At 70.4% G+C, this 57,671-nt stretch carries 48 protein-coding genes and 1 tRNA gene (2 of these 49 cut by a window edge); 20 read left to right on the top strand and 29 right to left on the bottom strand.

What is annotated here, in order from left to right; genetic code table 11:
* Window positions 1-316: the 3' portion of a cellulose binding domain-containing protein gene (locus ACFU5O_RS03975; protein ID WP_384235975.1), read on the top strand. The gene continues 1,175 nt to the left of window position 1, outside the view; 316 of the gene's 1,491 nt are visible here — the last part of the coding sequence; the start codon falls outside the window, past its left edge; it ends in the stop codon at window positions 314-316.
* A 112-nt stretch (window positions 317-428) separates the two neighbouring features.
* Here ACFU5O_RS03975 and ACFU5O_RS03970 read toward each other — a convergent pair whose 3' ends face one another.
* The 4 genes from ACFU5O_RS03970 to ACFU5O_RS03955 all read right to left on the bottom strand — a co-directional run bounded on the left by ACFU5O_RS03970 (window position 429) and on the right by ACFU5O_RS03955 (window position 5,199).
* Window positions 429-1,838, bottom strand: a complete 1,410-nt coding sequence (locus ACFU5O_RS03970; protein WP_384235973.1) for a GH1 family beta-glucosidase — start codon at window positions 1,836-1,838, stop codon at window positions 429-431.
* A 107-nt stretch (window positions 1,839-1,945) separates the two neighbouring features.
* The gene (locus tag ACFU5O_RS03965) at window positions 1,946-2,833 is read right to left on the bottom strand and encodes a carbohydrate ABC transporter permease (RefSeq protein WP_384236412.1); all 888 of its coding nucleotides are present in this window, start codon (window positions 2,831-2,833) and stop codon (window positions 1,946-1,948) included.
* A 12-nt stretch (window positions 2,834-2,845) separates the two neighbouring features.
* Window positions 2,846-3,865, bottom strand: coding sequence for a carbohydrate ABC transporter permease (locus ACFU5O_RS03960; RefSeq protein ID WP_384236409.1), 1,020 nt, complete (start codon window positions 3,863-3,865; stop codon window positions 2,846-2,848).
* Window positions 3,866-3,885: 20 nt separating this feature from the next.
* Window positions 3,886-5,199: an extracellular solute-binding protein gene (locus ACFU5O_RS03955; protein WP_384235972.1), complete on the bottom strand. Its 1,314-nt coding sequence runs from the start codon at window positions 5,197-5,199 to the stop codon at window positions 3,886-3,888.
* A 223-nt stretch (window positions 5,200-5,422) separates the two neighbouring features.
* On the opposite strand from ACFU5O_RS03955, the gene ACFU5O_RS03950 reads away from it, so the two are divergent.
* Both ACFU5O_RS03950 and ACFU5O_RS03945 read left to right on the top strand, forming a co-directional pair.
* Window positions 5,423-6,499: a LacI family DNA-binding transcriptional regulator gene (locus ACFU5O_RS03950; protein WP_384235970.1), complete on the top strand. Its 1,077-nt coding sequence runs from the start codon at window positions 5,423-5,425 to the stop codon at window positions 6,497-6,499.
* 144 nt (window positions 6,500-6,643) lie between these two features.
* Window positions 6,644-6,841 (top strand): hypothetical protein, encoded by a 198-nt coding sequence (locus ACFU5O_RS03945; RefSeq protein ID WP_384235969.1) that lies wholly within the window; start codon window positions 6,644-6,646, stop codon window positions 6,839-6,841.
* A 4-nt stretch (window positions 6,842-6,845) separates the two neighbouring features.
* On the opposite strand, the gene cutA is transcribed toward ACFU5O_RS03945, so the two are convergent.
* Complete coding sequence (cutA, locus tag ACFU5O_RS03940; RefSeq protein WP_384235967.1) at window positions 6,846-7,178, bottom strand: divalent-cation tolerance protein CutA; 333 nt, start codon at window positions 7,176-7,178, stop codon at window positions 6,846-6,848.
* A gap of 170 nt (window positions 7,179-7,348) precedes the next feature.
* On the opposite strand from cutA, the gene ACFU5O_RS03935 reads away from it, so the two are divergent.
* Window positions 7,349-7,558, top strand: coding sequence for a hypothetical protein (locus ACFU5O_RS03935; protein ID WP_384235964.1), 210 nt, complete (start codon window positions 7,349-7,351; stop codon window positions 7,556-7,558).
* 33 nt (window positions 7,559-7,591) lie between these two features.
* Here ACFU5O_RS03935 and ACFU5O_RS03930 read toward each other — a convergent pair.
* From ACFU5O_RS03930 to ACFU5O_RS03920, 3 genes are all read right to left on the bottom strand, one after another.
* Window positions 7,592-7,664: transfer RNA gene (locus ACFU5O_RS03930), tRNA-His, on the bottom strand.
* A gap of 112 nt (window positions 7,665-7,776) precedes the next feature.
* Complete coding sequence (gene orn / locus ACFU5O_RS03925) at window positions 7,777-8,379, bottom strand: oligoribonuclease (RefSeq protein ID WP_384235962.1); 603 nt, start codon at window positions 8,377-8,379, stop codon at window positions 7,777-7,779.
* 155 nt (window positions 8,380-8,534) lie between these two features.
* Window positions 8,535-9,746: a helix-turn-helix domain-containing protein gene (locus tag ACFU5O_RS03920; RefSeq protein ID WP_384235959.1), complete on the bottom strand. Its 1,212-nt coding sequence runs from the start codon at window positions 9,744-9,746 to the stop codon at window positions 8,535-8,537.
* Window positions 9,747-10,861: 1,115 nt separating this feature from the next.
* Between ACFU5O_RS03920 and ACFU5O_RS03915 the strand changes: the two genes are divergently transcribed.
* Window positions 10,862-11,383, top strand: a complete 522-nt coding sequence (locus tag ACFU5O_RS03915; RefSeq protein WP_384235956.1) for a universal stress protein — start codon at window positions 10,862-10,864, stop codon at window positions 11,381-11,383.
* 176 nt (window positions 11,384-11,559) lie between these two features.
* Window positions 11,560-12,129 carry an acetate uptake transporter gene (locus tag ACFU5O_RS03910; protein ID WP_384235953.1) on the top strand — a complete coding sequence of 190 codons (570 nt, stop codon included), beginning with the start codon at window positions 11,560-11,562 and terminating at the stop codon, window positions 12,127-12,129.
* Between the two features lie 107 nt (window positions 12,130-12,236).
* Here ACFU5O_RS03910 and glmS read toward each other — a convergent pair whose 3' ends face one another.
* Both glmS and ACFU5O_RS03900 read right to left on the bottom strand, forming a co-directional pair.
* Window positions 12,237-14,054 (bottom strand): glutamine--fructose-6-phosphate transaminase (isomerizing), encoded by a 1,818-nt coding sequence (gene glmS, locus ACFU5O_RS03905; RefSeq protein WP_384235951.1) that lies wholly within the window; start codon window positions 14,052-14,054, stop codon window positions 12,237-12,239.
* A gap of 58 nt (window positions 14,055-14,112) precedes the next feature.
* A complete protein-coding gene (locus ACFU5O_RS03900) occupies window positions 14,113-14,391 on the bottom strand; it encodes a hypothetical protein (RefSeq protein WP_384235948.1) in 279 nt (92 codons plus the stop codon).
* A 466-nt stretch (window positions 14,392-14,857) separates the two neighbouring features.
* Between ACFU5O_RS03900 and ACFU5O_RS03895 the strand changes: the two genes are divergently transcribed.
* Window positions 14,858-16,477, top strand: coding sequence for a beta-N-acetylhexosaminidase (locus ACFU5O_RS03895; protein WP_384235945.1), 1,620 nt, complete (start codon window positions 14,858-14,860; stop codon window positions 16,475-16,477).
* Between the two features lie 55 nt (window positions 16,478-16,532).
* On the opposite strand, the gene ACFU5O_RS03890 is transcribed toward ACFU5O_RS03895, so the two are convergent.
* The 10 genes from ACFU5O_RS03890 to ACFU5O_RS03845 all read right to left on the bottom strand — a co-directional run bounded on the left by ACFU5O_RS03890 (window position 16,533) and on the right by ACFU5O_RS03845 (window position 29,856).
* Window positions 16,533-18,314, bottom strand: coding sequence for an IucA/IucC family protein (locus ACFU5O_RS03890; protein ID WP_384235943.1), 1,782 nt, complete (start codon window positions 18,312-18,314; stop codon window positions 16,533-16,535).
* Window positions 18,311-18,865, bottom strand: coding sequence for a GNAT family N-acetyltransferase (locus ACFU5O_RS03885; RefSeq protein WP_384235940.1), 555 nt, complete (start codon window positions 18,863-18,865; stop codon window positions 18,311-18,313). Before ACFU5O_RS03885 ends, ACFU5O_RS03890 begins: the two co-directional genes overlap by 4 nt.
* Complete coding sequence (locus ACFU5O_RS03880; RefSeq protein ID WP_384235938.1) at window positions 18,862-20,142, bottom strand: lysine N(6)-hydroxylase/L-ornithine N(5)-oxygenase family protein; 1,281 nt, start codon at window positions 20,140-20,142, stop codon at window positions 18,862-18,864. The genes ACFU5O_RS03885 and ACFU5O_RS03880 overlap by 4 nt, the downstream gene beginning before the upstream one ends.
* Complete coding sequence (locus ACFU5O_RS03875) at window positions 20,126-21,568, bottom strand: pyridoxal phosphate-dependent decarboxylase family protein (RefSeq protein ID WP_384235935.1); 1,443 nt, start codon at window positions 21,566-21,568, stop codon at window positions 20,126-20,128. The genes ACFU5O_RS03880 and ACFU5O_RS03875 overlap by 17 nt, the downstream gene beginning before the upstream one ends.
* A 194-nt stretch (window positions 21,569-21,762) precedes the next feature.
* Entirely contained in the window at window positions 21,763-22,650 is an 888-nt protein-coding gene (locus ACFU5O_RS03870; protein ID WP_384235932.1) for a siderophore-interacting protein, read from the bottom strand.
* A gap of 2 nt (window positions 22,651-22,652) precedes the next feature.
* Window positions 22,653-23,690, bottom strand: coding sequence for an ABC transporter substrate-binding protein (locus tag ACFU5O_RS03865; RefSeq protein ID WP_384235929.1), 1,038 nt, complete (start codon window positions 23,688-23,690; stop codon window positions 22,653-22,655).
* Between the two features lie 357 nt (window positions 23,691-24,047).
* Entirely contained in the window at window positions 24,048-25,214 is a 1,167-nt protein-coding gene (locus ACFU5O_RS03860; RefSeq protein WP_384235926.1) for an acyl-CoA dehydrogenase family protein, read from the bottom strand.
* Window positions 25,215-25,216: 2 nt separating this feature from the next.
* Window positions 25,217-26,158 (bottom strand): hydroxymethylglutaryl-CoA lyase, encoded by a 942-nt coding sequence (locus ACFU5O_RS03855; RefSeq protein ID WP_384235923.1) that lies wholly within the window; start codon window positions 26,156-26,158, stop codon window positions 25,217-25,219.
* Window positions 26,155-28,209: an acetyl/propionyl/methylcrotonyl-CoA carboxylase subunit alpha gene (locus ACFU5O_RS03850; protein WP_384235920.1), complete on the bottom strand. Its 2,055-nt coding sequence runs from the start codon at window positions 28,207-28,209 to the stop codon at window positions 26,155-26,157. Before ACFU5O_RS03850 ends, ACFU5O_RS03855 begins: the two co-directional genes overlap by 4 nt.
* Before the next feature lie 30 nt (window positions 28,210-28,239).
* A complete protein-coding gene (locus ACFU5O_RS03845) occupies window positions 28,240-29,856 on the bottom strand; it encodes a carboxyl transferase domain-containing protein (protein ID WP_384235917.1) in 1,617 nt (538 codons plus the stop codon).
* A gap of 99 nt (window positions 29,857-29,955) precedes the next feature.
* Between ACFU5O_RS03845 and ACFU5O_RS03840 the strand changes: the two genes are divergently transcribed.
* The 4 genes from ACFU5O_RS03840 (at window position 29,956) to ACFU5O_RS03825 (ending at window position 33,651) form a co-directional block, all read left to right on the top strand.
* Window positions 29,956-30,549, top strand: coding sequence for a TetR/AcrR family transcriptional regulator (locus tag ACFU5O_RS03840; protein WP_384235914.1), 594 nt, complete (start codon window positions 29,956-29,958; stop codon window positions 30,547-30,549).
* A gap of 92 nt (window positions 30,550-30,641) precedes the next feature.
* Window positions 30,642-31,430 (top strand): phosphatase, encoded by a 789-nt coding sequence (locus tag ACFU5O_RS03835; protein ID WP_384235911.1) that lies wholly within the window; start codon window positions 30,642-30,644, stop codon window positions 31,428-31,430.
* 473 nt (window positions 31,431-31,903) lie between these two features.
* Window positions 31,904-32,581 carry a response regulator gene (locus tag ACFU5O_RS03830; protein WP_384235908.1) on the top strand — a complete coding sequence of 226 codons (678 nt, stop codon included), beginning with the start codon at window positions 31,904-31,906 and terminating at the stop codon, window positions 32,579-32,581.
* Window positions 32,578-33,651, top strand: a complete 1,074-nt coding sequence (locus tag ACFU5O_RS03825; protein WP_384235906.1) for a sensor histidine kinase — start codon at window positions 32,578-32,580, stop codon at window positions 33,649-33,651. Before ACFU5O_RS03830 ends, ACFU5O_RS03825 begins: the two co-directional genes overlap by 4 nt.
* A 46-nt stretch (window positions 33,652-33,697) precedes the next feature.
* Here ACFU5O_RS03825 and ACFU5O_RS03820 read toward each other — a convergent pair whose 3' ends face one another.
* The 3 genes from ACFU5O_RS03820 to ACFU5O_RS03810 all read right to left on the bottom strand — a co-directional run bounded on the left by ACFU5O_RS03820 (window position 33,698) and on the right by ACFU5O_RS03810 (window position 37,336).
* The gene (locus tag ACFU5O_RS03820; protein WP_384235904.1) at window positions 33,698-34,591 is read right to left on the bottom strand and encodes an acyl-CoA thioesterase; all 894 of its coding nucleotides are present in this window, start codon (window positions 34,589-34,591) and stop codon (window positions 33,698-33,700) included.
* A 4-nt stretch (window positions 34,592-34,595) separates the two neighbouring features.
* Complete coding sequence (locus ACFU5O_RS03815; protein ID WP_384235901.1) at window positions 34,596-35,753, bottom strand: acyl-CoA dehydrogenase family protein; 1,158 nt, start codon at window positions 35,751-35,753, stop codon at window positions 34,596-34,598.
* Window positions 35,754-35,857: 104 nt separating this feature from the next.
* Window positions 35,858-37,336 (bottom strand): PucR family transcriptional regulator, encoded by a 1,479-nt coding sequence (locus ACFU5O_RS03810; RefSeq protein ID WP_384235898.1) that lies wholly within the window; start codon window positions 37,334-37,336, stop codon window positions 35,858-35,860.
* 185 nt (window positions 37,337-37,521) lie between these two features.
* On the opposite strand from ACFU5O_RS03810, the gene ACFU5O_RS03805 reads away from it, so the two are divergent.
* The 8 genes from ACFU5O_RS03805 (at window position 37,522) to ACFU5O_RS03770 (ending at window position 49,156) form a co-directional block, all read left to right on the top strand.
* Entirely contained in the window at window positions 37,522-39,000 is a 1,479-nt protein-coding gene (locus ACFU5O_RS03805; RefSeq protein ID WP_384235895.1) for a sodium:solute symporter, read from the top strand.
* Window positions 39,001-39,099: 99 nt separating this feature from the next.
* Window positions 39,100-40,089 (top strand): agmatinase, encoded by a 990-nt coding sequence (speB, locus tag ACFU5O_RS03800; protein WP_384236407.1) that lies wholly within the window; start codon window positions 39,100-39,102, stop codon window positions 40,087-40,089.
* Window positions 40,086-40,229, top strand: a complete 144-nt coding sequence (locus ACFU5O_RS03795; RefSeq protein ID WP_384235893.1) for a hypothetical protein — start codon at window positions 40,086-40,088, stop codon at window positions 40,227-40,229. Before speB ends, ACFU5O_RS03795 begins: the two co-directional genes overlap by 4 nt.
* Window positions 40,226-41,965 (top strand): thiamine pyrophosphate-binding protein, encoded by a 1,740-nt coding sequence (locus ACFU5O_RS03790; RefSeq protein ID WP_384235890.1) that lies wholly within the window; start codon window positions 40,226-40,228, stop codon window positions 41,963-41,965. The genes ACFU5O_RS03795 and ACFU5O_RS03790 overlap by 4 nt, the downstream gene beginning before the upstream one ends.
* A gap of 139 nt (window positions 41,966-42,104) precedes the next feature.
* Window positions 42,105-43,049: a serine hydrolase gene (locus ACFU5O_RS03785; protein ID WP_384235887.1), complete on the top strand. Its 945-nt coding sequence runs from the start codon at window positions 42,105-42,107 to the stop codon at window positions 43,047-43,049.
* Between the two features lie 272 nt (window positions 43,050-43,321).
* Window positions 43,322-47,047 carry an ABC transporter ATP-binding protein gene (locus ACFU5O_RS03780; RefSeq protein ID WP_384235884.1) on the top strand — a complete coding sequence of 1,242 codons (3,726 nt, stop codon included), beginning with the start codon at window positions 43,322-43,324 and terminating at the stop codon, window positions 47,045-47,047.
* Window positions 47,048-47,166: 119 nt separating this feature from the next.
* A complete protein-coding gene (locus ACFU5O_RS03775; RefSeq protein ID WP_384235881.1) occupies window positions 47,167-47,547 on the top strand; it encodes a hypothetical protein in 381 nt (126 codons plus the stop codon).
* Between the two features lie 172 nt (window positions 47,548-47,719).
* Window positions 47,720-49,156, top strand: coding sequence for a S28 family serine protease (locus ACFU5O_RS03770; protein ID WP_384235879.1), 1,437 nt, complete (start codon window positions 47,720-47,722; stop codon window positions 49,154-49,156).
* A gap of 130 nt (window positions 49,157-49,286) precedes the next feature.
* Here the strand turns inward: ACFU5O_RS03770 and ACFU5O_RS03765 are convergent, their stop codons facing one another.
* The 6 genes from ACFU5O_RS03765 to ACFU5O_RS03740 all read right to left on the bottom strand — a co-directional run bounded on the left by ACFU5O_RS03765 (window position 49,287) and on the right by ACFU5O_RS03740 (window position 56,194).
* A complete protein-coding gene (locus ACFU5O_RS03765; protein ID WP_384235876.1) occupies window positions 49,287-49,898 on the bottom strand; it encodes a hypothetical protein in 612 nt (203 codons plus the stop codon).
* Between the two features lie 121 nt (window positions 49,899-50,019).
* Window positions 50,020-51,840, bottom strand: a complete 1,821-nt coding sequence (locus ACFU5O_RS03760; RefSeq protein WP_384235874.1) for a glycoside hydrolase family 3 protein — start codon at window positions 51,838-51,840, stop codon at window positions 50,020-50,022.
* Window positions 51,841-52,527: 687 nt separating this feature from the next.
* Window positions 52,528-52,983, bottom strand: coding sequence for a hypothetical protein (locus tag ACFU5O_RS03755; RefSeq protein ID WP_384235871.1), 456 nt, complete (start codon window positions 52,981-52,983; stop codon window positions 52,528-52,530).
* Between the two features lie 188 nt (window positions 52,984-53,171).
* On the bottom strand, window positions 53,172-53,960 hold the full coding sequence (locus tag ACFU5O_RS03750; RefSeq protein WP_384235868.1) for a sugar phosphate isomerase/epimerase family protein: 789 nt from the start codon (window positions 53,958-53,960) through the stop codon (window positions 53,172-53,174).
* Window positions 53,957-54,901, bottom strand: coding sequence for a GNAT family N-acetyltransferase (locus tag ACFU5O_RS03745; protein WP_384235864.1), 945 nt, complete (start codon window positions 54,899-54,901; stop codon window positions 53,957-53,959). Before ACFU5O_RS03745 ends, ACFU5O_RS03750 begins: the two co-directional genes overlap by 4 nt.
* A 234-nt stretch (window positions 54,902-55,135) precedes the next feature.
* Window positions 55,136-56,194, bottom strand: coding sequence for a LacI family DNA-binding transcriptional regulator (locus ACFU5O_RS03740; protein WP_384235862.1), 1,059 nt, complete (start codon window positions 56,192-56,194; stop codon window positions 55,136-55,138).
* A 598-nt stretch (window positions 56,195-56,792) separates the two neighbouring features.
* Here ACFU5O_RS03740 and ACFU5O_RS03735 point away from each other — a divergent pair.
* Window positions 56,793-57,671: the 5' end (the start) of an ATP-dependent RecD-like DNA helicase gene (locus ACFU5O_RS03735; RefSeq protein WP_384235859.1), read on the top strand. It continues 1,350 nt past the right edge of the window; 879 of the gene's 2,229 nt are visible here — the first part of the coding sequence; it begins with the start codon at window positions 56,793-56,795; the stop codon falls past the right edge of the window.

Below are 57,671 nucleotides of genomic sequence, written 5' to 3'. Positions count from 1 at the left end.
TGCGATCCAGGCCGCCACGGCCACCCAGGCGCAGATCAAGGGTGTGCTCGGGCTCTCGGACGCCGCCGCGTGGAAGGCCGTCGCCATCACCCCGATGATCGGCGTCAACGACGTCACGACCGAGGTCTTCAAGGTCGACGACGCCACCCAGCTCGTCGGCTTCGCCCGGTCGAAGGGCATCGGCAGGCTGGCGATGTGGTCGTCCACCCGTGACAAGCAGTGCCCCGGCGGTGCGCAGAACTCGGCCGACGCGAGCTGCAGCTCGATCCTGCAGGAGCCGCTGGCGTTCACCAAGGCGTTCGCCGCGTACCGGTGACGGCCCCCCCGCGGCGTGCCCCGGCCGGTCCCCCCACCCCCGGCCGGGGCGCGCACCCTCCTTCTCCTCCTTCTTCTCCTCCTCCAGCGGCTGCGTCCGCCGCCGGAGGAGCTCAGCAATCGGGGAGCACCCCTGTCCTGGCCAGCTGTCCGTACCAGCGGGCGCTGGACTTCGGGGTGCGGGCCTGCGTGTCGTAGTCGACGTGGACCGCGCCGAAGCGCTTGCCGTATCCGTACGCCCACTCGAAGTTGTCCATCAGGGACCAGAGGAAGTAGCCGCGTACGTCCGCCCCGTCGGCGATGGCCCGGTGCACGGCGGACAGATGGCCGTGCAGATAGCGGATCCGCTCGGGGTCGTGGACGCTTCCGTCCGCGCCAGGCTTGTCGGCGTACGCCGCACCGTTCTCGGTGATCATCAGCGGCAGGCCCGGGGCTTCGTGCGTGTAGCGCATCAGCAGCTCATGGAGTCCGGTGGGGTCGACGGACCAGCCCATCTCTGTGACATCGCCGGGCGGCTGGTGGAAGGCGACCGAGCCGGCGCCGGGCCAGGGGGAGTGCTCGCTCGCACCGTGGCCGTCGTTCCGCTCGGCGGCCCGGCGGTCACTGTCGGTGGCCGCTGATACAACAGCGGGTGAGTAGTAGTTGATCCCGAGCGAGTCCAGGGGGTGCCGGATGACGGCCAGATCGTCACCGTGGACGAAGGACCAGTCCGTGAGGTGCGCGGTGTCCGCGAGGAGGTCCCCGGGATACGAGCCCTGGAGCATCGGGCCGGTGAAGATCCTGTTGGCCAGTGCGTCGATCCTGCGCCGCGCGTCCAGGTCCGCGGCCGACGGCGTACGGGCCCTGACCGCGCTGGGGTTGAGGCTGACGGACAGCTGCGCACGGGCGGGGAGCGCGGTGCGCAGGGCCTGGGCGGCCAGACCGTGGGCCAGGTTGAGATGGTGTGCGGCGCGCAGCGCGGCCACCGGATCGGTGCGGCCGGGGGCGTGGACGCCGGAGGCGTATCCGAGAAAGGCGCTGCACCAGGGCTCGTTGAGCGTGGTCCACCGCTCTACCCGGTCGCCCAGCGCTTCGGCCACGATACGGGCGTAGTCGGCGAAGCGGCTCGCGGTGTCCCGCTCGGGCCAGCCGCCCGCGCTCTCCAGCTCCTGCGGCAGATCCCAGTGATAGAGCGTCAGTACGGGCGTGATCCCGTGCTCCAGCAGATCGTCGACGAGCGCCCGGTAGAAGTCGAGACCTCGCTGGACGGCGGGGCCACGGCCGGTGGGCTGGACCCGCGGCCAGGAGACGGAGAAGCGGTACGCGTTGACGCCGAGGCCGGCCATGAGCCGGACGTCCTCGGCACGGCGGTGCAAGTGGTCGACGGCGATGTCGCCGGTGTCCCCGTTCTCCACCCTGCCGGGCGTGTGGCTGAAGGTGTCCCAGATCGACGGTGTACGGCCCCCCTCCCGCACGGCGCCCTCGATCTGGTACGCGGCCGTGGCGGTGCCCCACAGGAAGCGGGGCGGAAAGCTGACGGACATGGAGGAGCTCCCAACGTGTGTGCGGGAAAGGGGGAAGACGGAGGTGCGAGGAGGTAGGGGGAGATGTGGGGAGGCATGGAAGGCGTCGCACGGTGGGACGTCCGATGTCAGCCCTTTACCGCGCCCTGCATGATGCCCCCGACGATCTGTCTGCCGAAGATCACGAAGGCGATCAGCAGCGGCAGTGTGCCCAGCAGCGCACCGGCCATGATCACCGACTGGTCGGGGATGTAGCCGCGGCCGAGCCCGGTCAGCGCCACCTGCACGGTGGGGCTGCCGTTCTGGGTCAGCGCGATGATCGGCCAGAAGAAGTCGTTCCAGGCCATGACGAAGGTCAGCATGCCGAGGACCGCCATGGCGGGCCGCGCGGCCGGGAAGACCACATGCCACACCACGCGCCAGCTGCTCGCGCCGTCCATCCGGGCCGCCTCGATCAGCTCGGTCGGCAGTGCCTCGCTCAGGTACTGCCGCATGAAGAAGACGCCGAAGGCGCTGACGAGCGTGGGCAGGACGACGGACTGCAGCTGGTCGGTCCAGGACAGCTCGGCGATCAGCATGTACAGCGGTATGACACTGAGCTGCGGCGGCACCATCATCGTGCCGATCACGAGCAGCAGAAGGAGGTTCTTGAAGCGGAAGCGGAGTTTGGCGAAGGCGAACCCGGCGAGCGTGGAGAAGGCGACCGTTCCCGCCGCCACCGATCCCGCGACGATCGTCGTGTTGAGCAGAGCCGTGCCCATGTTGGCGTCGGTCCAGGCGATCTCGAGATTCCGGAAGAGATTGCCGCCGAACCAGAAGGGCGGGGGAGTCTGCGCAAGTCTGCCACTGGTACGGGAGGCAGCGACCGCCGTCCACACCAGAGGGAAGAGCGAGCCCACGGTGAACACGATCAGCACGGCGTAGGTGATCCGCCCTCCGTGCAACTGGCGGCCGGCTCCCTGTCGCGTCCGTTCGGTCGCGCGTTGGTTCGTCGAGCGACGCTGTTTCGTCGTCAGCACATCAGCCCCCTACACGCTCTTGCGGAGCCGGCGGACGAGCAGCCGGTTCACCGCGCCGATCACCAGAAGGATCAGGAACATCGTCCAGGCGATCGCCGAGGCCCGGCCGAGATGGAGGTTCACCCAGCCCTGTTCGTACAGATAGAGCCCGAGCGTCTGGAACTGATGCTCCGCGCCGCCCGTCGCACCCGCGCTTCCGTTGAACAGCAGGGGCTCGCCGAACAGCTGGGTCGCGCCGATCGTCGAGACGACACAGGTGAAGAGGATGGTCGGCCGCAGCGAGGGGATGGTGACGTGCAGGAACTGCTGCCATCGCGAGGCCCCGTCCAGTGCTGCGGACTCGTACAGGTCGTTCGGTATGGCCTGCATCGCCGCGAGATAGATCAGCGCGTTGTAGCCCGTCCAGCGCCAGATCACGATCGTCGAGACCGCGATCTGCGAGGTCCACCGGCCGTTCTGCCAGTCGACGGGGTCGATCCCGATCACTCCGAGTGCCCAGTTGACCATCCCGTAGTCGCGCCCGAAGAGCAGCACGAAGACGAGCGTCGCGGCGGCCACCGATGTGGCGTACGGGGTGAGGGCCGCGACCCGGAAGAACATCGAGCCGCGCAGACGGTAGTTGAGCAGATGCGCGATGCCGAGCGCGACGAGCAGCTGCGGCACGGTCGAGATCAGCCCGATGGTGACGGTGTTCTGCAGCGCGTTCCAGAAGAACTCGTCCTCCAGCAGGCGGGAGAAGTTGCGCAGCCCCACCCACTCCATGTCGTTCGGTGCCGTCAGCTCCACCCGGTGCAGCGAGGCCCAGCCCGTGTAGAGCAGCGGGAAGAGCCCGAACGCCGCGAAGAACACGAAGAACGGCGCGATGAGGGCGTACGGGCTCCACCGCGCGTCACGTCGATACCGGCGGCTGCGCCGCGCGCCGAGTCGTGCCGCCGCCGCGGTGTCCCCGGCCGGGGTCCGCGCCGGGGCCGCGCCCTCCTTCCCCAGGGAGGGCGCGGCAGCTGCGGCGTCGTTCGCCGTTCCGGTCAGGGGACCGGGGCCGGGTGCGGTCACTGGTCCAGCGCGTTGTCGATGGCCTTCACCGCCGCATCCCAGCCTTCCTTCGGGGACTTGCCCTTCTGGTCGACCTGGAGCATGCCGATGTCCGCCATGTTCTGGGCGATGACCAGGTCCTTCGGGCCGAGAACGGTCACGGGAATTCCTTGCGCGGCCGCAGAGAAGATCTGGCCGATCGGGGCGTTCCCGAAGTACTCGTGCTCGGCGCCGGAGACCGCCGGCATCGAGTAGGCGGCGGACGCGCTCGGGAAGCTGCCGCGCTTCTCGAAGAGCTTCGCCTGCTGTTCGGGTGCGGTGAGCCAGGCCGCGAGCTTCGCCGCCTCGGTCCTGTTCCTGCCCGCCTCGGGGACGATCAGGAACGAGCCGCCCCAGTTGCTGGGCTTGGGAGCCGGGGCCACATCCCACTTGTCCTTGCCGGCCGCCCCTGCCTTGTCCTGGATGTAGCCGAGCATCCAGGCGGGGCAGGAGACCGTGGCGAAGGTGCCGTTGGCGTAGCCCTGGTCCCAGGCGGGGGTGAACTGCTGGAGTTTGCCGGTCAGTCCCTCGGTCGCGAAGGAGGCGGCGACGTCCCAGGCGGACTTCACCGCAGGGTTGGTCTTGTAGACGATCCTGCCGTTCTCGTCGTAGAACCGATCGGCGCTGCTGCCGGTGATCGCTGCCATCACACCGGAGGCCGAGTCCACGAAGGCGGTGCCCTTGGGCGCCTTCGCCTTGTACCGCTTTCCTGCCGCCAGGTACTTGTTCCAGTCGCCCGCCCAGAGCTTGCCGACGGCCTCGCGGTCCGTGGGCAGTCCGGCCTTGGCGAACAGGTCCTTGCGGTAGCAGATGCCCTGCGGGCCGATGTCGGTGCCGAGGCCGACCGTCTTTCCGTCCTTGGTCGTGGCCTGTGCCCACTTCCACGGCAGGAAGCTGCCCTTGGTCACGCCCTCGGTCCTGCCCAGGTCGACGAGCTTGTCCGCCTGGGTCGAGGTGATCTCGGCGATGTTGTTGACCTCGACGGCCTGGATGTCGGCGAGTCCGCTGCCACTGCCCAGATGGGTGAGCAGCTGCGGATAGTAGTTCTCGTTGCGCTCGATCGAGGTCTGCTCGATGACGACGTCCTTGTTGAGCTTCATGTATTCGTCGTAGAGCCCGGCCTCCTTGAGCCCGAAGGCGCCGAAGACCCCCACCGTGATCGTGGTCCTGCCCTTTCCGCCGCCCCCGCCCTTCGAGCTGCTGCCGGCGGGTTCGTCACTGTCCTCGGCACAGCCGGCCAGCAGCCCGGCGCCGAGCGCTGCGACGACCGCGAGGATTACGGTCCTGCGCATTGCGTCCTCCTTGTGCCCTGACGTGCCGACCCCCCGGCCAACTGACCTGGTGCGCCCGTTCGTTGGAGCGTGCGGCTCGGGCGGGGAACGTGCGGGTCCTGTATGAGTGAGGTACGGTGGGAGCGCTCCCATACGTGATGTGTTGAAGGGTCGCGGCTCCCCGGAGGGGTGTCAAGGCACCCGACGCGTAATGTTCTCGGCCACGGAGCACGGGGAGGCGGACATGGTGGATCGCCGGAAGACCGGCGTTCGGGCGGGTGCTGCCGGCGCCCGTGCCGGAGGCAGGGGCGGACACAGGCCGACCCTCGAAGAGGTCGCCGCGCACGCCGGCGTCGGCCGCGGCACGGTCTCCCGGGTGATCAACGGCTCGCCCCGGGTGAGCGAGGAGACCCGGGCCGCGGTGGAGGCCGCGGTCGCCGAACTCGGATACGTACCCAACCGCGCGGCCCGCGCGCTCGCCGCCAACCGCACGGACGCCATCGCCCTCGTCGTGCCCGAGCCCGAGGCGAGGTTCTTCGCCGAGCCGTACTTCTCCGACATCGTCAGGGGTGTCGGTGCGGCGCTCGCCGACACCGACATGCAGCTGCTGCTGACCTTCGCCGGCTCCGACCGGGAGCGGCGCAGGCTCGCCCAGTACCTGGCCGCGGACCGTGTGGACGGTGTCCTGCTGGTCTCCGTGCACGCCGACGACCCCCTGCCCGATCTGCTGGAGCAGCTCACCATCCCGGCCGTCATCAGCGGCCGCCGCTCGGAGGACGAGCCACTGGCCGCCGTCGACTCCGACAACACCGAGGGCGCCCGCGCGGCCGTCGGCCACCTCCTGACCCGCGGCCGCCGCAGCATCGCGACGATCACCGGCCGCCTCGATGTCTTCGGTGCCCAGTGCCGCCTCGACGGATACCGGCAAGCCCTGGCCGCGGCAGGCATCGCCCCCGACGAGCAACTGATCGAGCCCGCCGACTTCACCGAGGAGGGCGGCCGCCGCGCCATGCTGGCCCTTCTGAGGCGACGCCCGGCCCTGGACGCCGTCTTCGCCGCCTCCGACGTCATGGCGGCGGGCGCGAGGCAGGCCCTGCGCGAGGCGGGCCGCCGCATCCCCGGCGACGTCGCCCTGGTCGGCTTCGACGACTCGGCCGTGGCCCGCCACATGGACCCGGCCCTCACGAGTGTCCGGCAGCCGATCGAGGAGATGGGCCGGACGATGGCCGCCCTCCTCCTCCGGCAGATCGCCGCCCGCGGAACGATGGAGCGGCCGCAGCTGGTGCTTCCGACGGAGCTGGTGGTCCGCGACTCGACCTGACCGGTCGTGGCGGGCGGGCGGTGGCCGACGGGAACGTTCGGCGCGTGCCGGTCGTCGCACGCCGGTCAGTCCGTCCGGTGGTTGCCGTTGGCCCACTGCCCGGTCTTCCAGCAGATCATGTCGACCCTGCGGCCGTTGGGAGCGATGCCGACGACGGCACCGTTCGCGGTCGCGGCCTCGCGTACGTACGCCCGGCCGCTGTCGGACGAAATGCAGCTTCCGGTCCAGGCCGTTGCCGGGGTGGTCGCAGCCAGCGCCACCGCACTGACTGCGGCGCGGCGACTGGCTCGGCATCGCGGCGTCGCCGATGTCGACGAGGCCCTGGAGAAAGCGGCACTCTGACTGACTACTCGCCCGTACCGGGCTGGGTGTTCTCGGACACCCAGCGCAGGCACGCCTCTGCACCCGCAACGATCGGGACGGCCGACACCTCAGGGTTGTCCCACGGGTGGTTCTTGAGCAGGTGCGCCTCCAACTCGGGGTAGCGGCCGGTCCGGGTCTTGAGAAGCAGTTGCCACTCCTCCCCGGTGCCGAACTTGCCCAAGTGCCAGAAGACAGATGTGACGGGACCGATGATCTGGGCGCCTGCGGCAAGGCGTTCTCTTACCACCGACTGCGCCAGCTCGACTGCCTGTTCCCGGGTCGGCGTTGCCGTGGATACCTGCACGAAGTCAGTCATGCGCGCGAGCGTAGTGGCGAGGGGGTCCGGGCCTCGGAGCGCGCGACGGATTCGGGTCACCCTGGACGTCGGTGGCCGGGGTCGCAACTGGGCGGTGTCGGATGCGGCCGACGGCCTCGGGATGTGTCCCCGAGCAGCAGAAGCCTGGTTCGGTGCGCTCTGCTGCGGTCGTGACTGCGGAGATCCGTGAGCGGCTGGATCGGGGCGGGGCTGCCGTGGAGGCCCGCGAGCGGGTGACGGAGGGCGAGTGTTCCTCCGAGGCATGGCGGCCATGGCTGGCTGCTGCCGAGGCGCTGACTGGTGTGGTCACCGAGCATGCGGCGGAAACGGGCAGTCCCGGATCCATGTCTCCCAAGGATTCGGGCATGAAGAAGGGCTGACCTGTTCTCACAGGTCAGCCCTTGATCATTCAGGGTGAGTGACGGGACTCGAACCCGCGGCATCCTGGACCACAACCAGGTGCTCTACCAGCTGAGCTACACCCACCACGACCGGTCGTTTTTCCGACCGGCCGAGAAAAAGTGTACAGGGTCCGGGAGGGTGCTCGCGCCAGGGTTTACGTCCTCCTGTCGCAGGAGCCGCGTGCGGCCCGTCCGGCCTACTGCGCTGGAAGGACGTGGCGCGCCGCGATCGACTTCGCGGTGTCGGAGTCGGGGCCGGGCTGCGGGACGAAGATCGACTCGCGGTAGTAGCGCAGCTCGGCGATGGATTCCCGGATGTCGGCAAGCGCCCGGTGGTTGCCGTTCTTCTCCGGACTGTTGAAGTACGCCCTCGGGTACCAGCGGCGGGCCAGTTCCTTGACCGAGGAGACATCGACGATCCGGTAGTGGAGGTACTCCTCCACCTTCGGCATGTCACGCAACAGGAAGCCGCGGTCGGTGCCGACCGAGTTTCCGCACAGCGGGGCCTTTCCGGGCTCCTTGACGTGCTCCCGTACGTACGCCAGGACCTGCTCCTCGGCGTCGGCGAGGGTCGTACCGGACGCCAGCTCGTCGAGGAGGCCCGAAGCGGTGTGCATCTGCCGCACCACTTCGGGCATCGTCGTGAGCGCGGCGTCCGGGGGGCGGATCACGATGTCCACCCCTTCACCGAGCACGTTCAGTTCCGAGTCGGTGACCAGCGCGGCCACCTCGATGAGTGCGTCGTCGGCCAGCGAGAGCCCGGTCATCTCGCAGTCGATCCACACCATGCGATCGTTCATGCGTCCTACCTTAGGCCGACCGGCGATCGTGGGGTCGCGTCGCGTGCCGATGGTTCTCGCCGCTCCCGTCGCTCCCGGCAGGGTGGGGGCCCCACGGCGGAGCCATGAAGGAGGAGTGCCCCCACCCTCGGTCGGGCACGATCACCGGCCGGCCGCTACGGTGCGCTCCGCTGGCCGGGGACCGTCGGACGCCCGGAGGCGTACGCGTCGGAGTGCGGCTTGCCGGAGTCGTGCGGTCCCGCGGGACCCGGTCCGGCCGGGGCCGTCGCAGCGGAGGGCCGCCGCGCCTGCGGAACCGAGGCGTGCGCCGGAACGACAGGGTCCATCACCGCACCGGGACCCGCGGACTCGCTCTGCGGACGGCGTGCCCGGTAGGCGGCCCGGTACGCCGCCGGGGAGGAGCCCAGCTGGCGCCGGAAGTGCCCGCGCAGCGCCACCGGTGAGCGGAACCCGCAGCGGCCCGCGACCTCGTCGACCGAGTAGTCGGAGGTCTCCAGCAGCCGCTGCGCCTGCAGCACCCGCTGGGTGATCAGCCACTGCAGGGGAGCGCTCCCGGTGAGCGAGCGGAACCTGCGGTCGAAGGTCCGCCTGCTCATGTACGCGCGCGCCGCCAGCGTCTCCACGTCGAACTGCTCGTGGAGATGCTCCAGCGCCCAGGCCACGACCTCGGCGAGCGGGTCGGAGCCGATCTCCTCCGGTAAAGACCTGTCGAGATAGCGCTCCTGCCCGCCGGTGCGCCGCGGCGGTACGACCAGCCGGCGGGCCAGTGCGCCCGCGGCCTCGGTGCCGTGGTCCGTCCGCACGATGTGCAGACAGAGATCGATTCCGGCCGCGGTCCCCGCTGACGTGAGCACGTCCCCGTCGTCGACGAAGAGCTCGCGCGGGTCGACGTGGACCGACGGATAGCGCTTGGCGAGCGTCGGCGCGTACATCCAGTGCGTGGTCGCCGGGCGGCCGTCCAGCAGGCCGGCAGCGGCCAGGACGAACGCTCCGGTGCACAGCCCCACGATCCGCGCGCCCTCCTCGTGGGCGCGGCGAAGCGCCTCGAGGGCCTCCGGCGGCGGCGGTGAGGTGATGGAACGCCAGGCCGGCACGACGACGGTGCCCGCTCTCCCGATTGCCTCCAGCCCGTACGGCGCGGTGAGTTCGAGTCCCCCTGTGGTCCGCAGGGGTCCTTCCTCGCCGGCGCACACAAGCAGTCGGTAGCGGGGAACTCCGGCGTCCTGGCGGTCGATTCCGAACACCGAGAGCGGGATGGAACTCTCGAAGATGGGGCCGCCGCTGAACAGCAGCACCGCTACGACTTCGCGGCGGCGGCGCCCGGAAAGTTTCCGTGCGACCTCCGGTGCGGCGGAGTCCTGACTCATGACGCTAAGCCCCCCTTGGTGTTCGCGTCTCCCCGTTCGTGTCGGGCATGTCGCTCCTGCACGTGTCCCCTTGGTTCTGCACGAGTCCCCAGTCTTCGATACCCATGATCGAATCTACTGCGTCCCGTGGTGCCGGCGTGACAAGTTCGGGATCCGGCACATTGTCGACAAGGGCACTTGGCGCGAAGCATTCGATCACGAAGCGTTCCACTCGCAGGCCCCGCAGGGAAGTGCGCCTGGCATGCATGGCCCGTCCCCGTAGGGTGCGAGCGACCGGAACGGTCCTTTCTTGCCTGGTGGCAAGGGGGTTGAGGGGCCCTACGGGCAAGGAATGGCCATGGGTGGGAAGTTGGCTGAAAACATACGGGTGCGCGCACCTCAATTCGTCAGCCTCCGGGCGTGCTTCGTTCACGTCGGCTTCCGCCTCCGTGCGCCCCGCCCGAACGCGCGGCGCCGCAGCCCGGTTCGTAGCGCTGCGGCGTGGGCGCGCCCGGAGGTGCTGTCCGCCCTTCGGCGTGGCACGTCGTCCGCGGTGCCCGTCCCGGCCCGGACGCCCGACGGGCGGGTGCGGGAGGCGCCTGGGTGACTCCCGGCCTCGTGCCGGTCCGGTGCAGGTCCCGTGCCTGCTCCAGGCCTCGGGGGAGGAACCGGGAAGGAGTCGCGAAGGAGTCGGGAGCCGTCGCCGCCGCGACCGCCGGGAAGGCCGCCGTCCGATCGGTGCCGCGATCGCCGGCACCGGTCGGTCGCCGGCACGGCGGTCGACCGATGCCCGTGCCGGTGCCGGTGCCGGTGCCGGTGCCGCTGCCGGGCTCCCGGCCGTCACGCGGAACGGCCGCGTGCCGGGCGGTGAACGGAGCCTTCCCTTCACCGCTGCCGCGGCGTGAGCCGGTTCACGCCGCAGCCTCCGCCGCCAAAACCTGTATGGGGCAGGCGCCATTGCCATACGGAGCGTGCTCGTGCATGCTCCCTGGAACACCGTGAGTAGGGCCGACGGCTCTGGGCAGGGGAGGAGTGTCGCCGTACCCTTGGGGGTATGGGGTTGGGAAGATGATTCCCGGACACAGCTCCGCAGCCAACCGTCGCCCTCCCATGAGGATCTGAACGCCGAGACACCGATGGCCGGTCACGAATACCCCGAACCCGCGGACCGCAAGCAGGTCGCCGACCCCCTGTCGGATCTGCAGGCGGCGGAAGAGTCACGCCATTCCTGCGATCCCGCCTTCCGGCACGGAGTTGTCGTGGGCTTCGACGGATCGACCTCCAGCGAGCGGGCCCTTGCGTACGCCATCGGCATGGCCAGGCGTTCCGGGTCCGGGCTGATCATCGTGCACGTCGCCAACCGCCTTCCCACGACCGTGTGGGCGGGCTGCGAGCCGCCGGTCTTCGTGGACGTCCCGGACCACCGCACCGAGGTGCTCGGGCTCGAGCTCGCGTGTGCCGACTATCTCACCGAGGTCCCCTGGATCCTCGTGGAGCGTGGCGGCGACATCTGTCACGAGCTCGAGGAGGTCGGCCGGGAGTATTCGGCGGACGCGATCGTGGTCGGCTCCACGCACGGCATCGTGGGGCGCCTTTTCGGCTCGGTGGCCGGCCGGCTGGCGAAGCGCGCGCAGCGGCCCGTCGTCGTCATCCCCTGACCCCCGCAACCCCCCCAGGCCCCTCTGCCGTCCATGGTTCGCCCAGGTCCGGCCTCGTTCGTAACTTTTTGACGACCGTCATATCTACTCGCCCGTACAGGTGGATTGTGCGCTTGTGAAGGGTAGAAAAGGATGGCTGGGAACCAGCACCTACGCGCGCATGAAGGGAGCCCGCCGTGGACAACGAAGTCTCCGCGGGAAGCGCCACGTCATCCACTCTCGGCCACCTCGCACTCGGACTGACTCTGCTGGCCTTCGGTATCGGCCACACCGGTGTGATCGACAATGTCGCGGCGTCCGACGCCGCATCGCTCGCGACCTGGCTGGGCGGGGTCGCACTGTTCCTCGTCGGGTTGCTCGAGTTCCGTGCGGGCAACGGCGGTACGGGTACGGCCTTCGCGGGCCTCGGCGCCTTCTGGTTCACCTGGGGCACCGGTGTCGGATCGGAGGTCTCTGCGGAGGCGGCGGGACTCTTCCTGCTGCTGTTCGCCCTGCTGGCGCTCACCCTCACCGTCGGTTCCGCGGGCAGCGGGATCTTCGGCCAGGGCGTGTACGGGCTGTTGTGCGTCTCGATGCTGCTCCTGGCCATCGCCTCGTTCGCGGGGAACGACGCACTGGCGAAGGCGGGCGGCTGGGTCGGCGCGGTCGCGGGCCTCGCGGCCTGGTACGGCGCGACGGCCGCGCTCGCGAAGTGGCCCACCTTCAGCGGGCGTGCTGCCGGCCGGGGGGTGACGGCCACCGGCTGAGCGGCCAGGGGCCGGCGTGAGGGCGACGCCGGCGACGTAAAAGGGCGACCCCCTCCGCGCGCTGGTGGCGTGCGCGGAGGGGGTCGCCGTACGACGAGGGCGGTGGACTATTCCACCGTCACCGACTTCGCGAGGTTACGCGGCTTGTCGATGTCCCGGCCGAGGGCCAGGGCCGTGTGGTACGCGAGGAGCTGGAGCGGGATGCCCATGAGGATCGGGTCCAGCTCGTCCTCGTTCTTCGGGACGAGGATCGTGTGGTCGGCCTTCTCCTGCTCCTGGTGCGCGACCGCGAGGATCTTGCCGCTGCGGGCCTTGATCTCCTCCAGGGCGGCGCGGTTCTTCTCCAGCAGCTCGTCGTTCGGGACGATGGCGACGGTCGGCAGCGCGGGCTCGATCAGCGCCAGCGGGCCGTGCTTCAGCTCGGAGGCCGGGTAGGCCTCGGCGTGGATGTAGGAGATCTCCTTGAGCTTCAGGGAGGCCTCCAGCGCCACCGGGTAGCCGCGCACCCGGCCGATGAACATCATCGACTTGGCCTCGGCGTACTCGGCGGCGAGCTTCTTGATCTCGTCCTCGGTCTCGAGGATCTCGGAGATCTGCGCGGGCAGCTTGCGCAGGCCCTCGATGATCCGCTTGCCGTCGGCGACGGACAGGTCACGGATGCGGCCCAGGTGCAGCGCGAGCAGCGCGAAGGCGACCACCGTGTTGGTGAAGCACTTCGTCGAGACCACACAGACCTCGGGACCGGCGTGCACGTACACGCCGCCGTCCGTCTCACGGGCGATCGCGGAGCCGACCACGTTCACCACGCCCAGAACTCGCGCGCCCTTGCGCTTGAGCTCCTGGACGGCGGCGAGCACGTCGTAGGTCTCACCGGACTGGGAGACCGCGATGTAGAGGGTGTCGGGGTCCACGACCGGGTTGCGGTAACGGAACTCGGAGGCCGGCTCGGCGTCCGCGGGGATACGCGCCAGGGACTCGATGAGCCCGGCGCCGATCATGCCCGCGTGGTACGAGGTGCCGCAGCCGAGGATCTTGACGCGGCGGATGCCGCGCGCCTCGCGGGCATCCAGGTTCAGTCCGCCCAGGTGCACGGTGGAGAACCGGTCGTCGATGCGGCCGCGCAGCACGCGGTCCACGGCGTCGGCCTGCTCGGAGATCTCCTTGTGCATGTACGTGTCGTGGCCGCCCATGTCGTACGACGCGGCCTCCCACTCGACGGTCTCCGGGGTGGCGGTGGTGCGCGAACCCTCGGTCGTGTAGGTGCGGAGGTCGTCGGCCTTCAGGGTGGCCATCTCGCCGTCGTTCAGGGTCACGACCTGGCGGGTGTGGGCGACCAGCGCGGCGACGTCGGAGGCGACGAACATCTCCTTCTCGCCGATGCCGAGGACGACCGGGGAGCCGTTGCGGGCGACGACGATGCGGTCGCTGAAGTCGGCGTGCATGACGGCGATGCCGTACGTGCCCTCGACGTGGCGGAGCGCCTCGCGGACCTTCTCCTCGAGGCTCTCGGCCTGGGCGCGGGCGATGAGGTGGGTGAGGACCTCGGTGTCGGTCTCGGACGCGAAGACGACGCCGTCGGCCTCGAGCTTGACGCGCAGCTCCGACGCGTTGTCGACGATGCCGTTGTGGACGACGGCGACCTTGTTCTCGGGGTCGAGGTGCGGGTGCGCGTTCACGTCGCTCGGTGCACCGTGGGTGGCCCAGCGGGTGTGTGCGATACCGGTCGTGCCGGCGAAGCGCTTGGGGACCCTGGCCTCCAGGTCGCGGACCCGGCCCTTGGCCTTGACCATCTTCAGGCCTGCGGACTTGGGACTGGTGATCACCATGCCCGCGGAGTCGTAGCCGCGGTACTCCAGCCGCGCCAGGCCTTCCAGCAGCAGCGGCGCGACGTCACGCTTCCCGATGTAACCGACGATTCCGCACATAAACTCTTTGCCCCTCCAGGTTCGTGGGTGTGTGCCAGGCCGACTGCCGACCCTGTGGTCAGCCGTAGACGATGCGGCGCAGCTGCCGTAGCGAGAGCTCCGGTGGCGCCACGGCGCGGTGCGGCAGCTCGGCCGCGATACGCCCGAAGATCTCCGTGTTCACCGCGCCGCCGGACTGCAGCTCCCGGTGGCGGCGGCGGACGAATTCCTCGGTCGTCTCGTCGAAGAACGCCAGCACGTCGAGCACCACCCGGGAGGCCTCACCGCGCTGGAGCGCGGTGCTGCGCACCAAGTGGTCGATGAGATCGTCATGCGACGGCGGGCGGCGTTCGAGCACCCGTCGATACTGAGGGTTGCCCCGGCCCGTATGCAAGATTCCTGCCCGATTCCGGGCAGAAACCTGCGTGATCCGGATTACAGTGCCGCTTTTGCGGCATTTATACCTGCTTCAGGGCGACCTGTTGGGCCATGGTGAACCTCTCGCCGGTCAGTATCCCGGCCTGACCGCAGTTCGCCCAGCTCGCGGAGGCGCCGGGGCGGTACGTCATGTGCGTCGCCGGGCCCGGGCCCGGGCCCGGGCCGAGGGGGCAGGGCCGGATGCAGGGAGCGGGACGGCCCTCTCCGGTGCGTGCGGATGCCGCATTCGAGCCGTCACGGCCGCCCCGGACCGGTGCCGGGCTCCGCTGCGGCCGGACGTCCGAAGTGGTCTACACCTTGACCCCGCCTGGGGCGCGCGGTACGCATGGTGACCGTTCGGTTGCTCAGCACCACAGTTGTGACTCCCCTCGGAAGGGACCCAGCCTGTGAGACAGCCCAGAACGTTCCCCCGGCTCCTCGGTTCGCTGCTGCTCGTCGCGGCCGCGGGCATCGCCGGTGTCGGGGCCGCGCCCGGTGGCTCCGGTGCGGCCCCCGCCGCCGCTCCGGCGCTCGGACCGCTCGGCCAGGTCGTCCCCGCGCCGGCCTCCGTGAAGTCCTCCGGCGCCCCGTACGCCATCACCCCCGCGACCCGCATCCGGGTCGACGGCGACTCGCGCGAGGCCCGGCGCATCGGCGGGTATCTGGCCGCGGTGCTGCGGCCCTCCACCGGGTACGCGCTGCCAGTCACCGACGACGGCGGCCACGGCGGAATCCGTCTGGCGCTCGGGTCGCGCGACAGGGGCCTCGGCGAGGAGGGGTACCGGCTCCAGTCCGGTCGCAGCGGGGTCACCATCACCGCCCGGGGACCCGCGGGCCTCTTCCACGGTGTCCAGACGCTCCGTCAGCTGCTGCCCGCCGCCGTCGAGAAGAACACCCGTCAGGGCGGCCCCTGGCAGGTCCCCGGCGGCACCGTCACCGATTCACCCCGCTTCGGACACCGGGGCGCGATGCTCGACGTCGCCCGGCACTTCTTCACCGTCGACCAGGTCAAGCGCTATATGGACCAGCTCGCGCTCTACAAGATCAACAAGCTGCATCTGCATCTCTCCGACGACCAGGGCTGGCGCATCGCCGTCGACTCCTGGCCTCGGCTCGCCACCTACGGCGGCTCCACCCAGGTCGGCGGCGGCCCCGGCGGTTACTACACCAAGGCCCAGTACAAGGAGATCCTCGCCCACGCCGCCTCGCGCTACCTGGAGGTGATCCCGGAGATCGACATGCCGGGCCACACCAACGCGGCCCTCGCCTCCTACGCCGAGCTGAACTGCACCGGCACCGCCCCGCCCCTCTACACGGGCACGGACGTCGGCTTCAGCTCGCTGTGCGTGCCGAAGGCCGTGACGTACGACTTCGTCGACGACGTCGTACGCGAACTGGCCGCGCTCACCCCCGGCAGGTACCTCCACATCGGCGGTGACGAGGCCCACTCCACGAGCCACGCCGACTATGTCGCGTTCATGGACAAGGCACAGGCCGCCGTCGCCAGGTACGGCAAGACGGTGGTCGGCTGGCACCAGCTCACGGGAGCCACCCCGGCCAAGGGCGCGGTGGCCCAGTACTGGGGCCTGGACGGCACCGGCGCTGCCGAGAAGGAGCAGGTCGCCCGGGCCGCGCGGAACGGCACGAAGCTGATCCTTTCGCCCGCCGACCGGATCTACCTCGACATGAAGTACAACAAGGACACCCCGCTTGGCCTGGCCTGGGCCGGCTATGTCGAGGTGCAGCGCTCCTACGACTGGGACCCGGGCGCGTACCTGCCGGGCGCGCCCGCGTCGTCGATCGCCGGGGTCGAGGCGCCGCTCTGGTCGGAGACCGTCTCGACCAGCGACCACATCGAGTACATGGCCTTCCCGAGGCTCCCCGGAGTGGCGGAACTCGGCTGGTCACCGGCGTCCACGCACGACTGGGACGCGTACAAGGTGCGGCTCGCGGCGCAGGGGCCGCGCATGTCGGCGCTCGGTATCGACTACTACCGCTCGCCGCAGGTGCCCTGGCCCACCGACTGAGAAGAGAAGCGGGCGCCCCGCGGAGGACCGTACTCCGCGGGGCGCCCGCGGTCCGTCACCGGAACCGCGCGATCGGGTTCTCCAGGTTGCCCACGAGCTGGAGCGCGCCCGACGGGTCGGCCAGGTCCACCATCTGCCTGTTGTCCCGCAGCTGCAGCCGGTTGAGGCAGGAGAGCGCGAACTCCCCGGCGAACATGTCGTACTGGGCGAACTTGCCGGCCAGTTGCGGCATCGACTCCTGGTACGCGGTGACGCACTCGGCCACCGTCCGCCAGAACGCCTCCTCCTCCAGCACCCCCTCCGTCACCAGCGTGGCGCTGAGGAAGCGGAAGAAGCAGTCGAAGACATCGGTGAAGACCGACAGCAGCTTCATGTCCTCGGGGACCTCGGCGCGGATCCGCTCCACCGCCGGCGGAAGGACCGCGTCCGGGTCCATCACACAGATCTCCTCGGCCAGGTCCTTGAAGATCGCACGTTCGACGCCGCCGTCCTCGCCGAGGACGAGGATGACGTTCTCGCCGTGCGGCATGTAGACCAGGTCGTACGCGTAGAAGGAGTGCAGCACCGGCAGCAGATACGCGTCCAGGTAGCGGCGCAGCCACACCTCGGGGGCAAGCCCCGACTCCGCGATCAGCGCGCCCGCGAACGACTTGCCCGAGCGGTCGACATGGAGCAGCGAGGCCATCGTGGCGAGCCGCTCACCGTCCTGGAGCGTGGGTACCGGACTCTCCCGCCAGAGTGCGGCGAGCATCTTGCGATAGGGGGAGTAGCGGTCGGTGGCGGCCTCGTACTCGAGGTGCCGGTAGCCGACCGCCGCCCGCTCGCGGATGACCGAGAAGCGGGCCGCGCGCAGTACGTCGTCGCTCGCCACCAGCCCGGCCAGCCAGTCGTTGATGGCGGGCGTGGCCTCCATGTACGCGGCGGACAGACCGCGCATGAAGCCCATGTTGATGACGGACATGGCCGTCTTGACGTAGTGCTTGGCAGGGTCGCTGGTGTTGAAGAAGGTACGGATCGACTGCTGGGCCAGGTACTCGTCGTCGCCCTCGCCGAGCGGCACCAGCCGGCGCTGGGCGACCTCGGCGGCGAAAGTGACGGAGAGCTTGTTCCACCACTGCCAGGGGTGGACCGGCATCAGCAGATAGCCGTCCGGGTCCAGCCCGAGCTCACGCAGCCGCGCGTCGAACCGGTCCAGCGTCTCCTGCCCCAGCTCGGCCCGCATCAGTGTCTCGTACCCGAGGTCCGCACAGGACGTGAAGGTCGCCCGGGAGCGGTGCGCGGCCACCCAGAGCAGCCGGACCGGGGCCGCGGCCTCGGGGGCGTACCGGTGGTACTCGTGGACACCGAAGCCCAGCCGCCCGTTGTTGGCGACGAAGCAGGGGTGCCCCTCGGTCATCCCGGTCTCGATCGACTGGAACCCGGCCCGGGTCAGATCGACGGCGGCCACGTCGGGCTTGGTGAGCTTGTACGCCGTACCGGACAGGGTGGAGGAGATCTCCTCCAGATAGACCGGCAGGATCTCGTCGGACAGACCGAGCGCGCCGCGCAGTTCGGTGAAGAACTCCAGGGCGTCGAGCGGGATCTCGGCGCCGTCCCGATGGCGGGTGACGGACTCGGCGACGACCTGCCAGTGGTCGAGGGCGAGCCGGCCGGCGGTGAACCGGTACTCGGTCCTGCCGTCGTCACTGAGCACCGCGTAACGGTCCTCTCCCAGCGGTTTCGGCGTGAGCAGCCGCTCGTGGGCGAACTCGGCGAGGCCCTTGCGGACCAGCTGCCGGTTCGCCTCGGCCCACAGCTCCGGGGTGAGGTGCGAGACGGTGTCGACGGCCGCGCTCATCGGTCCGCTCCCACGGCCGCCTCGAACTGCTCCCGCGTGCAGAAGCTCAGCAGGGCCTTCTTCTCGGGCTTCTGTATCTCACGTCCGGGTACGAAGCCGACCGCCTCGTTGAGCGCGTGGACGGCCTTGTTCGCCACGTCCGGCTCGACGACGACACGCCTGGTCGCGGGGTCGGCGAACAGCTCCCGCATCACCGCCGTGATCACGGCGCGGGTGAAGCCGTGCACCGGGGTGTCGGTCGGGGCGACGAGGAAGTGCATCCCGACGTCGCCCGGCTCGGGCTCGTAGAGACCGACGAGTTCGACGTGCTGGGGGTCGTACCGCTCCATGAGGAAGGCGGGCTCGCCGTTGTGCAGGCCGATGAAGGCGTCGTGGTGCTCGGCGGCGGCGATCGCCATGTACTCGCGCTCGACGTCCTGGAGCCTGGCGTCCTGCATCATCCAGAAGGCGGCCTTGGGGTGGGTGACCCATCCGTGCAGCAGCTCGGCGTCCGCGATCGGGTCGAGGGGACGGACGGAGAACGTGCCGAGTGCGGGGGCGGTGGTGCTCATACTGCGAACTCCTGGAACGCGATGGTCTTCTCTACGGGGTAGTACTCGCTGCCGAGCAGCTCACGGATGATGTACGCGTTGCGGTACGCGCCCATGCCCAGGTCGGGCGACGTGATGGAGTGCGTGTGCACGCCGGCGTTCTGCAGGAAGATGCCGCGTCCGGTGGTGTCGATCGCGTAGTTGCGGGCGACGTCGAAGCGGCCCTGGCCGTCCCGGCGGAGACGGTCGCGCACGGGCTCCAGGAACCCGGGGGTGGCGTACCTGTAGCCGGTGGCCAGGACCAGGCCCTCGGTCTGGATCTCGAAGTCCTTCTCCTGCTCCTCCTGGCGCAGCCCGAGGGTGTACGTGCCGTTCTCGTACGAGGCCGTGTGCAGGGCGGTGTTGGCGAGCAGCCGGGTGGGGACCGGTCCGCCGAGGTTCTTCTGGTAGAGCAGATCGAAGATCTCGTTGATGAGGTCGCCGTCGATGCCCTTGAAGAGGTTCTTCTGCTGCGACTCGAGCCGGTAGCGGGTGGCCTCCGGCAGCGCGTGGAAGTAGTCGATGTACTCGGGAGAGGTCATCTCCAGGGTCAGCTTGGTGTATTCCAGCGGGAAGAACCGCGGGGAGCGGGTGACCCAGTTCAGCCGGTAGCCGTGGACGTCGATCTCGGCGAGGAGGTCGTAGTAGATCTCGGCCGCGCTCTGCCCGCTGCCGACCAGGGTGATGGACTTCTTCTTCTGCAGCTCCTCCTTGGCCTGGACGTAGCGGGAGTTGTGGACGAAGTCGCCGCCGAGGTCCTGGCAGGCGTCCGGGACGAACGGCGGGGTGCCGGTGCCCAGGACGAGTCTGCGGCTGCGGAAGGTCTCGCCGCCGGCGGTGCGGACGGCGTACACCTCGTCCTCTGCGTCGTACTCGACCGTGGTCACGGTGGTGTTGAAGCGGATGCTGCTCAGCTTGCCGGCGGCCCACCGGCAGTAGTCGTTGTACTCGGTCCGCAGCGGATAGAAGTTCTCGCGGATGTAGAACGAGTACAGACGGCCCTTCTCCTTCAGGTAGTTGAGGAAGGAGTACGGGGACGTCGGGTCCGCGAGGGTGACCAGGTCCGACATGAACGGCGTCTGGAGGTGGGCACCCTCGAGGAACATCCCGGAGTGCCATTCGAAGTCCGGCTTCGACTCCAGGAAGACGCCGTTCAGTTCGGCGATCGGCTCGGTCAGGCAGGCGAGACCGAGGTTGAACGGACCGAGTCCGATACCGATGAAATCGTGGATGTCACGGTGCTCAGGAGGCGTGGACAAGGTTCTCTCCAAGGTACTGCTCGGCGTGGCCGGCTATCAGGTCGAGGACGGCGGCGATGTCGTGCACGGTCGTCTCGGGGTTCAGCAGCGTGAATTTCAGGTACTGGCGGCCGTCGACCTTGGTCCCGGCGACGACGGCCTCGCCGGAGGCGAACAGCGCCTTGCGGGCGTAGAGGTTGGCGCGGTCGATCTCGGCCGGGGAGGTGACCTGCGCCGGGATGTAGCGGAAGACCAGAGTGGAGAGCCGGGGCTCGACGACGACGTCGTAGCGCGGGTCGCCGGCGAGCAGCTGCCAGCCCTCGGCGGCCAGGTCGCAGACCTCGTCGAAGAGGCTGCCGACGCCGTCGGCGCCCATGACCCGCAGGGTCATCCAGAGCTTGAGGGCGTCGAAGCGGCGGGTGGTCTGGAGGGACTTGTCGACCTGGTTGGGGATCCTCTCCTCCACCGTACGCCGCGGGTTGAGGTAGTCCGCGTGGTACGTGGCGTGGCGCAGCGTGATCCCGTCCCGTACCAGCACGGCGGACGAACTCACCGGCTGGAAGAAGGACTTGTGGTAGTCGACGGTGACGGAGTCGGCGTGCTCGATACCGTCCAGGCGGTGGCGGCGGGTCGGGGAGGCGAGCAGTCCGCAGCCGTAGGCGGCGTCCACGTGCATCCAGGCGCCGTACTCCGAGCAGAGCTCGGCGATCTCCGGCAGCGGGTCGATGGAGCCGAAGTCGGTGGTGCCGGCGGTGGCCACGACCGCCATGGGGACCAGCCCGTCCCGCTTGCACTTCTGCAGCTCGGCGGCGAGTGCGACCGTCTGCATGCGCTTGTCCCGGTCGGTGGGGATCGAGACGACGGCGTCCCGGCCGAGCCCGAGCAGCGTCGCGGACTTCTGGACGCTGAAGTGGCTGCACTCGGAGGAGAAGATGCGCAGCTTCGACAGGTCGTCGGTCTTGGCCTCTTCACGGGCCAGCAGCATGGCCTGCAGGTTGGACTGCGTGCCACCGCTGGTGAACACGCCGTCGGCGGCGGGGCCGAGACCGATCCGGCCGGTGGTCCAGTCGATGAGCCGGCGCTCGATCAGGGTGCCGCCGGCGCTCTGGTCCCAGGTGTCGAGGGAGGAGTTGACGGCGGAGAGGACCGCCTCGCCAAGGACCGCGGGAATGACGACCGGGCAGTTGAGGTGGCCGAGGTAGCGGGGGTGGTGGAAGTACACCGCGTCGCGCAGATAGACCTGCTCCAGCTCGTCGAGAGCGGCGGCGGAGTCGCCGAGCGGCTTGTCGAGATCGACAGCGGCGATCACGGGGGCCAGCTCATCGGGGGTGACTCCGGTGAACGGCCGCCGGGTCGTGGCGAGTTTGTTCGCCACACGCTCGACTCCTTCGGTCACCGATCGACGGTATTGCTCTGCTGTGGCGTCGTTCAGCAGGTGCGAGCGCATGGAGGGGTCCTTCCCGGATGCGGGGACTTCGTCGCCCCTCCGGACAGGAGAGGGGGGCGAGGGGACGACGTCGAAGTTAGGTTAGCCTAACCTTATTTCTTTTCGCCAATGCCCCCGGGTCTCCCGGAGGGCAGGAGCCGCCGCACACCTCACGGCCGCGGCGTCCTGTGAACGCCGCGGCCGTGAAGGGGTGTTCAGGCTTGGCCTGTACCGCCGTCGGCTTCCTCGGCGGTCTCCTCCGGTGCCTCGCGCAAGGCGTCCTCGCTGAGGCCCTTGCGCCAGTACCCGACGAACGTGACGCGGCGCCGGTCGAGATGACGCTCGTTCACCAGATGGCGCCGCAGCGCCTTGACCGAACCGGACTCGCCGGCGATCCAGGCGTACGGAGCCGACCCGGCGAGCTCTGCGGCACGCACCGCCTCGACGGCGGACGGTGCGCCCTCGTCCTGTACGAGCCAGGTGATGACGGCGTCGGCCGCCGTCCGCGGCTCCAGCCGGTCCTCCGTGTGCGGGACTTCCAGCCAGACCCGTGCCCGGATACCGGCGGGCAGCCGCTCCAGAATCGCCGAAGCGGCGGGCAGGGCCGTCTCGTCGGCCCAGATCAGCACCTCGTCGGCATCGTCCGGCAGCCGGAAACGTACTCCCGTGTTGTCGGCCACCACCGGACCGAGGATGACCACCCGGTCTCCGGCGGAAGCTTTCTGCGCCCATCGGCAGGCCGGGCCGCCGTCCTCGTGCACGGCGAAGTCGATGTCGATCTCGCCGTGTTCACCGGCGTCCGGGCGCTGCTCCCGGACCGTGTACGAGCGCATCACCGCCCGGACGTCGTCGGACAGCGCCCGCCACGCGCCGAGCGCGGCGTACATGGCGTCTGTGTCGCTGTTCTTCGGCACCGGTACGACGGGGGCCTCCTGCCCGGGGTGCGGCAGGAAGAGGGAGAGGGACTGGTCGTGGCCTCCGGACTCGAAGTCCGCCAGGGCTTCTCCGCCGAACGTGACCCGTACCAGCGACGGGCCGAGCCGCCGCGTCCGTACGACCTGCAGGGGGAAGAAACGGAACGGGGCGGCTGCGGCTGCCGTCATGGTCAGGCGACCTTCTTCGCGTTCTCGATGGCCTTCGCCAGTTCCTCGAGGATCGGCGTGCACTTCTCGTACGAGTAGACCGGCTCGGTCACACGCGGGATGACCTGGCCGGCCTTGACGGCGGGCAGCTGGGCCCAGGTCGGCTTGGACTTCAGGGCCTCGGGCTGGATCGCCGACGCGCGGTTGTCCATCATGATGATGTCGGCCTTGTACTTGCCGACGTTCTCCCAGCTGAGGCCCTCGAACCAGCCGCCTGCGTCGAGCTTGGTGGGTGTCACGAAGTCGACGCCGAGCTCCTTGAAGTAGAGCGTGTCGGTCGGACGGCCCGGCGCGGAGACATAGAACAGGTCGGCGCTGGCGGAGCCGATGAGCACCTTGATCCCGGGCTTGGCCTTCGTCGCGGCGCGCAGCCGGGCGGCGGCCTTCTCGAAGTCGGCCTTGGCGTCCGTGACCTTCTTCGCCGTGACATCGGCGCCCAGGGACTTGGCGAGGTCGACGTGGCGCTGGAGCACCGCGGGCATCGACTTGTCGGAGGCCCACAGGGCGACGGCCGGGGCGAGCTTGAGGATCTTGGCCTTGGACTGGTCCGGCACGTACCAGAGAGCGTCCTTCTCCCACATGTCGGTGATCAGGACATCTGGGGCGAGGGCGGCGTATTGCTCGACGTTGAACTCTCCCCAGACGTTGCCGAGGACCTTGACCTTGTTGATGTCGAGGTCGCCCGCCTGGACGTCCGGGGTCTTGGTGCCCTTCGCCTTGTCCTCGACGTACGTCGGGCCGAAGACGCCCTTCACCTCGATGCCGAAGTCGTGGAGCGCGGCGGCCGTGCCGGTGAAGGCGACGATGTTCTTCGGGGTGGACTTCGTCCTGGCGGTCTGGCCGCGGTCGTCCCTGAACTCCCACGGGCCGGACTTCGCGTCGGAGGCCGAGTCGCTCTTCTTCTCGTCGCCGCAGGCGGTGAGTGCGGCGGCGAGCCCGAGGGCGCCGCCCGCGGCAAGCAGACCGCGTCGGGTGAGGTGTGAAGCGCGGGCGTTGGGCATGAAGGTGTCGCTTTCGTGCGTGCCGGGGGCGGCCTCTTGGCAAGGTCGAAGATAGGTTAGCCTAACCTGACAACTTGTCCAGAGGGGGCCCGGTTACGCGCGATCGGGACGCCTCCGGAGCCGCCACCCCAACGCTCGGCGGCTCCGGTCCGACGGCGGTGCCGTCGCCAGGGCTCGTTCGGAACCTGCCGGCGTGTGCCCTGGCGCCGCACCTCGCCGGGTTGTCGTCGGTCGCCGACGTCCCCCAACTACCGCTGGGAGGTGCCCCCACCGTGCGGGCTCCTTCTTCCGCCATGCGATGCACGTGGCGTGGGCCGGACCCCGCTCGCCGATCCGGCCCGGCCCGAACGGAAGGCCCTAGGCGGAGATCCCCAACTCCCTTGCGATCAGCATGCGCTGGACCTCGCTCGTGCCCTCGCCGATCTCCAGGATCTTGGAGTCCCGCCACATCCGGGCGACCGGGTACTCGTTCATGAAGCCGTACCCGCCGTGGATCTGCGTGGCCTCGCGGGCGTTGTCGACGGCGACCGTGGAGGAGTACAGCTTGGCGAGCGCCGCCTCCTTCTTGAACGGCTCACCGAGGACGAGGCGGGATGCCGCGTCGCGCCAGCCGATACGGGCCATGTGCGCCCGCATCTCCATGTCCGCGATCTTGAACTGGATGGCCTGGTTGTCCCCGATCGGGCGGCCGAAGGCGTGCCGCTCCTTGGCGTACTTCACGGACTCGTCCACACAGCCCTGGGCGAGGCCGGTGGCGAGCGCGGCGATGGCGATCCGGCCCTCGTCGAGGATGCGCAGGAACTGCGCGTAGCCGCGGCCCTCTTCGCCCAGCAGATTCGCGAAGGGAACGCGGACGTCGGAGAAGGACAGCTCGCGGGTGTCCGACGCGTTCCACCCCACCTTGGAGTACGGCGCGGCGACGGTGAAGCCAGGAGTGCCGGAGGGGACGATGATCGAGGAGATGAGCGGCTTGCCCTCCGGCGTGCGACCGGTGACCGCTGTGACCGTCACCAGGCCCGTGATGTCGGTACCGGAGTTGGTGATGAAGCACTTGGAGCCGTTGATGACCCACTCGCCCGTGGCCTCGTCGCGCACGGCCGTGGTCTTCGTGCCGCCCGCGTCCGAGCCGGCGTCGGGCTCGGTCAGACCGAAGGCGCCGAGGAGCTCACCGGAGCAAAGCCGGGGCAGCCACTCGCGCTTCTGCTCCTCCGTCCCGAAGCGGTGGACCGGCATGGCGCCCAGCGAGACCCCGGCCTCCAGGGTGATCGCGACGGACGAGTCGACGCGGGCGAGCTCCTCCAGAGCGATACCGAGGGCGAGATAGTCGCCGCCCATCCCGCCGTACTCCTCGGGGAAGGGCAGACCGAACAGGCCCATGCGGCCCATCTCGCGGACGATCTCGTAGGGGAACTCGTGCCGCTCGTAGAAGTCGCCGATCTTCGGGGCGACGACGTCGTGGGCGAACTCCTCGACGGTGCGGCGGAGTTCCTCGTGCTCGGGGGCGAGGCGGTGGTCGAGCGACATGACTAGGACTCCTTGTGGGAGAGGGCACGAACGGTGCGGGAAGGGCTGGGACGGCCCAGCCGCTCGGCCATCCAGGCGCTGGTGGCGGTGAGCCGGCCAAGATCGACCCCGGTCTCGATGCCGAGGCCGTGGAGCATCCACACGAGGTCTTCGGTGGCGAGGTTTCCGGTGGCGCTCTTCGCGTACGGACAGCCGCCGAGGCCGCCCGCCGAGGCGTCGACCGTCGTGACGCCGTGCTCAAGGGCGGCGAACGTGTTGGCGAGCGCCTGACCGTAGGTGTCGTGGAAGTGCACCCCGATCGCACTGGTGGGCACGCCCTCCTCGTTCAGCTCGGCGAGGAGGGTGAGGACATGGCCCGGCGTCGCGACGCCGATGGTGTCGCCGAGGCTCAGCTCGTCGCAGCCCAGGTCCATGAGCCGCTTGGCGACGCGGACCACCTGGTGGACGGGGACCTTGCCCTCCCAGGGGTCGCCGAAGCACATCGAGAGATAGCCGCGGACATGAACCTTGTCGTCCTTCGCACGGGCGACGACAGGCTCGAACATGGCGAGCGACTCGTCGATCGTCCGGTTCAGGTTCCGGGTCGCGAACGTCTCGGTCGCGGAGCCGAACACGGCGATCCGGCGCGCGCCGAGGGCGATGGCGCGGTCGAGCCCGCGCTCGTTCGGTACGAGAACGGGCAGGGCGACGCCCTCGATGTCGGCGAGGCGGGGGAACAGATCCTCGGCGTCCGCCAGTTGGGGCACCCACTTGGGGTGGACGAAGCTGGTCGCCTCGATCGTCGTCAGCCCGGCGTCGGCGAGGCGGTGGACGAACTCCGCCTTCACCTCGGTCGGGACGACGCCCTTCTCGTTCTGCAGCCCGTCGCGCGGGCCCACTTCATGGATCCGCACCCGCGCCGGAAGGTCCGCGACCGGCACCTCCATCGGCAGTCCGGCGGTCATGCCCCGCCCTCCTTCTCGCTGTCCTGGTGCGGGGTGACGACCGCGAGTACCTGGTCCATGGCGACGGTCGTCCCCGGCGTGACATCGAGCTCGGTCACGGTGCCGGCGTGCGGGGCGGAGATGACGTGCTCCATCTTCATCGCCTCGACGACGAGCAGGCTCTGGCCGGCGTCGACCTCGTCCCCGACGGCGACCTTCACGACCGTGACGGTGCCGGGCATGGGGGCGGCGAGCGTGTCCGCGCCCTGGCGCCCTGCGCCGCTGAGCGAGGCCTCGACGGGGTCATGGACCTGGACGTGCCACGAGTCCCCGTCCCGGCCGAGCCAGACCCCGTCCGGAGAGACTGCGTGGGTGAAGGTGTGGGTGACGCCGTCGACCTCGATGGTGACCGCGCCGGCCCGGCTCGGGAGCGTGCCCTCTGCCGTGGCCGCGGCCCTTTCCGTAGCCGGTCGGCGGACCGCCTTTGCGGGCGCGTCACCGACGGAACATTCGGCCCGCGAGGCCGTGCCGCGCACCCTGACCGTCACCGGGTCGTGGCCCGGGATCCTGAAGTGGTGGACAGCCGGGGCCGGTTCGCCGCCCAGCCGCCAGCCGCTCGGCACCGAGAACGGATCGACCCAGCCGCCCGGGCGCTCGGAGGGGGCCGGCTGCCGCAGCATGGCCGCCGCCTCGTAGACCTCGTCCGGCACCCCTTGCGGGACCAGGCCCTCCGCCTCCCGCTCCACGAGGCCCGTGTCCAGGTCGCCCGAGGCGACGTCCGGGTGGGCGAGCAGGCGGCGCAGGAAGCCCGCGTTCGTCGGGACGCCGAGCGTGACCGTGTCCGCGAGGGCGGCGCGGAGCTTGCGCAGCGCGGTGGGGCGGTCGTGGCCGTACGCGATGACCTTGGACAGCATCGGGTCGTAGAGGCTCGAGACCTCCGTGCCCTCGGTGAGCCCCGAGTCGGTGCGCACCCCGTCACCCTGGGGCTCGCGCAGGGACAGGACCGTGCCACCGGAGGGCAGGAAGCCCCGGGCCGGGTCCTCGGCACAGATCCGCGCCTCCACGGCGTGGCCGGTGAGACCGATGTCCTTCTGGCCGAACGGCAGTTGCTCACCCGCCGCGACGCGCACCTGCCACTCCACCAGGTCCAGTCCGGTGATCAGTTCGGTCACCGGGTGCTCGACCTGAAGGCGTGTGTTCATCTCCATGAAGTAGTAGGCCGACGGATCGTTGCCCGGGACGATGAACTCGACCGTCCCCGCGCCCCGGTATCCACAGGAGCGGGCCGCCTGGACCGCCGCCTCGCCCATCGCCGTCCGGGTCGCCTCGTCCAGCAGGACGGACGGCGCCTCCTCGATGATCTTCTGGTGGCGGCGCTGCAGCGAGCACTCGCGCTCGCCGAGGTGCACGACATTGCCGTGCCCGTCCGCGAGGACCTGGATCTCGATGTGCCGCGGGCGGTCGATCCAGCGCTCCACGAGCAGGGTGTCGTCACCGAACGACGCCCGCGCCTCGCGCCGCGCCGCCGCGATCTCGTCCAGCAGCGCCGACTCGACGCGCGTGAGCCGCATACCCTTGCCGCCGCCGCCCGCCGAGGGCTTCAGCAGCACCGGCATACCGATCTCACGGGCCGCATCGGCCAGTTGATCGTCGGTGAGGCCGGATCCGGACGAGCCGGGCACGACCGGCACCCCGGCCACGCGCACGGTCTCCTTGGCACGGATCTTGTCGCCCATCAGGGAGATCGCATCGGCGGACGGCCCGATGAAGACCAGCCCCGCGTCCTCGCAGGCCCGTGCGAATCCCGCGTTCTCCGCGAGAAAGCCGTAGCCCGGGTGGACCGCCTGCGCCCCGCTGCGCCGTGCCGCGTCCAGGAGCCGCTCGACGGAGAGATAGCTCTCGGCGGCGGGCGCCGGACCGAGCCGCACCGCCGTGTCCGCCTCCCGCACATGCCGGGCGTCCGCGTCCGCGTCGCTGAAGACGGCGACCGAACGGACCCCCATGCTCCGGAGCGTACGGATGACGCGAACCGCGATCTCGCCGCGGTTGGCGACCAGAACAGTGTCGAACATCGCCTGTCCCTCAACAGTCACAGCAGTCCCTCACATCCGGAAGACGCCGAAGCCGGGGTCACCCAGCGGGGCGTTGGCGCACGCGGTCAGGGCCAGCCCCAGCACCTGCCGCGTCTCCAGGGGGTCGATCACTCCGTCGTCCCACAGCCGGGCCGTCGCGTAGTACGCGTTGCCCTGCTGCTCGTACTGGGCGCGGATCGGGGCCTTGAAGGCCTCTTCCTCCTCGGCGGCCCATACCTCGCCGCGGCCCTCGATCTGGTCGCGCTTGACGGTCGCCAGCACGGAGGCGGCCTGCTCGCCGCCCATCACCGAGATCTTGGCGTTGGGCCACATCCACAGGAAGCGCGGTGAGTACGCCCGGCCGCACATCGAATAGTTCCCCGCGCCGTAGGACCCGCCGACGACGACCGTCAGCTTCGGCACGCGCGTGCAGGCCACGGCCGTGACCATCTTCGCGCCGTGCTTGGCGATGCCTCCGGCCTCGTAGTCCTTGCCGACCATGAATCCCGAGATGTTCTGCAGGAAGAGCAGCGGGATCCCGCGCTGGTCGCACAGCTCGATGAAGTGCGCGCCCTTCTGGGCGGATTCGGAGAACAGGATCCCGTTGTTGGCGACGATGCCGACGGGGTGGCCGTGAATCCTGGCGAAGCCGGTGACGAGCGTCTGCCCGAACTCCGACTTGAACTCGGCGAAGCGCGAGCCGTCCGTGATGCGGGCGATGACCTCGCGCACGTCGTAGGGGGTGCGCGAATCCACCGGCACCGCGCCGTACAGCCCGAAGGGATCGACCTTCGGCTCCTCGGCGGGCTCCACCGACCAGGGGAGCGGACCGCGCTCGGGCAGCGTCGCGACGATGTTCCGCACGATCCGCAGGGCGTGGGCGTCGTCCTCGGCCAGATGGTCGGTGACACCGGAGACCCGGGAGTGGACCTCGCCGCCGCCGAGCTCCTCGGCCGTCACCACCTCACCGGTGGCGGCCTTCACCAGAGGCGGGCCGCCGAGGAAGATCGTCCCCTGGTTCCGCACGATCACGGCCTCGTCGCTCATCGCCGGGACGTACGCGCCGCCGGCCGTGCAGGAGCCGAGGACCGCCGCGATCTGCGGGATACGGGCGCCCGACAGCCGCGCCTGGTTGTAGAAGATCCGGCCGAAGTGCTCGCGGTCCGGGAAGACCTCGTCCTGCATGGGCAGGAACGCGCCGCCGGAGTCGACCAGATAGAGGCACGGCAGACGGTTCTCCAGGGCCACCTCCTGCGCACGGAGGTGCTTCTTCACCGTCATCGGGTAGTACGTGCCGCCCTTGACCGTGGCGTCATTGGCGACGATCACCACCTCGCGGCCACTGACCCGGCCGATTCCGGCGATCACCCCGGCGGCCGGGGCCTGGCCCTCGTACATCCCGTCGGCCGCGAGCGGCGCCAGCTCCAGGAAGGGCGAGCCCGGGTCCAGAACTGTGTCCACGCGGTCGCGCGGCAGCAGCTTCCCGCGCGCGGTGTGCCGGGCGCGGGCCTTCTCGCCGCCGCCCAGCCGGGCCGCTGCCAGCTTCGCGCGCAGCGTGTCGGCCAGCTCGCGGTGTGCCGCCTCGTTGGCCTGCCAGGCCTGGGAGGCGGGGTCTGCCGCGCTCGCCAGCACAGGTGCCTGCTGCATCGTGTCGAGCCCCCTGTCAGAGCATCGTCCTTGTTAATGAGCGTTAACCCATTTCCTTCAGGTTAACGAGCGCTAACGGCGTTGTCTAGAATTGCCTGCATGACCACCAGGACCGACGCCCTGACCCGCCGCGAGCAGATCCTCAGCGAGGCCGCACGCCTCTTCGCCGAGCGCGGCTTCCACGGCGTCGGCGTCGACGAGATAGGGGCCGCTGTCGGTATCAGCGGGCCGGGGCTGTACCGCCACTTCGCGGGCAAGGACGCGATGCTGGCCGAGCTGCTGGTCGGAATCTCCGGCCGGCTGCTGGACGGCGGCAGGCGACGGGTCGCCGAGGCGAACGGGGTTCCCGAGGACGTGCTCGCCTCGCTGATCGACGGGCACATCGACTTCGCCCTCGACGACCGCCCGCTGATCACCCTCCACGACCGCGAGCTGGACCGGCTGCGCGACAGCGACCGCAAGCTCGTGCGGCAACTGCAGAGGCAGTACGTGGAACTGTGGGTGGACGCCGTCAGAAAGCTCCACCCGGAGGTTGCAGAGGGCCAGACACGGGCCGCCGTCCACGCGGTGTTCGGGCTCCTCAACTCGACCCCGCACCTGGGCTCGTACGGCGCCGGGCTGCCGGACCGGGCCGCGATGGAGGCCCTGCTGCGCAAGCTCTCCCACGGGGCGTTCGCGTCGCTGTCGTCGTGATCCCCGCGCGGGAGGCGGGCGAGCGGACCGTGCGGGTGTCCGGGCCTCGGGACGCCGGGCACGCTCCGCACACCAGACGGCACAATGGGCTCATGCCGATACCGAACCGCGCAGCCCTTGTCGATCACCTCGTCCGCACTCGTATCGCCGGAGACGTCGCCACCCCCCGCGACAACAACCTCTCCCACTACCGCAAGCTCGCCAACGGAGACCGCCACTACTGGCTGGGCCTGGAGCTCGGCGACCGCTGGACCGACGAGCAGGACGTGCTGGCCGTGATGGCCGAGCGCTGCGGTGTCAACGACGATCCGCAGCACCGGTTCGGACAGGACACCATCGACCCGGAGCTGACGGTCGACGCCCTGGACCGGATGGCGGCGCGGCTCAAGGAGGCCGCGGCCGCGCGGCAGTCCGTGCTGTTCGCGACCGGACACCCCGGCGGTCTGCTCGATGTGCACCGGCAGACGGCGGACGCCCTGAGATCCGCGGGCTGCGAGATCGTGCAGATCCCCTCCGGGCTCACGGCGGACGAGGGCATGGTCTTCCAGTTCGCGGGAGTCGCCATGCTGGAACGCGGCGCGACGCTGTGGCACACCCACTCGCCGGAACCGATGGCCGCGATCCTGGACGGTCTGGCGCGCGTGCAGCGGCCCCTGCCCGACCTGGTGGTCGCCGACCACGGCTGGGCGGGGTGCGCGGGGCAGCGGGGCATCGACTCCGTCGGCTACGCCGACTGCAACGACCCGGCGCTCTTCATCGGTGAGGCGGAGGGAACCCTCCAGGTGACCGTCCCGCTGGACGACCACGTCACGGACCCGCGTTTCTACGACCCGCTGACGGCGTACCTGCTGGACGCCGCGGGACTCAGCTCCTCCGAGTGACCCATGGGGGACGTCACTCGGAAGGGCTCAGCCCCGCCGAACCGGCGGGCCCGCTCCTGACGGCGGTCCGCCCGTCCGGCGGACCGCCCCCGCCTGTCCGCCGAGAACGGCGACGCCACCGGCGACGGCCGAGCGGCCGCGATGCCACCGGCAACGGCTCAGCAACGGCGACAGTCCTGCTGATCTGCACGGTTCCGCCGACGGGCCACACCGCCCGGGGCGCAGGCGAACGCCTCGCCCGGGCGGCGGTCCGGGCCGCGCCGCAGGCCGACTCATCGGCGTGCGACGGTTCCTCCTCGGCCGGTGGCACCGCACACGAATCCCCTTCGCGGGCGGGGCCGGGCGGCCCGTTCAGCGAGGTCCCGGGAGTTTGGTCGAGCCCCGGGGATCCCGGTGGGCACTTGTGGCGTCCTAGGATCTGCATCCAGGGTCGCAGCCCCAGGCACCACATCGCTCACACCACAGGACGACCTTTGCCCTACGACTTGAGGCCGCCGGTGCGAGTGCTCGTCGTCGACGACGAGGAGCTCGTACGCGCCGCACTGCAGCGCATCCTCGACGCCGCCGACGCGATCACCGTCGAAGGCACCTGCGACGGCCCCGACGCCGTCGAGGCGGTCCGGCGACACGTCCCCGACGTGGTGCTGCTGGACATCGACATGCCGTCCGTCGGCGGCCTGGACGTGCTGTGCCGCCTGCGCGCACTTCCCCGGCCGCCCGTCGTGGCCATGCTCACCGCCCTCGACCGGGCCGACCACGTCGAGCGCGCGCTGCGGGGCGGTGCCTCCGGGTTTCTGCTCAAGAGCACCGAGCCGCGGCTGTTCGTGGAGGCCGTGCGGCTGCTCGCCGCGGGTGGCGTCATCTGCACGCCCCCCGGCAGCGCGGCCGTCCTCGCCCGTTACGCCGGCTCGGCCCCGATATCCGCCCCCGACACGTCCGACGGGCTGGCCGGGCTCACCGACCGCGAGCGCGAGGTCCTTGCACTGATCGCGGCCGGACTGCCCAACACCGACATCGCCGCCCACCTCGGCATGGGCGTGACTACGGTCAAGACCCACATCGGGGCGCTCAAGCGGAAGCTCGCCGTCACCAGCCGGGTGGGCCTCGCCACCGTGGTCCACCGATCCGCTGCCGGGCGAGGTTCAGGATGACCGCCCGCCGATGGGCGGTCGAAGCGCTCGTCGTCGTCGCCGCCGTCGCCGAGGCACTGGCGACCCGGTACTGGGTGGAGGACTGGATGTTCGCCGGCGCGCTCGCCGTCGCAGTCGTCCTCGTCCTGCGCAGGCGTTTCCCCCGGACGGTTCTCGCTCTCGCGCTGCCCACCCTCGCCACCGGCGTGATCTGGCTGCCCGCGATGTGCGCGCTGCACGCACTCGCCGCCTCCGAACGCCGTCGCGGCGAGGTGATCGCCGGGTCGGCGGCCGTCGGGGTCGTCGCGTTCGTTCCGTGGCGGGACCTCGACTACGCCTGGACACTCCCCGACATCATCCTCGGCGTCCTGCTGGCCGGGCTGCTCGCGGTCGCCCCCGCCGCGCTGGGCCTGCTCGGCCGCGCCCGCCGCGAACTCGCCGGCCGCCTCGCCGAACTGGCCCTGTCCCGGGAACGCGAGCGCCGGTACGCGGCCGAGCAGGCGGCGCTGCGCGAAAGGGAGCGGCTGGCCCGGGACGTCCACGACACCGCGGCCCACCACCTGAGCCTGATCAGCCTTCGCTGCAGCGCACTCGTCGCCGCGGCGGACTCCCCCGGCTACCGCCAGGAGGCCGAGGCGCTGGGCGAGCTGAGCAGGCACGCGGCGGCCGGTCTGCGCCAGGCGATCCGCCACGAGACCCCGGGCCTGGCGCAGCTCCCCGAACTTGTCGTGGCCGCGGGCGACGGTGTACGCGCGGACCTCGCCCGAGTGGACCTCGCGGACTGCCCGCCGGAGATCCAGCACACCGCGTACCGCATCGTCCAGGAGGCGCTGACGAACGTGCGCCGGCACGCGCCGGGCGCCCGGGCCGATGTCGCGGTGCGCTACACACCTGACTCCCTGCACATCTCCGTCCGCAACGGGCCATCGCCCGTTCCCGGTCCGCGCCCCGAGCCCGGGGGCGGCCAGGGCCTGCCGGGCCTGAGGGTCCGCACGGCGGCCCTCGGCGGCACCCTCACCGCGGCCCCGGCGCCGGACGGCGGCTTCACCCTCGAGGCGGTGCTGCCGCTGTCGACGCCCGCGCCGTGGTGATCACTGCGGACCCGTCGATGGACCCGCACACCGGCGTGCCCGAGCGTCAGGACGAGCCATGCGGGACGCGGACCACGCCCTCCTGGATGACGGAGATCGCCAGCCGCCCGTCCTGCGTGTAGATACGCGCCTGGCCGAGACCACGGCCGCCGTGCGCGGAAGGCGACTCCTGGTCGTACAGCAGCCATTCGTCGGCCCGGAAGGGCCGGTGGAACCACATCGCGTGGTCCAGCGAGGCGCCCACGACGTCGCCGACCGTCCAGCCGCCGCGCCCGTGCGCCAGCAGCACCGAGTCGAGCAGCGTCATGTCCGAGACGTACGTGGCGAGGCAGACGTGCAGCAGCGGGTCGGCCGAGTAGTCGTCGAGTTTGCCGTTCGTACGGAACCACACCTGCGAGCGCGGCTCGCGCGGCTCCCCGACGGTGGCGTACGGAGGCGCGTCCACGTACCGCAGATCGACCGCCGACCGGGCTTCGAGTATCCGCCGGGCCGTGTCCGGGTCGATGTCGAACCGCTCCATGTGCTCCGGCAGGATCTCGGCCGCTGTCGGCAGCGAGTCGGGGTCCGGGGCCTCGGGCATCGGCGCCTGGTGGTCGAGCCCTTCCTCGTACGTCTGGAACGACGCCGAGAGATGGAAGATCGGCTGGCCGTGCTGGACCGCGACGACGCGCCGGGTCGTGAAGGACCGGCCGTCGCGGATCCGGTCGACCGTGTACACGATCGGGGCGCCGGGGTCGCCCATGCGCAGGAAGTACGCGTGCAGGGAGTGGGCGGTGCGGTCGTCGGGGACGGTGCGGCCCGCGGCGACGAGCGCCTGGGCCGCGACCTGTCCGCCGAAGACGCGGGGCACGATCGCCGAGCGCGAGCGGCCCCGGAAGTAGTTCTGCTCGACCTGCTCGAGATCGAGCAGGTCGAGCAGGTCGTCGAGCGCTGTGCTCACAGGGTCAGAGCCCCATGTCCTTGGCGATGATCGACTTCATGACCTCGCTGGTGCCGCCGTAGATGCGGTTGACGCGGTTGTCGGCGTACAGACGGGCGATCGGGTACTCGTTCATGTAGCCGTAGCCGCCGTGCAGCTGGAGGCACCGGTCGATGACCCGGTGGGCGACCTCGGTGCAGAAGAGCTTCGCGGAGGCGGCCTCTGCGGGGGTCAGCTCGCCGGCGTCCAGGGCTTCCAGGGCGCGGTCGGCGACGGCCTCGGCGGCGTCCACCTCGGCCTGGCAGGCGGCCAGCTCGAACTTGGTGTTCTGGAACGAGGCGACCGGCTTGCCGAAGACCGTACGGTCCTGCACGTACTGCTGGGCGAACCGGACGGCGGCCTTGGCCTGCGCGTAGGCGCCGAACGCGATGCCCCAGCGCTCGGAGGGCAGGTTCTGGCCGAGGTAGTAGAAGCCCTTGTTCTCCTCGCCGAGCAGGTCCTCGACCGGGACCTTGACGTCGACGAAGGCCAGCTCGGCGGTGTCGGAGGTGCGCAGGCCGAGCTTGTCCAGCTTGCGGCCGACCGAGTAGCCCTCCGACTTGGTGTCCACGGCGAACAGCGAGATGCCGAAGCGGCGGTCGTCCTCGCGCGGGGCGGAGGTGCGGGCGCACACGATCACACGGTCCGCGTGCACACCACCGGTGATGAAGGTCTTGGCGCCGTTGAGAACGTAGTGCGTGCCGTCGTCCGAGAGCCTGGCCGTGGTCTTCATGCCCGCGACGTCGGAGCCGGTGCCCGGCTCGGTCATCGCCAGCGCCCACATCTCCTCGCCGGTGACGAACTTCGGCAGGTAGGTCTTCTTCTGCGCGTCGGTTGCCAGCATCTTGATGTACGGCAGGGCGAGGAGCACATGCACGCCGGAGCCGCCGAAGTTGACGCCCGCGCGCGAGGTCTCCTCGTAGAGCACGGCCTCGAACTTGTGCGTGTCCAGGCCCGCGCCGCCGAACTCCTCGGGCACGTTGATGCCGAAGACGCCCAGCTCACCGAGCTTGTCGTAGAAGTCGCGCGGCGCCTGGCCCGCGGCGAACCACTCGTCGTAGACGGGGACGACCTCGGCCTCGATGAAGGCGCGGATGGTCTCCCGGAACGCCTCGTGGTCCTCGTTGAATACGGTGCGGCGCACGGACGCCTCCTCGGAGATGGTTGACGGGCGGCTCAGTTGTCTAAGCGCTTGCTCAGCCAAGTTACCCGCCAGTCATCGGCGATGTCCAGAGGCGGTTGTCCAGATCACAACCATCTGAGGGCGAACCAGAACTCCATCCGTACGTCCGCGTCGTCCAGGTCCGCGCCCAGCAGCGTCGCGCAGCGCGTGATGCGCTGCCGCACGGTGTTCCGGTGGACACCCAGGGCCACCGCCGTGCGGTCCCAGCTGCCGTGCAGCGAGAGCCAGACGCGCAGGGTCTCTGTGAGTGCGGGGAGGCCCGCGATCGGCGCGAGCAGGTTGCGGGCATGGACGGCGGCCTCACCCGGTGCGACCAGCTCGGCGAGGCCTGCGTCGCGCTGGCGGGCCAGCGGTTCCCGGGTCGCCTCCGCCCGGCGCAGGGCGCGCGCCGCCGCCGTGTCGGCGGCGGTGAGCTCGGCGGGCACGGCGGGGGCGCTCACCCCGAGGGTCCAGCCCGGCTGCGGCTCGATCCGCCGGTCCCCGGGCAGCAGGATCCGCACCGTCGCGCCGTCCGCGTCCACGAGTGCGCTGCCCAGGGTCGACCCGAGCGCCGATGCCGCGATCCGGTCGGGCGGCAGCCCCGGCCGGGTGGCGTGCACCACGACCCAGGGGCCAGGCCCGAGCGCGGGTGCCACATCGGCGGGCGAGGCGCCCAGCAGCAGGCGCACCAGCGCCGCGGAGCGCCCGGTCGCGTCCGCGCCCTGGTGGGGTGCGGTGAGCAGTGACAGAAGGACGACGGCCATGCCGGCCACCGTGTGACCGCCGGGTTCCCGTCCCTCGGTGGCGATCCCGAGAACCAGCCCGTCCGTCCCTCCGAGCGCGTACGCGGCCAACTGGTGCCCCCCGAGCGTGTCGGTGGCGGACGCCGGGGTCCGTCGCGCGGCCCCGTCCTTCTCTTCCTCCTGTCCCGGCCTCACCACCCGCGCGAGCTGCTCCATGGCCTCGCGCGCGTCCCGCGACGCCGCTCGGCCCGCCGACTGCAGCGCGGAGCCGTCCGGGGACAGCAGTACCGCCCAGCCGCCCAGCCGTGAGGCCAGTTGCTGCAGCACCGCCGGGACCGGGTCGGGGCGCGCCGCCGCGGCGGCCAGGCCCTGCTGGGCCTCGCTCACCCGGCGCACCTCCTCGAGGCGGACCTGGGCCATGAGGCGCCAGACCGCCCTGGCGATCGCCGTGAACGGGGTCTGCGGCGGCACCTCGACCAGAGGCAGCCGGAGCCGCTCGCACGCCGCGACGAGTGCGTCCGGGACGGTGTCGTGCACCGGGGCGACGCCGAAGCCGATCGCCGCGCCGCCCGCCTCGACCACCCGGGCCGCATAGGCGTCCGGATCGGTCAGCAGGACGCCCGCCGTCAGCAGCAGCTCGCCGCCGAGGAGGTAGGGGTAGGGATCGGCCATCTCCGAGGTGTGGACCCACTGGACAGCCACGGCCTCGGGGTCGGTGGTTCCCGCGACGAGCCGCAGGCCGAGGTCCTCACGGGCCAGCAGGGCCGCCAGGGGGATGGGTGGGGCCGGTGGGGCGATGGGGCGGGCGGCGGGATCCGGCATGGTGGACGTTCCATCCGAGGTCGTCTTCCAGAATGGATGAAACGTACACTTCAACGTCGCTTTCCGGCCACTTATGGTCGTGCCGTCCAGCAGCCGCGGGTACGGGCGGATGTCCCCGCAGGGAGCTGCTGCGTCCCTCGTATCCCCTGCACGACACGCCACCGAAGTGAGTGAAGGAGGGCCCCATGGCCGTCGATTACGCAGTGATCGTCGTCTATCTGGCCGGAATGCTGGCCATGGGCTGGTGGGGCATGCGCCGCGCCAAGTCCAAGAGCGAGTTCCTGGTGGCCGGCCGCAGGCTCGGCCCCTGGATGTACTCGGGCACGATGGCCGCCATCGTCCTCGGCGGCGCCTCCACCATCGGTGGCGTCGGGCTCGGTTACAAGTACGGACTCTCCGGTGCCTGGATGGTCTTCACCATCGGCCTCGGACTCCTCGCCCTCTCGGTCTTCTTCTCGGCCCGTATCGCCCGGCTGAAGGTCTACACCGTCTCCGAGATGCTCGACCTGCGTTACGGCGGCCGGGCCGGTCTCATCACCGGTGTCGTGATGTGGGCGTACACGCTGATGCTCGCGGTCACCTCGACCATCGCCTACGCCACGATCTTCGACGTCCTCTTCGACATGAACCGGACGGTCGCGATCGTCCTCGGCGGCTCGATCGTTGTCGCCTATTCCGCGCTCGGCGGCATGTGGTCGATCACCCTCACCGACATGGTGCAGTTCGTCGTCAAGACGATCGGCGTGCTGATCCTGCTGCTGCCCATAGCCGTGATCAAGGCGGGCGGCTTCGCGGAGATGAAGGCCCAGCTGCCCTCCGAGTACTTCGCCCCGCTCGGCATCGGCGGCGAGACGATCTTCACGTACGTGCTGATCTACACGTTCGGCATGCTGATCGGCCAGGACATCTGGCAGCGCGTGTTCACGGCACGCAACGACAAGGTCGCCAGCTGGGGCGGCACCGTCGCCGGTACGTACTGCCTCGTCTACGCCCTCGCCGGCGCCGTCATCGGCACCGCCGCCAAGGTGCTCTACCCGAACCTCGCGAGTGCCGACGACGCCTTCGCCACCATCGTCAAGGACGCGCTGCCGATGGGCGTGCGGGGCCTGGTCCTCGCCGCCGCGCTCGCCGCCGTCATGTCCACCTCCTCCGGCGCCCTGATCGCCTGCGCCACCGTCGCCAACAACGACATCTGGCAGCGGCTGCGCGGCGCGGCTGCGCAGCGCGCCGACGGCGAGGCCCACGACGAGGTCAAGGGCAACCGGGCCTTCATCCTGCTGATGGGGATCGCCGTCATCGCCATCGCGATCGCGCTCAACAATGTGATCGAGGCGCTGACGGTCGCGTACAACCTGCTCGTCGGCGGACTGCTCGTCCCCATCATCGGCGGACTGCTGTGGAAGCGCGGCACCGTGTACGGCGCGCTGTCGTCGGTGGTCGTCGGCGGCCTGGCCGTGATCGGCCTGATGTGGAAGTTCGGGATCCTCGCCAACGAGCCCGTCTACTACGGTCTGGCGGCCTCCCTCGTGGCCTATGTGGCCGTCTCGCTGGCGACCAGGCCGACGGACGAGGCGACCCTCGCCAACTGGCGCGAGCGGCTCGCGGGACGCAGCCCCGAGGCCGCCGAAGAGCCGGTCGCGGAGTCGGTCCCGGCGGCCCACTGAGATGCACCGCAGCCGACCGGGGACTCACCGGAGCCCGCTAGAGTCAATCCGTAGCGAAACAAGCGAACTGTAGGAAAAGCGTAGGAAGTAGGCATGACCATGAGCAGCAACGAGACGCCGCGCGGCCCCATCGACTCGTCCCGCATCCCGCGGTACGCCGGACCCGCGACGTTCGCCCGGCTGCCGCGGCTCGACGAGGTCGGCACCACCGATGTCGCCGTCGTCGGCGTGCCCTTCGACGCCGGGGTCTCCTACCGCCCCGGCGCGCGCTTCGGCGGCAACGCCATCCGTGAGGCGTCGAGGCTCCTGCGCCCGTACAACCCGGCGCAGGACGCCTCGCCCTTCGCGCTCGCCCAGGTCGCGGACGCGGGCGACATCGCCGCCAACCCGTTCAACATCAACGAGGCCGTCGAGACCATCGAGGCCGCCGCCGACGACATCCTCGGCACCGGCGCCCGCATGATGACCCTCGGCGGCGACCACACCATCGCGCTGCCGCTGCTGCGCTCGATCGCCAAGAAGCACGGCCCGGTCGCGCTGCTCCACTTCGACGCGCATCTGGACACCTGGGACACGTACTTCGGCGCCGAGTACACCCACGGCACCCCGTTCCGCCGCGCCGTCGAGGAGGGCATCCTCGACACCGAGGCGCTCTCCCACGTCGGCATCCGCGGCCCGCTGTACGGCAAGCAGGACCTGACCGACGACGAGAAGATGGGCTTCGGCATCGTCACCTCGTCCGACGTCTACCGTCGCGGCGCCGACGAGGTCGCCGACCAGCTGCGCCAGCGCATCGGCGACCGCCCGCTCTACATCTCCATCGACATCGACTGCCTCGACCCGGCGCACGCCCCCGGCACCGGCACCCCCGAGGCCGGTGGCATGACCTCCCGCGAGCTGCTGGAGATCCTGCGCGGACTCGCCTCCTGCAACCTCGTCTCGGCGGACGTCGTCGAGGTCGCCCCGGCCTACGACCACGCCGAGATCACCTCGGTCGCGGCCTCCCACACCGCGTACGAGCTGACGACGATCATGGCCCGTCAGATCGCCGCGAACCGCGCCTCGGGCGCGGGGGAAGGCGTCGAGTGACCTCCGCCACTGCCGTTGTCGGCGCGTCCGGGCGCCTGCCGGCCGCGGACGGGCGCCGCCGCCCCGCCGCCCACGGTCAGGCGGCCGGAGCACCGGCGCCCGGGACGCAGACCGACCGCGACGCAGAGGACGCCAAGTGACCCACGACCACGACCTCGTACTGCGCCCGACCGCGCAGCAGACGGAGGCCGCGCTCAACCCGCCGGCCGGGCGCAACGGCGGCGACCTGGTCGTCGAAACCCTCCAGGGCCTCGGTGCCACCACCGTCTTCGGGCTGCCCGGCCAGCACGCGCTCGGCATGTTCGACGCGCTGCGGCGTTCCGACCTGGCCTACGTGGGCCTGCGGGTCGAGAACAACGCGGGCTTCGCCGCCGACGCCTACGGGCGGATCACCGGCCAGGTCGCACCGCTGCTGCTGTCGACCGGACCTGGCGCGCTGACCTCGCTCGCCGCGCTCCAGGAGGCGGCCGCCGCGTCCGCCCCGGTGCTGGCGATCTCCAGCCAGATCCCGTCAGCGGGCCTGGGCGGCGGGCGCCACGGTTACCTGCACGAACTGCGCGACCAGAAGGCGTCGTTCCGCGACATCGTGAAGTCCGTGCACACCGTCCGCACGGCTTCGCAGATCCCCTCGGCGATCGCCGCCGCCTGGGAGTCCGCGCTGAGTGCGCCGCACGGCCCGGTCTGGGTGGAGATCCCGCAGGACGTCCTGCTCGCCGGGACGGCCCTGCCGGTCGTCACGGCCATGGACGCCACCCCGCACGACCTGGTGCCGCGCCCCGAACTGACCGCTGTCGCCGCGCATCTGCTGCAGAACGCCGAGCGCCCGGCGATCATCGCGGGCGGCGGAGTCGTACGGTCCGACGCCACCGGAAAGCTGGTGGCGCTGGCCGAGAAGCTGGACGCGCCGGTCGTCACGACCTTCGGCGGAAAGGGCGCCTTCCCCTGGGAGCACCCGCTGTCGATGCAGTCCTGGCTGGAGGACCGGCACACCACCGACTTCCTGGAGGACGCCGACGTCCTGCTGGTCGTCGGCTCGGGCCTCGGTGAACTCTCCTCGAACTACCACACGTTCGCGCCCCGCGGCCGGGTGATCCAGATCGAGGCCGACCTCGGCAAGCTGGAGTCCAACCACGCCTGCCTGGGAATCCACGCCGACGCCCGCATCGCGCTCTCCGCCCTGCTCGAGACGGTCGGGGCGGGAGCGGTCTCCCTGGCTTCGCCGGGGGGACCCCCACCCGTGTCCGAAGGGCTACGGGCGACCGGTCCGTCGGCCGCCGAGCGGGTCTCCGCCCTGCTCGCGAAGGTACGGGAGCGGATCGCCGGCCAGGACCTCACCCTGGAGCAGGAGCTGCTCGCCGCGATCCGCGAGGCCCTGCCGGACGACTCGCCGAGCTTCTGGGACATGACCATCCTGGCCTACTGGGCCTGGTCCGCCTTCGACGCCCGGCACCCGAACACGATGCACTCCGCACAGGGAGCGGGCGGTCTCGGCTACGGCTTCCCCGCCGCGCTCGGTGCCGCGGCCGCGGACCGTACGAAGCCGGTGCTCGCTGTCTCCGGCGACGGCGGCGCGATGTACTCGATCGCGGAGCTGGCGACCGCGAAGCAGTACAACCTGCCCGTGACCTGGCTGATCGTGGACGACGGCGGCTACGGCATCCTTCGTGAGTACATGACGGACACCTTCGGTGAGGCGACCGCGACCGAGTTGTCCCGCCCGGACTTCGTCGCGCTCGCCGAGTCCTTCGGGGTGCCCGCGGTCCGTACGACGACGGAATCGCTGCGCGAGGACCTGGCCAAGTCCCTGGCCCAGCCCGGCCCTTCGGTGGTCGTGCTGCCCGCGCTGCTGAGGATGTTCGCGCCGACGCACCTCTGAGCGGGCCGGCGGCCGCCGGGTTTGCCGTACGGGCGTGGGCACTGTGACGTGACAGTGCTCCCGCCCGTACGACATTGCTCACTCCCTCACATTGCTCACTCCCGTACAACTTTTCGTCTGTCGATGAGTCTTCCGATGCGTGACTCACCACTCCATATCCCGCCGCCGCCGCGGACGCGGTGCGCTCGGTGTGGCCCTCGCCGTGGGAGTGCTCCTGCCGACAGCCCTGTCGGCGGCGCCAGCCTCCGCCGTGACCCCCACCGTGAGCTGTACCTCCGGCAAGGCCGGACTCGCCACCAAGCTGACGACGGACATCACCGCCGCGCTGCGGGGACGCTCGTCGACGACGGCGGTCGCCGTCTTCGACCGCACCACCAACACCCACTGCGAACTGCGCGCCACCCAGAAGTTCGACTCCGCGAGCGTCGTGAAGGCGACCGTGCTGGCGACGCTGCTGTGGGACGCGGGCAAACAGCAGCGGCGGCTGACCGACCGCGAGGTCGAGCTCACCACCGCCATGATCACCAAGTCCGACAACAACGCCACCACGGCGCTGTGGAACCAGCTCGGCGCCGCCAAGGTCAAGGCGTTCATGCAGATCGCCGGTATGACGATGACCGTCCCCGGCACGGGCGGCTACTGGGGGCTCACCCAGATCACCGCCCGTGACCAGCGCAAGCTGCTGGGCCTGGTCACCAACAAGAACGGTGTGCTCAGCGACAGCGCCCGCTCCTACATGCAGAGCCTGATGCGGCGCGTGGTCGCCTCGCAGCGCTGGGGCACCCCGGTCGGCGCGCCCACAGGCGTGACCGTCCACGTGAAGAACGGCTGGCTGTCGCGCGCCACACACGGCTGGCGGGTGCACAGCATCGGCGCCTTCACCGGCCCGGGCGCCAACTACTCGATCACCGTCCTCACCCACGACAACGCGACCATGAACGACGGCATCAACACCATCCAGGCCGTCGCACGTGCCGTGCACAAGGACCTCAACCCGACCGCGTCGACGCGCTCGGTCGTCACGCCCCCCGCGGTCCCGCACGAGTCCATGCCGGCGGTGCCGGAGCGCGGCCCGGCGTCCTAGCCGCCGCCGGGACGGATCCGGTCGGGTGCCGTTCGCACCGCACCGCACCGCACCGCACCGGCCTGGCCTGGCCCGGCCAGGCCCGGTCCGGTCCGGCCCGGCCCGGCTGACGGAGCCCTGGGATCCGCTCCCGGAGCCCTGGGATCCGGTTCCCGGGGTCCTAGGACCGGAGACCGTACTTTGTTGCGGCGGGATGAAATCCGCCCGCGCCCGCGTTGGTGCCTTCCGGCAGGTCAGGTCGGATTTCCGAATCCCGAGCCGGGAGGCACCAAGTGGCGGGGGCAGAACAGGGGTGGGCGCGGCGACTGGCCGGTTACGCCTGGCGGTACCGGCGGAACGTCGTGCTCGCGCTGGGGTCGTCGCTCGCCGGCATGGCGGTCATGGCCGTCGTCCCGCTGATCACCAAGGTCGTCATCGACGACGTCATCGGAAATCACACCAGGTCGCTGACCGTCTGGACCGGACTGCTGATCGCCGCGGCGGTCGTCGTCTATGTCCTGACGTACATCCGCCGCTACTACGGCGGCCGTCTGGCCCTCGACGTCCAGCACGACCTCCGTGCCGATATGTACAGGACGATCACCCGGCTCGACGGGCGGCGGCAGGACGAGCTGTCCACCGGTCAGGTCGTCGGCCGTGCCACCAGCGACCTCCAGCTCATCCAGGGCCTCCTCTTCATGCTCCCGATGACGATCGGGAACTTCCTCCTCTTCCTCATATCCCTCGGCGTCATGGCCTGGCTGTCCCTGCCGCTGACCCTGATCGCCGTCGCCGTCGCCCCCGCGCTCTGGTTCATCGCCAAGCGCAGCCGGGTGAAGCTCCACCCCGCCACCTGGTACGCCCAGCAGCAGGCCGCCGTCGTCGCCGGTGTGGTCGACGGGGCCGTGTCCGGTGTACGCGTCGTCAAGGGCTTCGGGCAGGAGGAACAGGAGGCCGGGAAGCTCAGGGACGTCGGCCGCAAGCTCTTCGCAGGCCGGCTCCGCACCATCCGGCTGAATGCCAGGTACACCCCCGCCCTCCAAGCCGTGCCCGCGCTCGGGCAGGTGGCGATGCTGGCGCTGGGCGGCTGGCTGGCCACCCGCGGACAGATCACCCTCGGTACGTTCGTCGCCTTCTCGGCGTACCTCGCGCAGCTGGTCGGACCGGTGCGGATGCTCGCCATGGTGCTGACCGTCGGCCAGCAGGCGCGCGCCGGTGTGGAGCGCGTCCTGGAGCTCATCGACACCGAGCCGACGATGAAGGACGGCACCAAGGTGCTCCCGGCCGATGCGCCGGCGACTGTCGAGTTCGACGACGTCAGCTTCTCGTACGGGGACGGGGAGGCCGCGCAGCCCGTCCTCGACGGCTTCTCGCTGGAGATCAGGCCCGGCGAGACCGTCGCGGTGGTCGGCTCCTCGGGCAGCGGCAAGTCCACCGTCTCGCTGCTGCTGCCGCGCTTCTACGACGTGACGCACGGCGCCGTACTCGTCGGCGGGCACGACGTGCGCCAGCTGACCATGGATTCACTGCGGTCCGCCATCGGTCTCGTACCCGAGGACAGCTTCCTCTTCTCCGACACCGTCCGCTCGAACATCGCCTACGCGAAGCCCGACGCGACGGACGAGGAGATCGTCGAGGCGGCTCGCACCGCGCAGGCGGACCGTTTCATCCGTGAGCTGCCCGGCGGCTACGACACCAAGGTCGGCGAGCACGGCCTCACCCTCTCCGGCGGCCAGCGCCAGCGGATCGCCCTCGCCAGGGCCATCCTCGCCGACCCCCGGCTGCTGCTCCTCGACGACGCCACGTCCGCCGTCGACGCACGGGTCGAGCACGAGATCCACGAGGCACTGCGCGGCGTCATGACCGGACGAACCACCCTGCTGATCGCCCACCGCCGCTCCACGCTCGGGCTCGCCGACCGTATCGCCGTGCTCGACGGCGGCCGGCTCGCCGACATCGGCACCCACGACGAGCTGCAGGAACGTTCAGCTCTGTACCGGCGGCTGCTGACGGACCCGGACGAGCTGGGCGGTGTGTCGCCCGGGCACACCGTCCCCGTCGAGATCCCCGAGGACCGCACGCTCAGGGCAGAGATGGACGCGGAGTTCGACGCCGAGCGCGGCATCACGCCCCCGCTCTGGGTGCGCAAGGAGGAGGCCGAGGAGGACGCGGTCACCGGGGCCACGCCCGAGCTCCTCGCCCAGGTCGCGGCGCTTCCCCCGGCCGACGACACACCCCAGGTCGACGAGGCCCGGGCGGCGAGGGCCGAGGACTCGTACGGCCTGCGCCGACTGCTGCGCGGCTTCGGGACGCCGCTGCTGTTCAGCCTGCTGCTGGTCGCGGTCGACGCGGGGATGGGGCTGCTGCTGCCGGTGCTGATCCGGCACGGCATCGACGACGGAGTCGAGCGGGTCGCCCTGGGCGCCGTGTGGGCAGCGTCGTTCGTGGCGCTGGGCACGGTGGTGGTGCAGTGGGCGGCGCAGATCGGTGAGACCCGGATGACCGGACGCACCGGCGAACGCATCCTCTACGCGCTCAGGTTGAAGATCTTCGCGCAGCTGCAGCGGCTCGGGCTCGACTACTACGAGCGCGAGCTGACCGGCCGGATCATGACCCGGATGACGACGGACGTGGATGCCCTGTCCACCTTCCTGCAGACCGGACTGGTCACCGCCTTCGTCTCCGTCGTCACCTTCTTCGGGATCATGGTCGTGCTGGTCGTGATCGATGTGCAGCTCGCGCTGGTGGTCTTCGCGACCCTGCCGGTGCTGCTCGTCGGCACGTTCTTCTTCCGCCGCCGGTCGGTGAAGGCCTACGAACTGGCCCGTGAGCGGATCAGCGTCGTCAACGCCGATCTGCAGGAGTCGGTCAGCGGACTGCGGATCGTGCAGGCGTTCCGCCGCGAGGCCTCGGGCAACCGCCGGTTCGTGGAGCGCAGCGACAGCTACCGCGAGGCACGGGTGCGCGGACAGTGGCTGATCTCCGTGTACTTCCCGTTCGTCCAGCTGCTGTCCTCGGTCGCCGCCGCGGCCGTGCTGATCGTCGGCGCCGGCCGGATCGAGGCCGGCACGCTCACCACCGGCGCGCTGGTGGCGTATCTCCTCTACATCGATCTCTTCTTCGCCCCCGTGCAGCAGCTGTCGCAGGTCTTCGACGGCTATCAGCAGGCGACAGTCTCGCTCGGCCGTATCCAGGAGCTGCTGAGGGAGCCGACGTCCACGGCACAGGCGCGCAAGCCGCTCGATGTGCCGGCGCTGCGCGGCGAGATCGCCTTCGAGGAAGTGTCCTTCGCCTACGGGAGCGAGAGGGCAGACGCGGAAGGGACAGCACTGGCCGGCATCGACCTGCGGATCCCGGCCGGGCAGACGGTCGCGTTCGTCGGCGAGACCGGCGCGGGCAAGTCGACGCTGGTCAAGCTGGTGGCCCGGTTCTACGACCCCACGGGCGGACGGGTCACCGTGGACGGTTCCGATCTGCGCGACCTGGACCTCACCGCCTACCGTCACCGGCTCGGGGTCGTCCCGCAGGAGGCGTATCTCTTCTCCGGTACGGTCCGCGACGCGATCGCGTACGGACGCCCGGAAGCGACGGACGCCGAGGTCGAGGCGGCTGCACGTGCGGTCGGCGCCCACGACATGATCGCCACGCTCGACGGCGGCTACCTGCACGAGGTCGCCGAGCGCGGGCGCAATCTCTCGGCCGGGCAGCGCCAGCTCATCGCCCTGGCGCGGGCGGAGCTCGTCGACCCCGACGTGCTGCTGCTCGACGAGGCGACCGCGGCGCTGGACCTGGCCACCGAGGCACAGGTCAACCAGGCCACCGACCGGCTCACCGGCCGCCGTACCACGCTGGTCGTCGCCCACCGGCTGACCACGGCGGCCCGCGCCGACCGGGTCGTCGTGATGGCCCACGGACGTGTCGTCGAGGACGGTACGCACGAGGAGCTGCTGACGCGGGGCGGACGGTACGCCGAGCTGTGGCGCACCTTCATCGGCGAGGAGGCGCCCACTCCGGCCTGAGGCGCGCGGATTCGCGAGGGGCATGGTCGGCATGACCATGCCGAGGGGCCCGGACGGCAACCGTACGGGCCCCCGTTGCGTCGTACGTCAGTACGGCCTGGTGCGGGAGGGGAGCAAAAGTGTTCGAAAGACTACTGGTGCGCATACTCGCGGTGCTCACGGTGGTGGGCGCACTTTCACTGACAGGACCGGGCGTTCAGCGGGCGGATGCCGCTTCCGTGTGCTCCGGACGTCCGGTGAAGACCGTGCAGTTCGCGACGGGGGAGCTGCGCGTCTACAAGAGCCGCGCCTATGTGTGCGCTCTCACCGTCGCCAGGCAACCCGGTCCCCGGCGGGTCATGTCGGTGTCGCTCCAGCCGCGCGGCGGTCGTGCGGCCGTGGACAAGGGCCGGTTCACCCGGCAGGCGGGACCGGTGACCGTGCACGCGCTCCACCGCTGTGTCCGTGCCTCGGGCGCCGTCTCCGGGAAGCGCGGCTCGACCGGCTGGATCCTCTGCTGAGTCCGAGTCTGAGTCCGAGTCCGAGTCCGGGCCTCTGGGCTTCGGCGGGTGTACGGGCCTGAGTCGGAGCCGCTCCACAGCTGAATCCCGTGCGCTGCGCCAACTGGGTCTGGCGGTACGTGTGTTACCCCGCTAGGTTCACCGCGACCGTTGTGAACCAAGGGGAGGGTGCATGCGCAAGGCGCTGAGATGGCTGCTGTCGCTCGTCATGCTCGTAGGTATGGCAGGTGTGACGGCGAGCGCGGCCACCGCCGCGGGTCCGGCCTCCGGCCCGGGAGCGTCCCAGGACATCAAGGATCAGATCCTCGCGATCCCCGGGATGAGCCTGATCGAGGAGAAGCCGTACCCCGGCTACCGCTACTTCGTCCTGAACTACGCTCAGCCGGTCGACCACCGGCGGCCGTCCAAGGGCACGTTCCAGCAGCGCATCACGGTGCTGCACAAGGACACGGCCCGCCCGACCGTCTTCTACACCAGTGGTTACAGCGTGGGTACCAACCCCCGCCGCCGCGAGCCCACCCAGATCGTCGACGGCAACCAGGTCGATCTGGAGTACCGCTTCTTCACCCCTTCGCGGCCCGAGCCGGCCGACTGGTCCAAGCTGGACATCCGGCAGGCTGCCGCCGACCAGCACCGTGTCTTCACCGCGCTGAAGAAGATCTACAACAAGAAGTGGATCGCCACGGGCGGCTCCAAGGGCGGCATGACCGCCACGTACTACGAGCGCTTTTATCCCCGTGACATGGACGGCGTGGTCGCGTACGTCGCGCCCAACGACGTGAAGAACAACGAGGACTCGGCGTACGACCGGTTCCTCGGGCGCGTCGGCACCAAGGAGTGCCGCGACAAGCTGAACGCGGTGCAGCGCGAGGCGCTTCTCCGTCGCAAGCCGCTCGAGGCCCGCTACACCCAGTACGCGGCCGACAACGGCTACACGTACAGGACCATCGGTTCGCTCGACAGGGCCTTCGAGGCTGTCGTCCTCGACTACACCTGGGCCTTCTGGCAGTACAGCCTGCTGGACGACTGCGCATCGATCCCGGCCGCGGCCACCGCTTCCGACCAGGAGATCTGGGACAGCATCGATGCGATCTCCGGCTTCTCCTTCTACACCGACCAGGGCCTGGAGCCGTACACGCCGTACTACTACCAGGCAGGCACCGAGCTGGGATCGCCCGACATCGAGCAGTCGCACCTCAGGGGCCTGAGCCGCTACGGCTACCAGCCGCCGCGGAACTTCGTGCCGCGGGACATCCCCATGCGCTTCAAGCCCTGGGCGATGGGCGACGTGGACCGCTGGGTCCGGCACCACGCCGAGCAGATGCTGTTCGTCTACGGCCAGAACGACCCGTGGGGCGCGGAGCCGTTCCGCCTCGGCAAGGGGGCGCGTGACAGTTATGTCTTCACCGCCCCGGGCGGCAACCACGGTGCCAATGTGGCGGGGCTGAACCCCGAGCAGAAGGCGAAGGCCACCGCCCGCATTCTCGAGTGGGCGGGCGTTGCCCCGGCCGCGGTGCAGGACGACCCGTCGAAGGCCAAGCGGCTGACGAAGCCCGACGCGAAGCTCGACAAGCAGGAGATCGAGCGGGAGCCGACGCTGCGTCCGTAGTTCCGCGTTCCGTGGTTCGTGGTTCGTGGTTCGTGGTTCCGTTCTTGTAGTTCCGGGGACTGCCGGCACGGCCCGTGCCGTGCCGGCAGACCCCACGGGGGTTGCGTCGGTCCGACCGCGTGGCACGGTGTCACATGCGGCGGGCGCAGCCCACCGGTCGTTCCCCCTCCAGTTGTACGTAGAGGTCGGTCGACGTGGGGCACTGCGCCCGCTTCTGCACCGCCGATCCCACCTCGAACTCGGGCCGCCGCTCGCCCGAACCGTCGCACGCGGTCTCCTTCACCTGCCCTTTCCGCGAGGTGAAGACGCAGTCGCCGACGACGGTGTGCGGACCGCCACCTCCGCCCGGATCACCTGGATGCGGCGCCTCCAGATTGCGCATGCAGGCGTAGCCCCGCGGCACCACCCCGTCGCCGTCCTCGTCGACCGACGGCCGTCTCTCCGAGATGTGGAGGACGAAGTCGGTCGCGGCGGGGCAGGCGGGCCCGTCGGCCTGACGCCCCTCGTAGCGCACGATGACGCGGGCCGACGCCTTCTCGCTGGTGCAGGACACCTCGCGGACATCGCTGCCGCCCCGGCCGCTGCAGTCACCGGGGCCCAGGAACACCGCCCCGTATGCGGACGGCGTCCCGCTTCCTGCCTCCCCGGATCCTTTCGCTTCCGGGCCATCGCGCCCCGGTGACTGCTGGCAGCCGATGACGAGCACGCACACCACCCCGACGCCCAGCCGCCGCAAACGCATGTATGACCCCCGATCGGTCCGTCAAGCGTGACCGGGGGAGCGGTGGCACGCCAGCGAAGCCGTGGGTATTCCGCCGTGTGGGTGTGGCGCGCCGGTAGCGCGGCGTACGCCTCGCTACGCCTTAATACGTCAGCCCGTACCCCACCGGATACAGCACTTGGGTCGGGTCGTCCGCTCGCGGGACGGGCACCGGCAGCCTGCCCTCCGGTTCGGCGCGGCCCGCGATCACCCGGACGGCAGCACGCAGTTCGACGTCGGTCCAGCTGTACGAGGCCAGCGAGGCCGCGAATCCGGTGCCGGTGAGCTGCGCGATGTCGTACGGATTGCGGATGGCGACCGTGACCACGGGCACGCCGCTCGCGGCGAGCCGGGAGACGAGCGTGCGCTGCGGGCTGGTCGTTGTGACGTTGTAAGTGCCCACGACGACCACGTCCTTGCCGGCTGCGGCGGCCACCGCCTCGTCGATCTTCGTCGGCGTCGGGGTGATGCCGGTGGACCACGCCGTGGCGGCGAAGCCCAGTTCGGTGAATGCCTTGGCGAGGGTGGTGGTGGGCGGGCCGGTCGTGCCGGAAGGGGAGGCCGGGTCGGCGCCGACCACCAGGACGTTTCCGTGGCGGCGGGGGGAGAGCGGCAGAAGACCGTTCCCGTTGAACAGGAGGGTGGTGGTCTCCTCTGCGATCCGGTCGGCGGCCATCAGATGGGACCTGGTGCCGACAGTGCGGTCCACGCCGCTGTGCGTGACGAACGGACCGCGGAACAGGCCCAGCTTCCACTTCAGGAGAAGGATGCGCAGGATCGATTCCTCGATGCGCTGTTCGGTCAGCTCCCCGTTCCTGACGGCCTGGAGGACGGCGTTCCAGGCGACACTGAGGTTCGGCGGGTTGAGCAACTGGTCGCAGCCCGCCTTCAGAGCGAGGACCGGCACACGGTCGTCGCCGTACTTCTGCCGCACGCCCGCCATGTCGAGCGCGTCGGTGACGACCACTCCGTCGTAACCGAGTTGCTCACGCAGGATGCCGGTGAGAATGGGGCGGGACAGCGTCGCGGGGTCCTCACTCGGGTCGAGCGCGGGAACGACGATGTGCGCGGTCATGATCGAGCCGATCCCGGCGGCGATCGCCGCACGGAACGGCGGCGCGTCCAGCTCGCTCCACTGCTCGCGCGTGTGGTGAATGGTGGGCAGGGAGTAGTGGCTGTCGCTCTTGGTGTCACCGTGCCCCGGGAAGTGCTTGGCCGTCGAGGCGATGCCCGCGCTCCGGTAACCCCGCACCTGGGCGACGACGAGCCCTGCCACCGACTCCGGGTCGGAGCCGAACGAGCGGACGCCGATGACGGGGTTGGCCGGATTCACGTTCACATCGGCGACGGGCGCGTAGTTCTGTGTGATGCCCATCGCGGCGAGCTCGGCCCCCGCGATCCGAGCGGCTTCGCGGGCATCGGACCGGGAACCGCCCGCACCCAGTGCCATCGCCCCCGGCATGAGCGTCGCGGGTTTGCCGACGCGGGCGACGATGCCGTGCTCCTGATCGGTGGAGACGAGCAGCGGGATGGGCGTGGGCTGGGCGAGGCCGGCCTGCTGGATGCCGTTGGAGAGATCGGCGATCTGGTGCGGGTCGCGGGTGTTGTGGGCCCAGGCGAAGTAGATGATTCCGCCGACGTGGTAACGCTCGATCAGCTCTGTGGCGGTCCGGACGCCGATCTCCTTGACGTTGGCGTCGATATCGGCCTGATCGGGCGCGGTGGCGGAGTGCCCGTACACCCGCATGACGAAGAGCTGTCCGACCTTCTCTTCCAGGCTCATCCGGGAGATGAGTTCTCCGAGACGGTCACGGGTCTCGGCGGAGGCCGTCGTCGCGGGGAGGGCGACGGTCGCGGCTCCGGCGGCGGTCGCGGCAGCGGCGGCGAGAAGGGTACGTCTGGAGGGTGCGGTCCGGTCCGGCACGGGTGCTCCTTCCTTGAAGGAAACTTCCAAGGAGCCACGGATATCCGGAAAGTAACTGCCAGTCAAGAGGTCTGACCGGCAAGGGCGCGCCGGATCGGGCGGTCGGCAAGGTGGCGGGTGAGGGCTGGCGGGGCGAGCGGCGGCTGCGGGACGGTGTGCAGGTGGGCGAGGTGGACCGGGTGAGCCGCCACCGGCGCCAGGGAGGGGAGGCGCCGGTGGCGGTGTGTGCTGCCGGCCGCAGGCGGCTGAAGAGGGGAGTCAGCGATCGCGGCCAGCAGCGAGAGCCGACACCGCTCTGCGGAGACTCACCGACAGGACGGCGCTTGGACGCCGCCGGCTCCCCGCGGGTTCCCCAAGTTGCGGAGATTCCAGTGATTCATTGCCAATGGGGCGGGTGCGGTCGAAGTGGTGGTGTTTGTGGGCACCTCCGTCCGGGCCTCTTGCGCGGCTCAGTTGATGGGTGGCGTTGTCTCGTGCGGCGTGCGTGCGGACTGCGTGCGGCGTGCGTCGCGGTGACTGGCATGGGCCGCGCAGTCCGTGCGTCGGAGCCCGGAGCGTCGCGGGGCCTGCATCGTGAGTCCGCGTGCCGCGTGCCGCGTGCCGCGTGCCGCGAGCCCGGTGGCCGTATGAGGCCCGTGCATCGCGCGGGGTGGCCCGACGGCCCGTCGAACACACGCGTCCTGCCCGTCAGCGCCACTCCTCCACGTCCATGAGCGTGCCGGCCGACAGGTCAGGGTGCCCCCAGTAGTCGCCGACCTGTGTCGCAACCACGAGTACGGGCAGTCCGTCCGTGCCGAGATGCGCCGTGTAGAAGCCGAACACCCAGGACGGCTCCGCGACAAGGTCCCGCGGCGGCCTGAGCCGTACGAGTTCCGTTCCGTCGGCTTCGTACACGACCGCGTTGTCCGTGGGTGTGTACGGCGTGTCGTCGAGTGCCTCGACGACCAGGATCCTGCCGTCCCACGCCAGCGCGGCCTGGGTGGGCTGTGCGTATTGCTTCTCCACGGTCCGTCCGTCGTCCGTCCAGCGCACGACCCGGTCGCCATGGCTCCAGCCGATCACTGCGGGCTCGCGGCGGAATGCCCGGTGACTCCGCGCGCCCTGCGGGCCATGTGCGTACTGGTCCTGTGGATCCTGGCTCACGGGGAATCTCCATGGGTCGCCGATGAGAACCAGCGCCAACCAGCCTACTCACCTCCCGACAGCGGGTTCTTTCAGCGCTACTCCCGTGAACCGCGGAGAAATCCGCGCTGATGCCACCTGGCGCCGTCCGGCGAGGTTGGGGGCATGCGCCCCACCCGTATCGCGGCCCTCCTTGCCGGCGGAGGCGCTCACCTCGTTGGTGCGGACATCGACTGCAGGTGCTCCCGCCCCGGTATCAGCAGCCCGGCCAGGTCCGGCACCTCCGGGTGCCAGCGTTTCTCGTACTCCCAGCAGACCCAGCCGTCCTCACCCGTGAGGGCCAGGCACTCGGCGAGGGGCAGCACGCCGGAGCCCAGGAGCAGCGGGGTGAGGTCCTGCGGGGAGGCGACGTCCTTGACCTGGACGTAGCCGAGGAACGGCGAGAGGGCGGCATGGGTCGCGACGGGGGGTTCGTCCTCCAGCCACGGGTACAGGACGTCCCACAGCGCGCCTGCGTGCAGATGGCCGACCGTGCCCAGGACACGGGACACCGCCGCACCCGTGCGGTGCGAGTCGTGGGTCTCCAGCAGAATGCGCACGCCCAGATCCGCCGCCGTCTCAGCTGCCGCGGCCAGGCGGCGTGCGGCCGTGGCATCCGCGGAATCCTGGTCCTGGTCGCCGCCTCCCGGGAAGACCCGTATGTACGGGGCGCCCAGGTCCTTGGCCAGCCGCAGCAGCCCGTCGAGGTCCTGGTGTACGGCCTCGTCATCGCCCGCCGCTGCCATTCGCACGTACCCGGCGACCGTCAGGATCTCCACGCCCGCCCGGTCGAACTCCGCGACCACCGCGGCCCGCTCACGCGTGCCGATGCCCGGGTGGACCGGCTCCTCGGCGTCGGCCCGCAGTTCCACGCCGTGGTAGCCGGTCGCGGCGGCGAGGGCCGCCACCTCGGGAACGGGCATGCCGGGGACGCCGAGCGTGGAGAACGCGAGCTTCACGGCAGTGATCCTTCCTGGAGGGGAAGCCGCCAGTCCTGGCCGACCAGATCGGCTCCGTACGAGCGGTGAGGCTCCTCTGCGACCAGAGTGAAGCCGGCGCGTTGATAGATCTTGCGGGCCGTGGTGAGCACGTCGTTGGTCCACAGCACCAGTTCCCGGTAGCCGACTCCGCGGGCGAAGTCCACGACGGCGCCCACCAGCCGGTCCCCCAGGCCATGGCCACGTGCCTCCGGCTCGACCAGGAGCAGCCTCAGCCGGGCGGTGGCCGGTGCCTCGTCCCGTACACACATCACAGAACCGACCGGGCGTCCGTCGAGCTCCGCTATCCACACCCGCTCCAGATGCGGGTCGTGGTCCTGGGCGAAGTCCGCGACTATGCGGGCGACCAGGCCTTCGAAGTCGGTGTTCCAGCCGTACTCCGCCGCATAGACCGCGCCGTGCCGCTGGACCATCCAGCCCAGTTCGCCGGGGATCGGGTCGCGCAGCACGGGCCCTCCGTGGTGGCGGTCCTGGTCCGGGCGGGCCTCGCCCAATATGCACCGCACCGTGCGCATCGCCTCCGTCAGACGGGGGTGATCGGCCTCCGGCACGGCGGACAACAGCTTGCCGACTGCATCCCGCGACCGCTCGTCCAGCAGCGCGGTCGCCTCGCGCCCTCGCTGAGTGAGCGTGATGCGCTGGCGTCGCGAGTCGATGTCGGAGGGCGCTCGCTCGACCAGACCGTCGCGTTCGAACTTGCCGAGCAGCCTGCTCAGATACCCCGCGTCCAGGGACAGCTCCACCCGGAGGTCCGCCGCATCCGTGCGCGGGGCGTGTGCCAGCTCGTACAGCACGCGCGACTCGGTCAGTGTGTACGGCGTGTACAGGTGCTTGCTGTAGTCGAGGGCACCGATGAGGTTCGTATAGAAACGGTTGAAAGCGCGGATCTCGTGAATGGCCATGATCCACCCCGACCTTTCCTTTGACTGAGTCAAGGCTAGGTTCGGGCGAGGACTCGGGACAAGGCCTGTGGAAAACTCGCTGAAGGCCCTCCGGGGCAGGCTGCTTCACGCCCTGGCCCGCACCCGGCCCGAGCGCGTTCCACGTCCCTGTGCGGGCCTAGACCGGCGGCGTCGGTCCAGGGCGGCCCGAGGCCGGCCTTGCGCCCCGGCGTCGTCTGCGGCCACTCCGACCGCTCACCTCCCTTTCGGCGGTGCCGTCGACGCCCGGGCCATCAGCTCGGCGCCGATCGTCGCGGTGCCGCCGGGCGGCGGTGCCTCCTTCCCCATGGCCAGGCGGCCGGCCCGTACCCCTGCTTCGTGCAGCGGCAGCCGTACTGTCGTGAGGGCCGGGGCTGCGTCCACCGAGAACGGCAGGTCGTCGAAACCGGCCACCGAGACGTCCTCCGGAATGCGCAGGCCCCGGTCGCGAAGCGCGGCGCAGGCACCCAGTGCCACCGTGTCGTTGGCGGCGGCGATCGCCGTCAGTCCCGGGTCGCGGCGCAGCAGCTCCAGCGTGGCGTCGTAGCCCGAGCGGCGCTCGTACGAAGCGTGCACGGTGATGTGCTCCTGGTCCTCATGGATCCCCGCGGCGGTCAGTGCCGCCCTGTGGCCTTCGAGGCGGTGCCTGGTCGTCGTCCGTTCCTCCGGGCCCGCGATGTACCCGATCCGCCGGTGCCCGAGCGTGATCAGGTGCTCGGTGAGCCGCTGCCCGCCGCCCCGGTTGTCGAAGGTGAGCGTCGCCGTGACCGACCCGCCCGGCACGGGCGGCCTGCCGCAGAGCACCACCGCGGTCCCCGTGTCGGAGAGTTTCGTCAGCTTGGCCGACATCGCGGCGATGTGGTCCGGGTCCTCCAGCGCGCCTCCCGTGAGGACGACCGCCGCTGCCCGCTGCCTCTGGAGCAGGGTGAGATAGGTCAGTTCGCGCTCCGCCGAGCCGCCCGTGTTGCAGACGACCGCCAGTTTCTCGCCGCCCGCCCGTCCGGAAGCGCCTTCGCCGATGGCTGTCTGGGCCGCGCCTGCCATGATCCCGAAGAAGGGGTCGGCGATGTCGTTGACCAGGATCCCGACCAGGTCGGACGTGGCTGCGGCGAGAGAGCTGGCCGGGCCGTTGAGCACGTAGTCGAGCTCGTCGACAGCGCGGAGCACGCGCTCCCGAGTCGTCGCCGCCACAGGGTAGTTGCCGTTCAGGACCCGGGAGACGGTCGCCGGTGACACCCGGGCGCGGGTCGCCACATCCGCCAGCGTGACTGTCATCGTTCCTCCGGGGGAGATCGGGCCGACGCTCGCCGGACCACTTTGCGCAGGCTAGCGTCATAGCGCACAGGAAGCCCTTGCTGTCACTGTTTCGCTGCTGTATCGAAGAATCGCGGAGAACGAGGAAGCCGGATCCGGTCGTTCCAACTCGTCGGCCGGACCACGCCCTTGTCGGCAGGAGCGCTCAGCGGCCGCAGGCGGCCGGGTGACGCTGCGATCCCCCACTCACAAGCCCTCCGCCCACCTGCTCCGTGCAGAGCGGACGCGCGCTCTCGTGGAGACGGGCTTCCCCGAGCTCGGTGCGTGCGTCCGGGGGGAGTGGGTCATCGCTCATGGTGCAAAAGTGAAGAAGGCCTGCTATGTCGGCATTCTAGGATTCCGCAAAAATAACTGCCCGCAATCGTGCAACCCTTCTGGGGTGAGGCGAGTCGTACTTGGCGTCAGGGCTCCCGGGGAGGGATCTGGGGGGATCGGGGAGCTCTGCCGGAGGGGGGAGTGAACGGGGCCCGGTCATGTGACCGGGCCCCTTGAACTGTCCGGGTCGTGGAGTTTTCCCCAGGCGTGACGGGCTGTCCGACCCGGACGGTAGCGTCGGATCATGTCCAATCTGGCAGTGGTCGAAGGGGTCCTGGAACGGATCACCTACGCCAACGAGGAGAACGGGTACACGGTCGCCCGTGTCGACACCGGCCGCGGCGCCGGTGAACTCCTCACGGTGGTCGGTTCGCTCCTCGGTGCCCAGCCGGGTGAATCGCTGCGCATGGAAGGACGCTGGGGCTCCCACCCCCAGTACGGCAAGCAGTTCACCGTCGAGAACTACACGACGGTCCTCCCCGCCACCGTCCAGGGCATTCGCCGCTACCTCGGCTCCGGCCTCATCAAGGGCATCGGTCCCAGAATCGCCGAGCGGATCGTCGACCACTTCGGGGCGGACACGCTCGACATCATCGAGCAGCAGCCGAAGAAGCTCATCGAGGTCCCCGGCCTCGGCCCCAAGCGGACGAAGATGATCGGCGCCGCCTGGGAGGAGCAGAAGGCCATCAAGGAAGTCATGGTCTTCCTCCAAGGGGTGGGCGTCTCCACGTCCATCGCCGTGCGGATCTACAAGAAGTACGGGGATGCCTCGATCTCCGTGGTGAAGAACCAGCCCTACCGCCTCGCGGCGGATGTATGGGGCATCGGGTTCCTCACCGCCGACCGGATCGCTCAGGCCGTGGGCATTCCGCACGACAGTCCGGACCGGGTCAAGGCCGGGCTGCAGTACGCCCTCTCGCAGTCCACGGACCAGGGCCACTGCTTCCTGCCCCAGGAGCGGCTCATCGCCGACTCCGTGAAGCTGCTCCAGGTCGACACAGGGCTGGTCATCGACTGCCTCGCCGATCTGGCGGCGGAGGAGGAGGGAGTCGTACGGCAGCAGGTCCCGGACCCGGAAGGCGGGGATCCGGTCACCGCGGTCTATCTGGTGCCCTTCCACCGG

It is taken from the genome of Streptomyces sp. NPDC057445, from assembly GCF_042802855.1.
Classification (GTDB): Bacteria; Actinomycetota; Actinomycetes; order Streptomycetales; family Streptomycetaceae; genus Streptomyces.
This window is presented reverse-complemented; position numbering and strand designations above follow the sequence as displayed.

What these genes read in the sequence shown, in the direction of transcription:
- ACFU5O_RS03865 (WP_384235929.1), bottom strand. Translation starts at nt 23,690, where the DNA reads ATGCCCAACGCCCGCGCTTCACACCTCACCCGACGCGGTCTGCTTGCC.
- ACFU5O_RS03745 (WP_384235864.1), bottom strand. Translation starts at nt 54,901, where the DNA reads ATGGCCATTCACGAGATCCGCGCTTTCAACCGTTTCTATACGAACCTC.
- ACFU5O_RS03810 (WP_384235898.1), bottom strand. Translation starts at nt 37,336, where the DNA reads ATGCCGGATCCCGCCGCCCGCCCCATCGCCCCACCGGCCCCACCCATC.
- orn (WP_384235962.1), bottom strand. Translation starts at nt 8,379, where the DNA reads ATGAACGATCGCATGGTGTGGATCGACTGCGAGATGACCGGGCTCTCG.
- ACFU5O_RS03915 (WP_384235956.1), top strand. Translation starts at nt 10,862, where the DNA reads ATGGCCGGTCACGAATACCCCGAACCCGCGGACCGCAAGCAGGTCGCC.
- ACFU5O_RS03875 (WP_384235935.1), bottom strand. Translation starts at nt 21,568, where the DNA reads ATGCGCTCGCACCTGCTGAACGACGCCACAGCAGAGCAATACCGTCGA.
- ACFU5O_RS03805 (WP_384235895.1), top strand. Translation starts at nt 37,522, where the DNA reads ATGGCCGTCGATTACGCAGTGATCGTCGTCTATCTGGCCGGAATGCTG.
- ACFU5O_RS03825 (WP_384235906.1), top strand. Translation starts at nt 32,578, where the DNA reads ATGACCGCCCGCCGATGGGCGGTCGAAGCGCTCGTCGTCGTCGCCGCC.
- ACFU5O_RS03765 (WP_384235876.1), bottom strand. Translation starts at nt 49,898, where the DNA reads ATGCGTTTGCGGCGGCTGGGCGTCGGGGTGGTGTGCGTGCTCGTCATC.
- ACFU5O_RS03890 (WP_384235943.1), bottom strand. Translation starts at nt 18,314, where the DNA reads ATGAGCGCGGCCGTCGACACCGTCTCGCACCTCACCCCGGAGCTGTGG.
- ACFU5O_RS03850 (WP_384235920.1), bottom strand. Translation starts at nt 28,209, where the DNA reads ATGTTCGACACTGTTCTGGTCGCCAACCGCGGCGAGATCGCGGTTCGC.
- ACFU5O_RS03955 (WP_384235972.1), bottom strand. Translation starts at nt 5,199, where the DNA reads ATGCGCAGGACCGTAATCCTCGCGGTCGTCGCAGCGCTCGGCGCCGGG.
- ACFU5O_RS03920 (WP_384235959.1), bottom strand. Translation starts at nt 9,746, where the DNA reads ATGAGTCAGGACTCCGCCGCACCGGAGGTCGCACGGAAACTTTCCGGG.
- ACFU5O_RS03835 (WP_384235911.1), top strand. Translation starts at nt 30,642, where the DNA reads ATGCCGATACCGAACCGCGCAGCCCTTGTCGATCACCTCGTCCGCACT.
- ACFU5O_RS03970 (WP_384235973.1), bottom strand. Translation starts at nt 1,838, where the DNA reads ATGTCCGTCAGCTTTCCGCCCCGCTTCCTGTGGGGCACCGCCACGGCC.
- ACFU5O_RS03855 (WP_384235923.1), bottom strand. Translation starts at nt 26,158, where the DNA reads ATGACCGCCGGACTGCCGATGGAGGTGCCGGTCGCGGACCTTCCGGCG.
- ACFU5O_RS03845 (WP_384235917.1), bottom strand. Translation starts at nt 29,856, where the DNA reads ATGCAGCAGGCACCTGTGCTGGCGAGCGCGGCAGACCCCGCCTCCCAG.
- ACFU5O_RS03885 (WP_384235940.1), bottom strand. Translation starts at nt 18,865, where the DNA reads ATGAGCACCACCGCCCCCGCACTCGGCACGTTCTCCGTCCGTCCCCTC.
- ACFU5O_RS03840 (WP_384235914.1), top strand. Translation starts at nt 29,956, where the DNA reads ATGACCACCAGGACCGACGCCCTGACCCGCCGCGAGCAGATCCTCAGC.
- speB (WP_384236407.1), top strand. Translation starts at nt 39,100, where the DNA reads ATGAGCAGCAACGAGACGCCGCGCGGCCCCATCGACTCGTCCCGCATC.
- cutA (WP_384235967.1), bottom strand. Translation starts at nt 7,178, where the DNA reads ATGACTGACTTCGTGCAGGTATCCACGGCAACGCCGACCCGGGAACAG.
- ACFU5O_RS03740 (WP_384235862.1), bottom strand. Translation starts at nt 56,194, where the DNA reads ATGACAGTCACGCTGGCGGATGTGGCGACCCGCGCCCGGGTGTCACCG.
- ACFU5O_RS03950 (WP_384235970.1), top strand. Translation starts at nt 5,423, where the DNA reads ATGGTGGATCGCCGGAAGACCGGCGTTCGGGCGGGTGCTGCCGGCGCC.
- ACFU5O_RS03770 (WP_384235879.1), top strand. Translation starts at nt 47,720, where the DNA reads ATGCGCAAGGCGCTGAGATGGCTGCTGTCGCTCGTCATGCTCGTAGGT.
- ACFU5O_RS03860 (WP_384235926.1), bottom strand. Translation starts at nt 25,214, where the DNA reads ATGTCGCTCGACCACCGCCTCGCCCCCGAGCACGAGGAACTCCGCCGC.
- ACFU5O_RS03945 (WP_384235969.1), top strand. Translation starts at nt 6,644, where the DNA reads ATGCCGACGACGGCACCGTTCGCGGTCGCGGCCTCGCGTACGTACGCC.
- glmS (WP_384235951.1), bottom strand. Translation starts at nt 14,054, where the DNA reads ATGTGCGGAATCGTCGGTTACATCGGGAAGCGTGACGTCGCGCCGCTG.
- ACFU5O_RS03870 (WP_384235932.1), bottom strand. Translation starts at nt 22,650, where the DNA reads ATGACGGCAGCCGCAGCCGCCCCGTTCCGTTTCTTCCCCCTGCAGGTC.